The 56,816-nt window shown below is 46.4% G+C and carries 59 protein-coding genes (1 of these 59 running past the window's edge); 34 read left to right on the top strand and 25 right to left on the bottom strand.

Going from position 1 to position 56,816, the window contains the following annotated elements:
• Both QUA02_RS11955 and QUA02_RS11950 read left to right on the top strand, forming a co-directional pair.
• Window positions 1-462, top strand: the 3' portion of a protein-coding gene (locus QUA02_RS11955; RefSeq protein ID WP_333027885.1) for a Uma2 family endonuclease. 150 nt of this gene lie to the left of the window's left edge; only the last 462 of its 612 coding nucleotides appear in the window; its start codon lies off the left edge, out of view; the stop codon is at window positions 460-462.
• A gap of 125 nt (window positions 463-587) precedes the next feature.
• A complete protein-coding gene (locus tag QUA02_RS11950) occupies window positions 588-1,598 on the top strand; it encodes an ABC transporter permease (protein ID WP_333027884.1) in 1,011 nt (336 codons plus the stop codon).
• An 11-nt stretch (window positions 1,599-1,609) separates the two neighbouring features.
• On the opposite strand, the gene QUA02_RS11945 is transcribed toward QUA02_RS11950, so the two are convergent.
• The gene (locus tag QUA02_RS11945; protein WP_333027881.1) at window positions 1,610-2,020 is read right to left on the bottom strand and encodes a hypothetical protein; all 411 of its coding nucleotides are present in this window, start codon (window positions 2,018-2,020) and stop codon (window positions 1,610-1,612) included.
• A gap of 249 nt (window positions 2,021-2,269) precedes the next feature.
• A complete protein-coding gene (locus QUA02_RS11940; protein WP_333027880.1) occupies window positions 2,270-2,404 on the bottom strand; it encodes a hypothetical protein in 135 nt (44 codons plus the stop codon).
• 252 nt (window positions 2,405-2,656) lie between these two features.
• Between QUA02_RS11940 and QUA02_RS11935 the strand changes: the two genes are divergently transcribed.
• From QUA02_RS11935 to QUA02_RS11920, 4 genes are all read left to right on the top strand, one after another.
• Complete coding sequence (locus tag QUA02_RS11935; protein WP_333027878.1) at window positions 2,657-4,525, top strand: efflux RND transporter periplasmic adaptor subunit; 1,869 nt, start codon at window positions 2,657-2,659, stop codon at window positions 4,523-4,525.
• Between the two features lie 176 nt (window positions 4,526-4,701).
• Window positions 4,702-5,919, top strand: a complete 1,218-nt coding sequence (locus QUA02_RS11930) for an ABC transporter permease (protein ID WP_333027876.1) — start codon at window positions 4,702-4,704, stop codon at window positions 5,917-5,919.
• A 92-nt stretch (window positions 5,920-6,011) separates the two neighbouring features.
• On the top strand, window positions 6,012-7,232 hold the full coding sequence (locus QUA02_RS11925) for an ABC transporter permease (RefSeq protein WP_333027873.1): 1,221 nt from the start codon (window positions 6,012-6,014) through the stop codon (window positions 7,230-7,232).
• Between the two features lie 454 nt (window positions 7,233-7,686).
• On the top strand, window positions 7,687-9,417 hold the full coding sequence (locus tag QUA02_RS11920; protein ID WP_333027870.1) for a chemotaxis protein CheB: 1,731 nt from the start codon (window positions 7,687-7,689) through the stop codon (window positions 9,415-9,417).
• A 142-nt stretch (window positions 9,418-9,559) separates the two neighbouring features.
• Here the strand turns inward: QUA02_RS11920 and QUA02_RS11915 are convergent, their stop codons facing one another.
• On the bottom strand, window positions 9,560-12,517 hold the full coding sequence (locus QUA02_RS11915; protein ID WP_333027867.1) for a glycerol-3-phosphate acyltransferase: 2,958 nt from the start codon (window positions 12,515-12,517) through the stop codon (window positions 9,560-9,562).
• Window positions 12,518-12,728: 211 nt separating this feature from the next.
• Between QUA02_RS11915 and psb35 the strand changes: the two genes are divergently transcribed.
• Window positions 12,729-12,941 carry a photosystem II assembly protein Psb35 gene (gene psb35 / locus QUA02_RS11910; RefSeq protein ID WP_333027935.1) on the top strand — a complete coding sequence of 71 codons (213 nt, stop codon included), beginning with the start codon at window positions 12,729-12,731 and terminating at the stop codon, window positions 12,939-12,941.
• Between the two features lie 372 nt (window positions 12,942-13,313).
• Here psb35 and QUA02_RS11905 read toward each other — a convergent pair whose 3' ends face one another.
• Together QUA02_RS11905 and QUA02_RS11900 are read right to left on the bottom strand one after the other, a co-directional pair.
• Complete coding sequence (locus tag QUA02_RS11905) at window positions 13,314-13,919, bottom strand: DUF6658 family protein (protein WP_333027866.1); 606 nt, start codon at window positions 13,917-13,919, stop codon at window positions 13,314-13,316.
• Window positions 13,920-14,147: 228 nt separating this feature from the next.
• Window positions 14,148-14,888: an LmeA family phospholipid-binding protein gene (locus tag QUA02_RS11900; RefSeq protein ID WP_333027863.1), complete on the bottom strand. Its 741-nt coding sequence runs from the start codon at window positions 14,886-14,888 to the stop codon at window positions 14,148-14,150.
• 267 nt (window positions 14,889-15,155) lie between these two features.
• Here QUA02_RS11900 and QUA02_RS11895 point away from each other — a divergent pair, with 267 nt between their 5' ends.
• The 5 genes from QUA02_RS11895 to QUA02_RS11875 all read left to right on the top strand — a co-directional run bounded on the left by QUA02_RS11895 (window position 15,156) and on the right by QUA02_RS11875 (window position 19,418).
• The gene (locus QUA02_RS11895; protein WP_333027860.1) at window positions 15,156-16,568 is read left to right on the top strand and encodes an HD domain-containing phosphohydrolase; all 1,413 of its coding nucleotides are present in this window, start codon (window positions 15,156-15,158) and stop codon (window positions 16,566-16,568) included.
• Window positions 16,569-16,669: 101 nt separating this feature from the next.
• Window positions 16,670-17,263 carry a pentapeptide repeat-containing protein gene (locus tag QUA02_RS11890; protein ID WP_333027858.1) on the top strand — a complete coding sequence of 198 codons (594 nt, stop codon included), beginning with the start codon at window positions 16,670-16,672 and terminating at the stop codon, window positions 17,261-17,263.
• Window positions 17,264-17,392: 129 nt separating this feature from the next.
• Window positions 17,393-18,148, top strand: coding sequence for an LmeA family phospholipid-binding protein (locus QUA02_RS11885; RefSeq protein ID WP_332981492.1), 756 nt, complete (start codon window positions 17,393-17,395; stop codon window positions 18,146-18,148).
• A 344-nt stretch (window positions 18,149-18,492) separates the two neighbouring features.
• A complete protein-coding gene (locus QUA02_RS11880; protein WP_333027856.1) occupies window positions 18,493-18,774 on the top strand; it encodes a DUF1816 domain-containing protein in 282 nt (93 codons plus the stop codon).
• A gap of 368 nt (window positions 18,775-19,142) precedes the next feature.
• The gene (locus QUA02_RS11875) at window positions 19,143-19,418 is read left to right on the top strand and encodes a DUF1816 domain-containing protein (RefSeq protein ID WP_333027853.1); all 276 of its coding nucleotides are present in this window, start codon (window positions 19,143-19,145) and stop codon (window positions 19,416-19,418) included.
• Window positions 19,419-19,580: 162 nt separating this feature from the next.
• Here QUA02_RS11875 and QUA02_RS11870 read toward each other — a convergent pair whose 3' ends face one another.
• Window positions 19,581-20,585, bottom strand: a complete 1,005-nt coding sequence (locus tag QUA02_RS11870) for a DnaJ C-terminal domain-containing protein (RefSeq protein WP_333027851.1) — start codon at window positions 20,583-20,585, stop codon at window positions 19,581-19,583.
• A 39-nt stretch (window positions 20,586-20,624) separates the two neighbouring features.
• Window positions 20,625-20,885: a hypothetical protein gene (locus QUA02_RS11865; RefSeq protein WP_333027848.1), complete on the bottom strand. Its 261-nt coding sequence runs from the start codon at window positions 20,883-20,885 to the stop codon at window positions 20,625-20,627.
• Between the two features lie 662 nt (window positions 20,886-21,547).
• Between QUA02_RS11865 and QUA02_RS11860 the strand changes: the two genes are divergently transcribed.
• A complete protein-coding gene (locus QUA02_RS11860; protein ID WP_333027845.1) occupies window positions 21,548-21,739 on the top strand; it encodes a hypothetical protein in 192 nt (63 codons plus the stop codon).
• A 139-nt stretch (window positions 21,740-21,878) separates the two neighbouring features.
• On the opposite strand, the gene QUA02_RS11855 is transcribed toward QUA02_RS11860, so the two are convergent.
• Window positions 21,879-23,168, bottom strand: a complete 1,290-nt coding sequence (locus QUA02_RS11855; protein WP_333027844.1) for a glucose-1-phosphate adenylyltransferase — start codon at window positions 23,166-23,168, stop codon at window positions 21,879-21,881.
• A 738-nt stretch (window positions 23,169-23,906) separates the two neighbouring features.
• On the opposite strand from QUA02_RS11855, the gene QUA02_RS11850 reads away from it, so the two are divergent.
• A complete protein-coding gene (locus tag QUA02_RS11850) occupies window positions 23,907-25,373 on the top strand; it encodes a glycoside hydrolase family 13 protein (protein WP_333027842.1) in 1,467 nt (488 codons plus the stop codon).
• A 133-nt stretch (window positions 25,374-25,506) separates the two neighbouring features.
• Here QUA02_RS11850 and QUA02_RS11845 read toward each other — a convergent pair whose 3' ends face one another.
• Together QUA02_RS11845 and QUA02_RS11840 are read right to left on the bottom strand one after the other, a co-directional pair.
• Window positions 25,507-25,920: a fasciclin domain-containing protein gene (locus QUA02_RS11845; RefSeq protein WP_333027933.1), complete on the bottom strand. Its 414-nt coding sequence runs from the start codon at window positions 25,918-25,920 to the stop codon at window positions 25,507-25,509.
• Between the two features lie 165 nt (window positions 25,921-26,085).
• Window positions 26,086-26,511, bottom strand: a complete 426-nt coding sequence (locus tag QUA02_RS11840) for a C6orf136 family protein (protein ID WP_333027932.1) — start codon at window positions 26,509-26,511, stop codon at window positions 26,086-26,088.
• A 193-nt stretch (window positions 26,512-26,704) separates the two neighbouring features.
• Here QUA02_RS11840 and QUA02_RS11835 point away from each other — a divergent pair, with 193 nt between their 5' ends.
• A complete protein-coding gene (locus QUA02_RS11835) occupies window positions 26,705-27,148 on the top strand; it encodes a hypothetical protein (protein ID WP_333027840.1) in 444 nt (147 codons plus the stop codon).
• Between the two features lie 80 nt (window positions 27,149-27,228).
• On the opposite strand, the gene QUA02_RS11830 is transcribed toward QUA02_RS11835, so the two are convergent.
• The 3 genes from QUA02_RS11830 to QUA02_RS11820 are packed head-to-tail and all read right to left on the bottom strand — an operon-like array spanning window position 27,229 to window position 30,287.
• Window positions 27,229-27,849, bottom strand: coding sequence for an Eco29kI family restriction endonuclease (locus QUA02_RS11830; protein ID WP_333027837.1), 621 nt, complete (start codon window positions 27,847-27,849; stop codon window positions 27,229-27,231).
• A gap of 23 nt (window positions 27,850-27,872) precedes the next feature.
• The gene (locus QUA02_RS11825; protein WP_333027835.1) at window positions 27,873-29,063 is read right to left on the bottom strand and encodes a DNA cytosine methyltransferase; all 1,191 of its coding nucleotides are present in this window, start codon (window positions 29,061-29,063) and stop codon (window positions 27,873-27,875) included.
• 36 nt (window positions 29,064-29,099) lie between these two features.
• A complete protein-coding gene (locus QUA02_RS11820) occupies window positions 29,100-30,287 on the bottom strand; it encodes a histidinol-phosphate transaminase (RefSeq protein WP_333027832.1) in 1,188 nt (395 codons plus the stop codon).
• 183 nt (window positions 30,288-30,470) lie between these two features.
• Here QUA02_RS11820 and QUA02_RS11815 point away from each other — a divergent pair, with 183 nt between their 5' ends.
• Window positions 30,471-30,755: a WGxxGxxG family protein gene (locus tag QUA02_RS11815; RefSeq protein WP_333027831.1), complete on the top strand. Its 285-nt coding sequence runs from the start codon at window positions 30,471-30,473 to the stop codon at window positions 30,753-30,755.
• 175 nt (window positions 30,756-30,930) lie between these two features.
• Here the strand turns inward: QUA02_RS11815 and QUA02_RS11810 are convergent, their stop codons facing one another.
• The 5 genes from QUA02_RS11810 to QUA02_RS11790 form a co-directional block, all read right to left on the bottom strand.
• Window positions 30,931-31,638 (bottom strand): ROK family protein, encoded by a 708-nt coding sequence (locus tag QUA02_RS11810; protein ID WP_333027930.1) that lies wholly within the window; start codon window positions 31,636-31,638, stop codon window positions 30,931-30,933.
• A 32-nt stretch (window positions 31,639-31,670) separates the two neighbouring features.
• Window positions 31,671-32,360, bottom strand: coding sequence for a YqiA/YcfP family alpha/beta fold hydrolase (locus QUA02_RS11805; RefSeq protein WP_333027829.1), 690 nt, complete (start codon window positions 32,358-32,360; stop codon window positions 31,671-31,673).
• Window positions 32,361-32,660: 300 nt separating this feature from the next.
• Window positions 32,661-33,146: a Spy/CpxP family protein refolding chaperone gene (locus QUA02_RS11800; protein ID WP_333027827.1), complete on the bottom strand. Its 486-nt coding sequence runs from the start codon at window positions 33,144-33,146 to the stop codon at window positions 32,661-32,663.
• A 19-nt stretch (window positions 33,147-33,165) separates the two neighbouring features.
• A complete protein-coding gene (locus QUA02_RS11795; protein WP_333027824.1) occupies window positions 33,166-33,603 on the bottom strand; it encodes a hypothetical protein in 438 nt (145 codons plus the stop codon).
• The gene (locus QUA02_RS11790; protein WP_333027928.1) at window positions 33,600-34,190 is read right to left on the bottom strand and encodes a sigma-70 family RNA polymerase sigma factor; all 591 of its coding nucleotides are present in this window, start codon (window positions 34,188-34,190) and stop codon (window positions 33,600-33,602) included. The genes QUA02_RS11795 and QUA02_RS11790 overlap by 4 nt, the downstream gene beginning before the upstream one ends.
• Between QUA02_RS11790 and QUA02_RS11785 the strand changes: the two genes are divergently transcribed.
• Entirely contained in the window at window positions 34,171-34,422 is a 252-nt protein-coding gene (locus QUA02_RS11785; RefSeq protein ID WP_333027938.1) for a hypothetical protein, read from the top strand. The genes QUA02_RS11790 and QUA02_RS11785 overlap by 20 nt on opposite strands.
• A gap of 118 nt (window positions 34,423-34,540) precedes the next feature.
• Here the strand turns inward: QUA02_RS11785 and QUA02_RS11780 are convergent, their stop codons facing one another.
• Together QUA02_RS11780 and gor are read right to left on the bottom strand one after the other, a co-directional pair.
• Window positions 34,541-35,077 carry an opioid growth factor receptor-related protein gene (locus tag QUA02_RS11780; RefSeq protein ID WP_333027823.1) on the bottom strand — a complete coding sequence of 179 codons (537 nt, stop codon included), beginning with the start codon at window positions 35,075-35,077 and terminating at the stop codon, window positions 34,541-34,543.
• A gap of 184 nt (window positions 35,078-35,261) precedes the next feature.
• Window positions 35,262-36,605 (bottom strand): glutathione-disulfide reductase, encoded by a 1,344-nt coding sequence (gene gor / locus QUA02_RS11775; RefSeq protein ID WP_333027821.1) that lies wholly within the window; start codon window positions 36,603-36,605, stop codon window positions 35,262-35,264.
• Between the two features lie 524 nt (window positions 36,606-37,129).
• On the opposite strand from gor, the gene QUA02_RS11770 reads away from it, so the two are divergent.
• The 3 genes from QUA02_RS11770 to QUA02_RS11760 all read left to right on the top strand — a co-directional run bounded on the left by QUA02_RS11770 (window position 37,130) and on the right by QUA02_RS11760 (window position 42,372).
• The gene (locus tag QUA02_RS11770) at window positions 37,130-40,540 is read left to right on the top strand and encodes a HEAT repeat domain-containing protein (protein ID WP_333027818.1); all 3,411 of its coding nucleotides are present in this window, start codon (window positions 37,130-37,132) and stop codon (window positions 40,538-40,540) included.
• An 83-nt stretch (window positions 40,541-40,623) separates the two neighbouring features.
• The gene (locus tag QUA02_RS11765; RefSeq protein WP_333027816.1) at window positions 40,624-41,283 is read left to right on the top strand and encodes a Uma2 family endonuclease; all 660 of its coding nucleotides are present in this window, start codon (window positions 40,624-40,626) and stop codon (window positions 41,281-41,283) included.
• Window positions 41,284-41,607: 324 nt separating this feature from the next.
• Window positions 41,608-42,372, top strand: a complete 765-nt coding sequence (locus QUA02_RS11760; RefSeq protein WP_333027814.1) for an ABC transporter ATP-binding protein — start codon at window positions 41,608-41,610, stop codon at window positions 42,370-42,372.
• 148 nt (window positions 42,373-42,520) lie between these two features.
• On the opposite strand, the gene QUA02_RS11755 is transcribed toward QUA02_RS11760, so the two are convergent.
• The 3 genes from QUA02_RS11755 to tadA all read right to left on the bottom strand — a co-directional run bounded on the left by QUA02_RS11755 (window position 42,521) and on the right by tadA (window position 44,624).
• Entirely contained in the window at window positions 42,521-42,913 is a 393-nt protein-coding gene (locus QUA02_RS11755; RefSeq protein ID WP_333027812.1) for a hypothetical protein, read from the bottom strand.
• Window positions 42,914-43,114: 201 nt separating this feature from the next.
• On the bottom strand, window positions 43,115-43,789 hold the full coding sequence (locus QUA02_RS11750; RefSeq protein WP_333027811.1) for a lysophospholipid acyltransferase family protein: 675 nt from the start codon (window positions 43,787-43,789) through the stop codon (window positions 43,115-43,117).
• 334 nt (window positions 43,790-44,123) lie between these two features.
• Window positions 44,124-44,624, bottom strand: coding sequence for a tRNA adenosine(34) deaminase TadA (gene tadA / locus QUA02_RS11745; RefSeq protein WP_445305164.1), 501 nt, complete (start codon window positions 44,622-44,624; stop codon window positions 44,124-44,126).
• A 185-nt stretch (window positions 44,625-44,809) separates the two neighbouring features.
• On the opposite strand from tadA, the gene QUA02_RS11740 reads away from it, so the two are divergent.
• Entirely contained in the window at window positions 44,810-45,406 is a 597-nt protein-coding gene (locus QUA02_RS11740) for a TerB family tellurite resistance protein (RefSeq protein WP_333027808.1), read from the top strand.
• Between the two features lie 308 nt (window positions 45,407-45,714).
• Entirely contained in the window at window positions 45,715-46,548 is an 834-nt protein-coding gene (gene menB, locus QUA02_RS11735; RefSeq protein WP_333027806.1) for a 1,4-dihydroxy-2-naphthoyl-CoA synthase, read from the top strand.
• A gap of 240 nt (window positions 46,549-46,788) precedes the next feature.
• Here menB and QUA02_RS11730 read toward each other — a convergent pair whose 3' ends face one another.
• Complete coding sequence (locus QUA02_RS11730) at window positions 46,789-47,079, bottom strand: hypothetical protein (RefSeq protein ID WP_333027803.1); 291 nt, start codon at window positions 47,077-47,079, stop codon at window positions 46,789-46,791.
• Window positions 47,080-47,592: 513 nt separating this feature from the next.
• On the opposite strand from QUA02_RS11730, the gene QUA02_RS11725 reads away from it, so the two are divergent.
• Window positions 47,593-48,819 (top strand): SPOR domain-containing protein, encoded by a 1,227-nt coding sequence (locus QUA02_RS11725; protein WP_333027801.1) that lies wholly within the window; start codon window positions 47,593-47,595, stop codon window positions 48,817-48,819.
• 120 nt (window positions 48,820-48,939) lie between these two features.
• Entirely contained in the window at window positions 48,940-49,644 is a 705-nt protein-coding gene (locus QUA02_RS11720; RefSeq protein WP_333027799.1) for a PspA/IM30 family protein, read from the top strand.
• Between the two features lie 46 nt (window positions 49,645-49,690).
• Here QUA02_RS11720 and QUA02_RS11715 read toward each other — a convergent pair whose 3' ends face one another.
• Entirely contained in the window at window positions 49,691-49,828 is a 138-nt protein-coding gene (locus QUA02_RS11715) for a hypothetical protein (RefSeq protein WP_333027796.1), read from the bottom strand.
• Window positions 49,829-49,948: 120 nt separating this feature from the next.
• Between QUA02_RS11715 and QUA02_RS11710 the strand changes: the two genes are divergently transcribed.
• From QUA02_RS11710 to QUA02_RS11665, 10 genes are all read left to right on the top strand, one after another.
• Entirely contained in the window at window positions 49,949-50,737 is a 789-nt protein-coding gene (locus QUA02_RS11710; RefSeq protein WP_333027794.1) for a PspA/IM30 family protein, read from the top strand.
• A gap of 267 nt (window positions 50,738-51,004) precedes the next feature.
• Complete coding sequence (locus QUA02_RS11705; RefSeq protein WP_333027792.1) at window positions 51,005-52,993, top strand: ShlB/FhaC/HecB family hemolysin secretion/activation protein; 1,989 nt, start codon at window positions 51,005-51,007, stop codon at window positions 52,991-52,993.
• Between the two features lie 490 nt (window positions 52,994-53,483).
• Window positions 53,484-54,092 (top strand): Uma2 family endonuclease, encoded by a 609-nt coding sequence (locus QUA02_RS11700; protein WP_333027790.1) that lies wholly within the window; start codon window positions 53,484-53,486, stop codon window positions 54,090-54,092.
• Window positions 54,093-54,156: 64 nt separating this feature from the next.
• Window positions 54,157-54,762 carry a Uma2 family endonuclease gene (locus QUA02_RS11695; protein ID WP_333027786.1) on the top strand — a complete coding sequence of 202 codons (606 nt, stop codon included), beginning with the start codon at window positions 54,157-54,159 and terminating at the stop codon, window positions 54,760-54,762.
• 132 nt (window positions 54,763-54,894) lie between these two features.
• A complete protein-coding gene (locus QUA02_RS11690; RefSeq protein ID WP_333027784.1) occupies window positions 54,895-55,269 on the top strand; it encodes a DUF433 domain-containing protein in 375 nt (124 codons plus the stop codon).
• A gap of 121 nt (window positions 55,270-55,390) precedes the next feature.
• Window positions 55,391-55,636, top strand: a complete 246-nt coding sequence (locus QUA02_RS11685; protein WP_333027781.1) for a type II toxin-antitoxin system HicB family antitoxin — start codon at window positions 55,391-55,393, stop codon at window positions 55,634-55,636.
• Window positions 55,633-55,854, top strand: coding sequence for a type II toxin-antitoxin system HicA family toxin (locus QUA02_RS11680; protein WP_333027924.1), 222 nt, complete (start codon window positions 55,633-55,635; stop codon window positions 55,852-55,854). The genes QUA02_RS11685 and QUA02_RS11680 overlap by 4 nt, the downstream gene beginning before the upstream one ends.
• 70 nt (window positions 55,855-55,924) lie before the next feature.
• Window positions 55,925-56,236 (top strand): addiction module protein, encoded by a 312-nt coding sequence (locus QUA02_RS11675; protein ID WP_333027779.1) that lies wholly within the window; start codon window positions 55,925-55,927, stop codon window positions 56,234-56,236.
• A 12-nt stretch (window positions 56,237-56,248) separates the two neighbouring features.
• Window positions 56,249-56,413 (top strand): hypothetical protein, encoded by a 165-nt coding sequence (locus QUA02_RS11670; RefSeq protein ID WP_333027777.1) that lies wholly within the window; start codon window positions 56,249-56,251, stop codon window positions 56,411-56,413.
• 12 nt (window positions 56,414-56,425) lie between these two features.
• On the top strand, window positions 56,426-56,746 hold the full coding sequence (locus QUA02_RS11665; RefSeq protein WP_333027774.1) for a hypothetical protein: 321 nt from the start codon (window positions 56,426-56,428) through the stop codon (window positions 56,744-56,746).
• Window positions 56,747-56,816: the final 70 nt, after the last annotated feature.

The raw sequence follows: 56,816 nt of genomic DNA, 5'->3' as shown, positions 1-56,816 counted from the left end.
ACCGAACTAAATTTCGCATTCAAAAAACTTGACTATCGAGTGTTTATGAGTGATGTCCGCTTGTGGATACCCAAGAAGCGCATCTATACCTATCCCGATGTGATGGTAGTGATTGGAAAGCCGGAGTATTATAATAACCGCCCGGATACGATTACCAATCCCAGAGTAATTATTGAGGTTTTGTCAGCTTCAACTAAAGGATACGATCGCAGCAAAAAGTTTGAAGCATACCGCACGATTCCCACTGTTGAGGAATACTTATTGCTCGACCAAACTCGGAGATATATCGAACATTTTTCTAAGACGGATAATAAACGATGGTCGTTTGCTGAGTACAATGAATTGGATGAGGCGATCGCGCTTTCTTCGGTATCCTTTGAAATTTCTGTGGCAGATATCTATAATAAGGTAAATTTTGAAGAGGTAGATGCAGAAATTGCACCTGAAGTTGGAGAAGTTTAAGGTAGTGCAGATTCCCAATTTTTTAAGGTGTTGGTGAGCTAGAGAGCCGAACTACCGCCAGATAAGCTGTTTCATACGCCATCCACCACCAATTAGCTGGTTGTTGACGAATATTTATTAAAAAAATGATTAATTATATTGCTAAACGTTTGCTAGGATTGCTCCCAGTTATTTTGGGAATCACTCTCCTAGTATTTATGTTTTTGCACTTGATACCTGGAGATCCGGCTACAGTGCTTTTAGGAGAACGGGGAACTCCCGAACAGGTGGAAATCTTGAGAGCGAGATTAGGTTTGAATCAGCCTTTGCCTTTGCAATATTTGGCTTTTTTATGGAGTTTGCTGCGCTTGGATTTGGGAAATAGTATTATTAGCGGTATTCCCATAATTGATGAAATTAGAAGTCGCTGGCCTGCTACTTTTGAACTGTCTGTGGTGGCGATGTTGGTGGCACTTGTTATCGGAATTCCGGCGGGGATTTTGGCTGCTGTTCGGAAAAATAGCTGGCTGGACAATCTCGCCATGACTGGTTCGTTAATTGGCGTATCTTTGCCGGTGTATTGGTTGGGATTGATGTTGATTTATTTGTTTGCTGTTTATCTGAAATGGCTGCCTCCCAGCGGGCGGATTAGTGTAGATTTGGGGTTTGGTTTTAAATCGATTACGGGTGTTTATGTTTTGGATTCCTTGCTGAGGTGGGATTTGGCTGCTTTGCGGGATGCGATCGCCCATTTAATCCTGCCAGCTTTGACTTTAGGAACTATTCCTCTGGCTATTATCGCTCGCATCACTCGTTCTGCGATGCTGGAAGTGCTTTCTCAAGATTACATCCGCACTGCGAGGGCGAAGGGATTGCCGGAATATTGGGTGATTTTGAAACACGCTTTGAAAAATGCGTTTTTGCCGATCGTCACAACTATAGGTTTGCAGTTCGGCACTCTTTTAGGTGGCGCTATTCTGACTGAAACGATTTTCTCGTGGCCGGGAATTGGTTCTTGGATTTACAGCGGTATTCTGACGCGGGATTACCCAATTGTCCAAGGAGGAGTAATTTTTGTGTCTGTCACTTTTGTACTGATTAATCTGGCGGTTGATATTTCCTATGCTTTTTTAGATCCGAGAATTCAGTACCGTTAATGAAAAGGAAATCAGACACGAAATGCTTGTTTAACATCCGGCCGCAGCAGGTAGTAAATGCTAGCCGCTGCAAAACCGAGAGTTAAAAAATTGACTGCTGTACCGCCGCTGCCAAACATTTTTGCAATTTGCGCGAGGGTGGCGATGATATGGACAATTAACGTTCCCGTCCAAGCCCATGTTTTGAGTTGAAACAAACCCCAAGTTAATAGTAAAGAGAGGAGGCCTAAAATAAAACTGAGCGCAGCAAAAATTGCAATGAAGCCACCGATTACAGTGCCAACTTTCGCTCCGCCCACAGCGGCACCGAGACCGCCAAAAATGCCGGCAAAAAGTAAGATGAATAAGCCGTCAAGCAGGCTGAAGACGCCGCTAATTAGCTGCAAGATTGCCAGAACTGTAACGCTTTGAGGACGATTCATTGTTTTGATTTTCGATTTTTAACGGATTTGAAAAATATTTTAACCTGTTGTGGGCACAGGGCGGATATGTATTAGATATCTCCAGAAAAGTCTTTTTTGAACAGGCAAGATGCCTGTTCCACAAGAATTATTAGGAGATGTCTATTCAGGACTTACACAATGCTAACCGTGAAACCGGGTTTCTGCACGGATGTTTCGCGGACAAACCTGTTATTTTTCGCAGAAGCCGGGTTTATGAGAATAAGCATGTTAATACTGTGTCGTTGCGAGATTCGCACTGCTAGATGCGATCGCTAACAGGAGTTCGCACTGACCTAGTTTAGTCGATCGCCCGCTGTCCGATCCGCCTTTGTCGCTGGTGAGGAGCGCGCTTCTATATCTCAAAAATGATATTATTTACTAAAATATATTTTTATTTGCCAGCAGCCGGGAGCGATTCTGTTTAGACCCACCTCTTGTAGCTGAAAAAACTTAACATTATTTAACAAGTTGCAAAGATTAGCTATAATTGTTTACAGGTGCTGGTTGGGGAACTTTTTTAAGTTCACCCGATCGGATGAGTCTGAAAGACGATGCCAAGCATCAGCAAAAATTTTACCTTTAAGGTAATCCTGAGATTAAATTAGGTGAGTCGGTATGATCGTTAGCCCCAAAAAGGAAACTGCTCAGGTCAAGGTGGAAGATACTCAGACTGCAGACACCAAGACCGCAGACACCAAAATTGCAGATACCAAAACCCCCCAAAAGCAGTCCCCCAAGAAACCCGCGCGGCAGCCGAAGCGGTGGGCGATCGGGCTGGTTGCAGCCGGGTTGCTAGCTGTACCGACCGCCATATATGTAGTAAATAGTAAATCGCAACCGAAAGTAGATGCGATCGCCACTATGACAGTGCCGGTGGAAGCGCAAAACCTCACGGTGCGGATCACGTCCAGCGGCACGGTGCAGCCCGTACAGCGCGTGAATCTCAGCCCCAAAGGCTCCGGGCGCATAGCAGAATTGTTTGTCGAACAGGGCGATAAAGTCATAGCAGGACAAATCGTTGCCCGCATGGAAAGCCGCGATGTAGAAGCTCAACTAGCTCAAGCTAAAGCCCGCGAAGCTAGCGCTACAGCCAAACTCGCCAAAATTGAAGCAGGGAATCGATCGGAAGACATCGCCAGCGCCCGAGCGCGCTTAGATCAAGCCCAGGCAAGTCTCGCGCAACTCCAAGCCGGAAGTCGCTCCGAAGAAGTCGCAGGAGCCAGATCCCGGTTGCAGCAAACTCAAGCTGGCTTGCAGCAACTGCGAGCCGGCAGCCGCGTGGAAGAAGTCAGCCAAGGGCGCGCACGATTAGCGCAAGCTCAGGCTCGTTTAGCAGACGCTCAAACCGGTAGTGTCAAACAAGAAATTGCCCAAGCACAAACGCAAATTGAATCGAGTAAAGCCCAAGCCGAACTAACAGCTCAGCGGGTAGAACGCAATCGACCGCTAGTGGAAGAAGGTGCTCTGGCTAAAGATAAACTGGATGAATTAATTAAAGAAAATCGTACAGCCCAAGCTAAATTAACAGAATCCCAAAGACGCCTGCAACAACTGCAAGAAAATCGGCTGTCGCAAATTCAGCAACTGCAAGCTGCCGTTGAAGTCGAGCGCCAAGCATTAAACCAATTGCAAAACGGGACGCGATCGGAAGAAATTGCCAAAGGTGAGGCAGAAGTTGCCGAAGCTAAAAGCAAATTAGCGCAACTAGAAAACGGCAACCGTCCAGAAGAAATCGCCAAAGCCCAAGCCGCAGTTGCTGAAGCAAAAAGCCAATTAGCCGCACAAGAAAACGGCTCTCGCCCGGAAGAAATAGCTCAAGCAAAAGCTGAATTAGCCGAAGCAGAAGCTCAAGTCCGCTATCAAGAAGTGCAGTTAGAAGATACTAAAGTTCGCGCTCCTTTTGCTGGAATTATTACCCAAAGATACGCCATCCAAGGAGCTTTTGTAACTCCGGCAACTTCGGCCTCTGAAGCTACTTCGGCAACTTCGACATCGATTGTGGCTCTCGCAAGAGATGTGGAAGTTTTAGCGAAAGTCCCGGAGGCTGATATCAGTCAGATTAAACCGGGTCAAGAAGTTGAAATAGTCGCCGATGCTTATCCAGATAAAGTGTTTAAAGGCAAAGTTAAGTTAATTGCGCCGGAAGCTGTTAAGGAACGAGATGTGACGCTATTTCAAGTGCGAGTTGCGATCGACACGGGCAAAGAGTCGCTGCAATCGGGGATGAATGTAGATTTGAGATTTGTCGGTCAAAAGCTGAGCAATGCTTTAGTTGTGCCGACGGTGGCAATTGTGACTAATAAAGGTCAAACAGGCGTGCTGGTTCCCGATGAGAAACAGCAGCCGAAGTTTAAACCTGTTACGGTTGGCTCGACTATTGGCAACAAAATTCAGATTTTGGAGGGTGCGAAGGCGGGCGATCGCGTTTTTACCGAACTTCCTCAAGGTAAAAAGCTGGAGGATATTATCAAGAATCAGAAATAGTCAGTTGATAGTTGGCAGTTGGCAGTTGGCAGTTGGCAGTTGATAGTTGATAGTTGATAGTTGGCAGTTGGCAGTAGTCAGTTGGCAGTTGTTAGTAGTCAGTCAACAGTTAACAGTCAACTGTCAACAGTCAACTGCCAATCTAAAATCTAAAATCTAAAATCTAAAATCGAATTATGGATATTGTTGAAAGCGTCAAAATGGCCGTCACAACTTTGATGGCAAACAAGCTTCGCAGCAGCTTGACGATGTTAGGAATTATCATCGGCAATGCTTCGGTCATTTCGATGATCGGTATCGGGGAAGGAGCTCAAACATTTATTGAGGGACAAGTTAACTCTCTGGGTTCAAACTTGTTATTTATTATTCCCGGAAGTCCTGAAGCGCAAAGTCGCCCGGTGATTCCTCCCCAGACTTTAGTAGTGGAAGATGCAGAGGCGATCGCATCTCAAGTTGCTTCTGTCCAAGAAGTCGCACCTACTCTCAACGACAGCCAACTCGTTACATTCCGCAACAAAAATGTCTCATCTTCCATTGTCGGAACTACCCCAGAATTTCTGACAGTCAGAAGCTTTGATGTTGGTCAAGGTCGATTTTTAAGCAAATTAGATTTAGAAAGACAAGAAAATGTAGTTGCTTTAGGTTCAGAAGCGGCAGAACAATTGTTTGGCACTACACAGCCAGTTGGTCAATACATTCGCATCAAAAACTCGACTTTTCAAGTGATTGGGGTCATGCAGGCGAAAGGCTCAAGTTTTGGCGACAATCAAGATATGAACGTTTATTTACCGCTGACAACAATGGCAAATCGGATCGTAGGTAGATCGTCTCCCTACGGTACAAAAGTAACATTTATTTCGGTTGCAATCAAAGATGAAACTATGATGCAAGCTGCGCAATTTCAAATAGAAAATTTGCTCAGATTGCGTCATAAAATTACTAAAGAGGATGATTTTACTGTCCGCAACCAGAAAGATTTAATGAATACTTTGGGCAGTATTACTGGTGCTTTGACGTTGATGTTGGCTTTTGTGGCGGCGATTTCGCTGTTTGTCGGCGGCATCGGGATTATGAATATCATGCTGGTTTCTGTTACCGAACGTACGAAGGAAATTGGGCTGAGAAAGGCGATCGGAGCATCTCCACAGGATATCCTGATTCAGTTTATGATTGAGTCTGTGATTTTGTCAGCAGCAGGCGGGGCGATCGGCACTGGATTCGGTATCGGGGGCGTGCTTTTAGTAGCTGCTTTTACTCCCCTGCAAGCTAGCGTTTCCCCAGTGGCGATCGCACTTGCAGTCGGTGTTTCCGGCAGCATCGGCTTATTTTTCGGCATTGTACCCGCAAAACAAGCTGCTAAATTAGACCCGATTGTGGCATTGAGAAGTGCTTAAAAAGTCATTAGTCATTAGTCATTGGTTATTTGTTTGTTCAATTAAAAATTACCAATTTCCATGCTCAATTCCCAATTCCCAATTCCCAAATTATGAATTTTATTGAAAGCGTCAAAATGGCCGGTCAAACGCTACTAGCCAACAAAACTCGCAGCAGTTTAACGATGATTGGTATGATTGTCGGCAACGCCTCAGTAATTGCGATGATTGGAATTGGAGAAGGTGCTCAAAAATTTGTAGCAGGACAAGTTCAATCCCTGGGTACAAATGTATTGATCGTGAGGCCTGGAGTACCCAACGCGAGGCGAAGTGCGATCGGAAATGCGCCTCAAACACTTATAGTAGAAGATGCGAAGGCGATCGCAACTCAAGTCCCCTCCGTTCAAGGCGTGTCGGCCGAACTTAACAGTTCCGAAATAGTTCGCTACAGCAACAAAAATGTTTCGGCTCTAATTTTTGGCACGATTCCAGAATTTCTAGAAGTTAGAAGCTTTGAAATGGCAAAAGGGCGGTTTTTGACCGAACTAGATGTTAAGCAAAGTAACCAAGTTGTGGTTCTCGGTTCAGAATTAGCGGAGAAACTTTTTGGCAATACAAATCCTTTGGGCGAACAGATACGTATCCAAAATGTCAGCCTCAAAGTAATTGGAGTATTGGCACCGAAAGGCACATCTTTTGGTACGAATTACGATAACTCGGCCGCTGTGCCGATCGCCACAATGGCAAACCGCATTGTCGGGCGAAAATCTCCCTACGGTTTAGCTGTCACGTCGCTCTATATTTCTATTAAAGATGAATTGCAAATGGACGCGGCTCAATTTCAGGTAGAAAACTTGCTGAGACTGCGGCACAAAGTTACCACCGAAGATGACTTTACTGTGAGAAATCAGAAAGATTTAATGGCAACAATGGGTGCGATTTCTGGGGCTCTGACACTTATGTTAACTGCTGTTGCCAGCATTTCCCTGTTGGTAGGCGGAATTGGCATTATGAACATTATGCTCGTCTCTGTCAGTGAGCGCACCCAAGAAATCGGGCTTAGAAAGGCGATCGGAGCATCCCAACAAGATATCTTATTTCAATTTATTGTCGAAGCTGTGATTTTATCTGCCGCCGGGGGCATAGTCGGTACTTGCGTCGGCGTCGGCGGGATCTTGCTTGTCGGTAATTTCACGCCCTTGCAAGCTGGTATTTCGCCCGTGGCGATCGCCCTTGCTGTCAGCGTGTCCGGCACAGTGGGTCTCTTCTTCGGCGTCGTCCCCGCCCGCCAAGCCGCCAAACTCGACCCGATCGCAGCTTTGAGAAGCGCTTAATAAATATCTACTTACTCCGTTACACAATCCGCTCCTTTTATGCTGGCAAAAATACTTTTGCTCTAAATACTAAAAAAAACGGTTTTTTTGTAAAGATTTAACAAAGTTGCAGTATTTGAGGCAGTTTTAATGAGTATATTTTTATGCACCTTCAGAGCGCAAAACTTCATAAAAAGCCCGTTAAATCAAATCCGGTAGCATCGGAATTATGTAGTGCGAGCGTCCCCGCTCGCGGCGTGGCTCGCGAGCGGGGACGCTCGCACTGACATTATCCAAATATATTATTCCGATGCAACCGGAAACGATATTAAATATTAAAGATGCAATAAAGCTTCGTTGTGGTGTTTACTTCCCAACCAGAAAGTTTAATAATATTAAATCTGGGGTAAACAGACCTAAGCATCTACAGACGGTACGAACCTTTGCGATTTAATCAAAATATCCAATAAATAACATGGCATCCCTCACCCCAACTCCTAAATTTGACTATCTCGAAGGAACCACCCAACCAGACAGATTTAACGGATTGGATGGCAACGACATAATTTATGCCAACAGCGGAGACGACTTTCTCGAAGGCGATGCAGGCAAAGACAAAATCTGCGGCGATCGAGGCAACGATACTATCACCGGCGGCGCAGACAATGACATCCTCTGGGGAGGCAAAGGCAGCGACCTAATTGGTAGCGATTCCGGCAACGATATCATCTACGCGGGCGCAGGTAGCGATACCGTGACCGGCGGCACAGGCGATGATATATTTGCCATTGGTAAAGGCAGCGGCGGCCCAACTGCGGACACTGCCGACTACATCACCGATTTCGGCAACGGCAATGACAAAATTCGATTGCTAAACGGTCTCACCTTTGAAGACTTAAACATCCAGCAAGGAACAGGCGCCAACAGCAACAGCACCGTAATTCAAGACAAACTTACCGGGGAGTATTTAGCAGTATTGCAAGGAGTCAACAGCAGCACGATCGACAGCGACAACTTCACCACTCACCTATCGGGAAACCCCGTTATCGAGTGGAACGGAGTCATGCTGAATGCAGTGCGGACAGCCAGCACCGCGCCTCCCCAAGCCTCCCGCAACATGGCAATGGTTCAGGCAGCCATTTACGATGCTGTTAACTCCATCACCAAAAAATACAGCCCTTATCGGGTCAGCATCGATGCACCAGCAGGCACATCACCAGAAGCAGCCACAGCAGCCGCTGCCCACCGCGTCTTAGTCAGCCTCTACCCAGCCCAAGCAGCCACATTCAACGAAGCATACGCATCGTCTTTAGCTAAAATTACCGACGGCAAAGCCAAACAAGACGGGATCGCCCTCGGACAGCAAGTTGCCGACCAAATTATCGCTTCGCGGAGTACAGACGGCATCACGAAAGTAGTGCCGTACACCCCCAAAACCGACCCCGGCAGTTGGGTGCCGACTCCCCCCGCCCTTGCCGCCGCGCTCGATCCCCAGTGGCCCGGCGTTACTCCCTTTGCAATGACTAGCGGTTCTCAGTTTCGCACGCAGGGGCCGCCCGCCATTGACAGCGCGAAGTACGCAGAGGAAGTTAACTACGTCAAAGAAATCGGCAAAAGTGACAGTCTCACGCGCACGCCAGACCAAACTGCGATCGCCAAATTCTGGGCCAACGGTGCAGGTACTTTTACGCCTCCGGGCCACTGGAACCAAATCGCCGAAGAAGCATCCAGCCTAACAGGTCAATCCTTAGAAGATAGCGCCCGGTTGTTCGCCATGCTAAATTTTGCCCTCGCCGATGCAGCTATTGTCTCCTGGGATGCCAAGTACCAGTACAACTCCTGGCGGCCGGTGACAGCTATCCGCGAAGCTGACAAAGACAACAACCCCGACACCACAGCAGACCCCCTCTGGACTCCGCTGCTGGTAACTCCGCCGTTCCCTGAGTACACGTCGGGCCACAGTACCTTTAGCGGTGCGGCAGATCCTGTTATGAGTTCTGTATTTGGTTCTGATTACGGCTTTGCGGACAAGGGAGATAAGTCTGTCAACAGTTTGCGAACCTTTGAAAACTTCAGCGAAGCGGCCGACGAATCGGGGATGAGCCGCCTTTACGGAGGCATTCATTTCATGAGTGCTAACGTAGATGGTTTGAGTTCTGGTAGAAATGTGGGGAATTATGTTGTCCAGAATTTCTTGAAGGCGTAGAAAGCTTTTTTGTGGGGTGGGGGCGGGTTTACGAGATTGCTGAGATGTTGCACCATTTTCAATAATCTTTTTATGAACAGGCAAGATGCCTGTTCCACAAGAAATCAATTCTTTGTGGAACAGGCATCTTGCCTGTTGCTAATTATTCCAACAATTCTACGGTGCCGAGATAGCCGTCTACTCGGACTTTTTGACCGTCTCGCAAGCGAGTTGTCGCTTCAGCAATATTCATAACTGCGGGAATTTTGTACTCGCGAGCGATTATTGCTCCGTGAGATAGTTGGCCGCCAACTTCAGCGATAATTGCTGTTGCTCCTAATAGCAGCGGCGCCCAACCTGCATCGGTGTAAGGAACTACTGCGATCGCACTTTCTCCTAAATCCGTGCTCGCGGTGCGGCAAATCTTGACAAAGCCTTCGACACGGCCGATACTTGCTGGGATTCCCTGCATGATAGCAGTTGCTGATGTTGCTGGGACGATCGACCTTTTCCGAGAATTGGGCAGCAAATTGCCGTAGACTACAGGTGGAATCGGGCGATCGCGATCGGCTAACAGGCGATCGCGCCTTTCCCTAATTTTATCCTGAAATGAAACACTCGCACCGCTGCGAATCCACTGCTGAATTTCCCCAAATTCCAAATAAAAGATATCCCCTGTTTCCTCGAATACCTCCATTGCTAATCCGCCAGCTTCAATCTCCAAAAAAGTCCAGCGCAGGTGAGCCAACAACCGCGCGTAAATTTCGCTAATTTCGTTTTTGACGATCGCTCTTTCCTGACATTTATCTAACCGCCACTTCTGCCCAAAAGTCAAGCCTAATTTACGCTTTTCGATTAAATTAATTTCGGCTTTTTGAGCCATACTTATTAGCAGTTTTTGGTAAAATTCCGGTTGTTCTCGCCAAGTAGGAACAGCGATATCCGTTCCCACTTCGCTCAAATATCCGTAAATATCAAGCCACTTTTCAAAGTCTGCTTGTAAAGCTGGACTCTCAGCAAGTATCTGTGCTAACTGTGCGACTGAAACAGTCTCGTCAAATTGCGAAATCGCAGTTTTTCGCAACTTCTGACATAATTGCTGTAAAGCTCGGACAGAGGCGATTTCAGGAGCGCTGTCATTGTCCAGCCATTCATCGGAAACGCGAAAAATTGATTTGCGAATTGCCAGCCCGATCGGCCCTAATATATTGTAGTAAGTAATAGGTTTCAGCCACTCCTGAATTTGCTCGGCTCTCTCCAACAATTCCGTTAAATATTGATAATTGGGCATTGGGCATTGGGCATTGGGCATTGAGCATTGGGCATTGGTAATTGGTAATTGGTAATTCTGCAAAATTTGCAGTGCGGGGAGGAAAATAGCAGTACGATCGCTCTCAAATTCTGCATTGAGCGCCATTTCCCGCTGCACCAAACGCCACAAACCGGGCAAATTCGGCAAAATCTTCCCCAAAGGTGGCTTGCCCATCTTTTGCCCTCTCAGCAAAAATTCCAAACCCTGCTCCGGCAATCCCATCATCCGAAAAATTTCGCCCAACAAAGTCGCATTAAAATAGGCGTGAGAACCCAGCAAAGTAGCAGTTTCATTAAAATTTAAATTAGCCGCGCGGTCGCCCAAAACCACCTTGAAAATCTCTCCCCAAACCCCGCAAGTCAGCGGCCGGTTAATCGACCAAGTTAGCGGCCGAATTGCACCGGGAATAACTTCGGCTGCAATAGTGCGCGTCCAAAACGGCTGTAAATTTGTAATCGGGCGGCTTTGCAAAATCCAAACTTTTTCCCCGTCCCAACTCCACTCAATATCCTGCGGAATTCCGTGAAAAAAAGCTTCGATGGCTTGGGCTTGTTGAACTAATTCTGCTATAATTACTTGGTCAATTATGGAATTTATTTCGACTTCGATTAATTTTTTTTCTAAAGTTTCAGGCGCGTTAAAATCAATTTCCAAATGAACCGGAGTAACTTGTCCGCCGACAACAGATTCAGCACCTCCAGGCAAAGCTTCAATAATTATCTGCGAACCACCATCTAAAGGATTGCGGCTGAACATGACTCCCGCAAACTGGCTGTCAATATAAGGCTGAATTAATACAGCCATTTGCGTGTCTGGCAAGTGTCGCTGTCGGCGGTAAGCCACAGCTTCGGCAGTCCAATAAGACTGGCGACAGCGATTAATGCCGTCGAGCAATTCTGCTTGAGTTGAAACAGGCCCAATGGTTTGATATTGTCCAGCGGCTGAACTAAGATCCCCGTCTTCCCCCGCAGCAGAAGAGCGAACAATTATGCGATCGCGAATTTTAGATTTTATCTTTTCGATTAAAGCATCAAGACTTGACAATTCATCACTATTTCCTCGATGCCCGATGCCCGATGCCCGATGCCCGATGCCCGCTTCTTGTGATAATATCCAACCGGAAGGTACGTTAAAACCTGCGCGTTTCAGTTGAGACAATTTAGCAGCTTTATCGCCGCAGATTGCAGCATCTAACGAGTCATCAAGAGACAACAATTGCTCTGATTTAGATAAAGCCATATCATCACCCTGACTGAAATTAATTGCTGCTAACAAAAAAGCTAATCCTGCTGCTGCTAAAAATTCGGGCAAAGATTGTCGCCACACCCAAACCCAAATTGGGGTGCACAGACACCCGCAGCGGGAAGCAAAGAGTCTAGCCCGATCGCCCTCACCCCACCACCGCTGTGCCAAACCCCACACCAGCAGCCCCCAAATGCCCGAAGATACAGCCACCGGCGGCGAAAATACCAAAAGACCCCAAACAGCGTTTGTCACCCCTCCACCTCGGGCGATCGCATATCTGCCCGCGACTAGAGGAATTAACAGGGCGATCGCGATCGCAGGTGCATCCGGGAACCAAAATCGCCCTGCCAACACCGGCACAATACCCCTGGCAATTTCCGCAAATACCGCAGCAATTCCCGCTAATTTCCCCCCGTGAACGAAAGCTGCCGACACGCCAACATTCCCCGTGCCCAGCGCCCTCAAATCTCGGCAGCTAAACACTCGCACCGCCCATCCCGTTAGCGGTAAAGCACCCAGGCTGAAACTAGCAGCCAACAGCAATGCTATTGTCCCCAACGGCATAAAATCAGCTCTCCTATTTTAAAGCTCTAAACATTATGACCGCAATTCTGTCACTTTTTCAGCCTTCAGATATATCAACAAAACGTCCTTAGCACTTAAAATAATGTAAAAGTAGAGTAGATAAGGATTTAGCCTAATGATAGATATCAGCTTGACCACTCCCATAGCAGTTGTTGTTGCACCCATCAAGCGAGTAATGATTGAGCTGCTGATGCAGCAGCCCGTGCCGGAATCAAGTGTCAGCTTGACGACTCCCATAGCAGTTCTTGTGGCTGGCTTTATTGCCGCAGTTACGATCGGCTCGATCGCCTGGTACAACTCCAAGCGCCCCCCCGGTTGGGAATCCAAAGAACGCCCTGATTTTGTTCCGAAAGTTGACAAAGATGATTTGATTGCTGATGTTTCTGACTCCAAAGGTAAATAAAACAAACTTTCTTTAGACGAAGCAAAAGCAGGACTTGTGCATTAATGAGAAAACTCGGTCATGGCCAGTTTGTCATTGCCAGCCGGATCGCCGCAATTTCAATGGTTCACTTTTCCATTTTTTGCCCAAGTCCTATAAATTTCACATCCCCAATCTAAAATCTACAATATCGGTAAGGTGCGCCACAAGCACCGTACATACACAGGAATTACAAAAAAAGTAGTTTTACACGATACATATAGCGTAAGGTGCATCAACAGATTCTGCGTCCAAGAACGATATAGAAGTTTTGCGTAAGTCTGGTGAATATTTTGTAGGGGCTATTCAGAAAAAGCCCCTACAAATCGGCGATACCGCGCAAGTTCTGCTTGCTTATTTTTGCAGCGGATTGAGTTTCGTAACCGAGCTTTCCTTGGCATCTTCAGCGCTATCTTTCAGGAAACCAGAAGCATCCTTAAAGGCGGCGCCTACTCTTTCTAAAATATTGGCATCGGGATCGCTGCGGTCGAACACGGGTTGAGCCTTAGCGGGCTGTCCGTCTGGCGCGTTTAACAGAGCTTTATCTCCGCCGAGTTCGGAGTCGAACTTGTCAGTTTCCATCGGTGCAGAACCCGGATAAAGCAGCTTTGATGAATTAGATTCAGCGGTAGTCGAGGCTAAAAGCCGTAGCTTGCGGGGCGGGACGCCATCGCCCATTATCGACAAATCAGCCCGATTCTTTTGATCTTTAGCAGGCGATTGATTGACTTTAGGGTCAGTAGACATTTGATAATTCGTGTATCCATCACCACCGGCCTTGTGGGGATTATTCATTCCTCCCATTTGAACGGGAGGATTGTCAGGCCGAGCACCTCGAACATCGCCGGCATTGCAAGCGGTGCTGGTAAACACCAGCAAACCTGCCATAAATACAGTCACAAATTGAGTCAAAAATTGACCGATACGCAGTCTTTTAAAAAAAGCAGTTACAGTGTTCACAAAATTTTTCCGATTTTTTACTACTACTTGTCAAGAGTAAAAATAAACTCCTCATGCCTGCCTCTAACGGCGGTGATATTTTGCTGCGGATTGCTATCTATTTTTTTATAACTTTAGAGGTATTGAAAAAGTGCGGAGGCAATTAGCAAGCATAGCGCTAGGGTGCGTCAGTGCAAATAATTGCTGGATTTGCAGAGGTTTTTTGTTTCTGACACACCCTACAAGCTGCTAACTTGGAAATTGTTCGACTTTCGCTTCAGCTTGCAAAGTCAGCAAACCAGCTTCCACATCTAGCTGCTGAATTCGCAGCGACATTCCCTCAAGTTCAAAATTTCGCAAGTTTAAAACTTCACCAGCTTTGTCCGCCAAAGCGGCGGTTAACTCCGGCGAAAATTCCTTGTTTTCGGGATACTCGACATCCTGAAGAGAAATTGCCCAACCGCCAGCATCAATCTGAGGTTTTGCTGTAAAATAAATCTTTTCAGTAGAGGCTGTTTCCCGCACCAATACCTCAGCATCTAAAGCGATTTTCCCCGATGACAGCAACTTACACTCCACAGATTTAACGTCAACCGTTACCAGTTTTCCGTCCCGATGAACTTTTAATTCCCGCAGCTTGTCGCCGATGTATTCTGAATTAAAAGCGCGGTTGATATCGCTTTCTTTTAAAACTGCACGCGCCGTCCCCAAAGCTGGCCCGTTCAGTTCAATTTTACCAAACATAGCGCTGAGGGGATTGACAGAAATATCCTTAACCTCTACCTGCAATTCAGTCACGCGCAAATCTTGCTTAATCACCAAACCTTCACCCTCAATGGTGACTGAATCTACCTCGCCCTGAGCTAACTGAATGGGTTGGGTTTGGACGGTGACAGACAAATTTTCCGATTGGTCGAGTTGGCTGGCAATCGCAATTTCAACTACTTTGTCGATCGCCTGTTCCCCTAAATTCCGCTCTTGTTGAATCACGCTGTTATTTTCCAGTAGAGTTTTGAAAATAGTAAAGAATAGTTAAGTTGCAAAACGTCTTCCTCTAGACGGGTTTCTGCGATCGAACAAATCAGCCAAAGAATATAGACTGCCGACAAAATTGCACTCGATCGGCCCTGGATCGCATCAGCGTTCCGAATCGTTCATCTGCGGTTAAAAATAAAAAATCCTAATTTTGACAATCCGATCCTTTCTATAAGTTCGATCGCCCGCTACAATAAATAAAAGCCGGCACCGCCTTTTGTAATGAATCCAGAATCAACTCTCGCCAGACTACAAGCTACACTTCCCAACGGAAAACTGCCTTCTAGCTACGGGGTATACTTCAAAAACACCCTAGTAGCCCTGTGTCACGCCCTAGAAGACCACATTTTACAAACCAGCGGCGGGGACGCTCTCGAACTAAAACCCCTAGTTTTGGTGACGTTTCAGCAGGGAAAATGGTATTTACAGGAAGCCGATCGCTACCTCGATATTGCTAATGCCTCTCGGCGCGTTGTCATCGGTGCAGTAGCCGACAGCGGTTTCGCTACCCACAAAACCGGTCAATTAGAAAATGTATCTTTAATAAATCTCGATCCGATCGACCCCGTAATCCAAGAATGGAATTTAATCATTCTCGCCCCGACATACAAAGCAATGGTGCTTTGCCGCGAACTTTCAGACCAGGAATACTTGCCCGAGGGCAAGCCCGAAGTAGATACAGAGCGAAAGTTCTACGGTTTGTGGTCGTTTGACCAGTCTTTGGTGTCGGCTGCTGCAGAAATTTTTATAGAACAGACGCGACATTACAATTCTCCCCTGGCCGACAGTTTGCTGGAAATGCACCACGAAATCCTGGCAACTAAAGGCCCGCCATTGGCCGACATTAGCGGCGTCGTATCGCGGATCGTCACTTACCTGCAAAGTTCTCAGCAGCAAATGGTAGCAATTAACCGCCAAACCCGCGAGTTGTGGGAATTGGAAGGTCAAGCTTTGCGCATCAGCCGCAATTTGAACGCTAACAAACTTCAAGCTTTTCTGCGGATGGCCCAGCGCGTGGACGAACGCGATACCTCAAATCCTACAGCGTCTTTGCAGGTGGCGGCTTTGTCGGAAACTTTGGGTCAACTGCTGGATTTGCCGGCTTTGCAGTTGCGGAGGCTGCGGCTGGCAGGATTGCTGTTTCGAGTCGGCTTAATTTCTGCCCCGAATGAGGTGTTCGATCGCACTCCCGATGCTTTCGACCAAGCAACTTTATCATTTTGGCGCGATCGCAGTTTCATCGGTTCCCAACTGCTGCAAGCAATGCCGGAACTAGCACCTGTCGCGGAAATTGTCAAGTACAAACTCGAATATTGGGACGGCAGCGGCAGACCAGAGGGTTTGCGAGCCGAAGCGATACCCGTTGCTTCGCGGATTTTGGGGTTGGTCGCTTATTTTCAAGAATTGACTCAACCGCGCGGCGATCGTCCGGCTTTGAGTTTGAGCGAAGCTTTGGAAGAGTGCCGGGAATTGTGCGGCATTCGCTTCGATCCGGCTTTGGTGGAAACTCTGGGCAACGTCGTCAGGCTCGCAGAAATGGGTTTGATGGAGTTACCGACTCGCCCGAGCCAACTGCCGAATGTATGGTTGGAGGATTTGGGCGATCGCACGACCGCGGCCGCTCCGGCATTGTAAAATAACTCGACTGTTGACTGTTGACTGTTGACTGTTGACTGTTGACTGTTGACTGTTGACTGTTAACCAACAACTGACAACCAACAACTGACAACTGACCAATGATTAATGACCTCGAAGCCATACGCAAAGGCAAAATTCATATGTTGGCCGGCCTTGATTTAGCTGGCAAAGACTTAGCGGGAGCCGATCTGGCCGGTGCTGACTTGTCTCAAGCCAACTTGAGTGGAGCTAATCTCGCCGGCGCTAACTTGCAGCGGGCTATACTGCGAGCCAACCTCCGCGGCGCTGACTTGAGCGGCGCAGATTTGCGAGGCGCAGATTTTCGGAATGCCGATTTGCGGGGAGCTTCCTTCGCTAACGCTTTAGTCCGCGACGCAAGTTTTGGGGGTGCTTTTTTGACGGGGGCCTCGATCGGCAATTTGGATTTGAGCGGTGTCGATTTTCGCGGCGCCGATTTGCGCGGTGCGAATTTGGCTCGGGCAATTTTGCACTCCGCCGATTTGAGCCATGCCAATTTGTCCGGCGCTGATTTGTCGGGAGCTGACTTGGAAGAAGCGATCTTGAATGGAGCCGTACTGCGCGGCGCTAACCTGACGGGGGCTAATTTGCTTTGCGCTGCGATCGAACAAACCGTTTGGGATGGAGCGTTGCTCGATCGCGCCTGTCTCCAAGGCACCCCCCTGAGCCTTTAAATTTCAACAATGTTGTTTTGAAGACAGACAAAAAAAACAACATCTGCTTATGATGTGCATAAGCACAAGCTATTTTAACATTTCTTAATAGGAGGTTATAATGGCGACTGTAAATGAGCAAACGAATAAATGGTAGCAGCTTTGTTTAGCGGTACATCCTTTCAAGGTCAAAGTGGCGATCGCCTTGTCAGTAAAGTAGCAGGAGCTGCGATCGCAGCCTTATTCAAGCGTTCTGAAAAGGCCGAAGCCAACATCCGAGTCGAACCAGTAGCCAAACTCTTGCAGGGAAGCATCGACGGTTTCGACTTCGTTGGCAAAGGTATGTTGATGTACAACGGCCTGCGCATAGAAGTGATGGAACTCTACCTGCAAGCACTCTCAATTGATTTTGGGGCGATTTTTGCAGGTCAAGTCAAATTGCGGCAGCCTACCCAGGCAAATATGCGAGTAGTCTTAAGTCGATCGGATTTAACCACCTCCTTCAATACACCTTTTGTAGTTGAAAAACTCCAGAAGCTGAAGTATCAAGAGCAATCTCTGCACTTTCAAAACACTGAAGTCAGCTTCGGAGCCGACAAATCAATTCGGCTTCAGTCCGAAATTACCGTAGGCGATGCCAGCGAACCCGTCAACATAGATATTACAGCTCAATTGCAAGTAGAAGACCGACGCAAAATCCAATTTGTCAGCGTTACTTACGGCGGTGACGGGCAAGCAGTAGACTTGGGTCAAGCTATAATTGCCCACGTAAATAACTTGCTAGACTTAGACAAATTTGCCTTAGAGGGCACTCAACTGCGAGTAGACCGCTGCCGAGTTCAGAACGACGAGCTGGTTTTCTACGGTTGGGCTGGTATCGAACAGTTCCCCAAAGGCAAGCGCTAAACCTCAGCCTGCTGAGGTTTAGCCAGCAATCTAGTTGGGAAAAAGAGAATTTTTCAGTTAGCAAACAACCCGCACCGGCGGGTTTTGCTTTGGATTTTAGATTGGAGGAAAAATCTCAGATATAAAATCTAAAATCAAAATTCGATCGACTCTAAATCAGCACTGAGGTTGATTCGATCGCACCAATTGCCTTGATAAACTTAGATTGTCCTAAACGCAGAAACCGGGTTCGCTCAAGTAAATTATCTGGTAAAGGGCGATCGCCAGGAGTTGAAAAACCCGGTTGATGAGAGTCGCGAGGGCGTAAGTCCTGTGAGAAAATAAATAACCCCAAAAGAGGAAAAATGCTCGGATTTTATTTATTTTGTATCTACGTCGGAGTCTTGTCCGTGTTTGCTGGACGCAGCCGCGAGAAATGGTGGGTAGAAATAGTCACAGATTTGCCTCGCTGTACCTACTATTTTGGCCCCTTCGACACCGACAAAGAAGCCTCCAGCAATATTCCGGGCTACGTCGAAGACCTGGAAAGCGAGGGAGCCAAAAGAGTTAGCATCCGCATCAAACGGTGTCAGCCTTCGGAACTCACGATTTGCGACAGTGAATTCTCCGAGGGTATTGCGGCTTAAGAATTTTGATAGTCCAGCCTGCAGAAACCGGGTTTTTTGACAAATATACTCCGTCTATCGCGAGGGGTATCGGTTAACAACTTGGTTTCTGAGCGTCAAGAGTGCGTAAGTTCTGTTTGAGTTTTCAATTACCTCAAGCCTCAACAATAATATTAAGCATCCTCTTGTCCTAGTCCTTGCCTTGCGGACTTTGTATTTGCAGCAGCAGCTTAAAAATCGGCTTCTTCTCCACCAAAATGCTGATTTTAGGCAGCATTAACTGTCAAAAATTACCTGGGCTAAATCAGCACAAAGGACGATCCGATCGCTTTTGTTGCGTTGATAAATTGAGAAAAGTAAAAACTACTTAAATCTTCCCAGAGGTAAATATGTTTGAAATCTCTATGTTGGGTATGTTTTTCACGGCCTTTTGGCTGCTAGCTCAACCTGCTAGCAGCACTCGACCAGGCGAGTGGTGGGTAGAAGTTGATACAGATTCGCCAAAGCGTACCTATTACTTTGGCCCCTATGACAGCAGACAGGAAGCTTCTGACAGCTCGAACCGCTACATCCGAGACCTGGAGAACAAAGGAGCTAAAAAAATTAGCATCAACATCAAACAAGGTAGCCAACCTACTCAGCTAAGAGCTAGCGAAGAGTCTTGAGAAGGTTGGAAACTGCCAATTACGGACGAAGAAAATTTGACTTGTTAACAGGGTTTTTTTCAAATGAGATCGCGCTTGCATACAGGAGGGACACAACAATGCTGTGTCCCTTTAAAATATTTAAGAAATGGTATTATTTGCGCCCGATAAATGCAAGTTTTTTCAAAGCAGCATTTGGTTGAGATTACTGCGAGGATTAAAAGTACGATTTGCTTTGATTTTCTCGTACCACTCTCGTTCCTGGGCGGTGAGTTCTTTCGGCGGCACGATCGCAATTTTTACCAACAAATCAGTCCGTTCGTCTTTCTTCGGTTTCGGCCATCCTTTGCCCCGCAACCGCAAAGACTGACCCGATCGCATCCCGGCCGGAAATCTTACAACGATCGTACCTTCAGGCGCCGGCACTTCAATTGAAGCTCCCAACACCGCTTCGTCGGGAGTTATCGGCACTTCGCACACCAAATTCTCTCCCTCAAACTGGAAGAAAGGGTGAGGTAAAACTTCTAATTTTAGGTACAAATCTCCCTGCTGCTTCGTGTACGGGTCAACTTGACCTTTGCCTTTTACCCGAATTTTGCTGCCGGTTTTCACTCCCGCAGGAATCGAAACTTCGCCCGTGGCGACTCGCTTGGAAGTGCCCCGAAAAGCTTCCCCCAGAGTCAGGGAAATCGTCACCTCAGTGTCGCGAGAGCTTCCGGCGCTGCGGTTCTCATACCCCGCGAAATCTTCAAATCCGCTGGACCCGCCGGTGCTAGTGCGGTAGTTGCTGTAATTCCACTGGCCGCTGCGACCAGTACCCGCACCGCTGCCGGCCGCGCGGCCGAGCAAGGTATTGATAAATTCGTCAAAACTGCCGTACTGGCTGAAGTCAACGCCGCCAAAATCTACCGCAGTACCGCCCCCGCCCGGCCATCCGCCGGGAGTTGCTGCTGCTTGCTTCCAGTATTGACCGTATTGGTCGTATTTTTGGCGTTTTTCTGGGTCTGAGAGCACTTCGTAGGCTTCATTAACTTCTTTAAAACGAGCTTCGGCTTCTTTGTTTCCTGGGTTCATGTCCGGGTGATATTTCCGGGCTAGTTTGCGAAAAGTTTTTTTAATTTCGTCAGAGCTGGCGGTTTTGTTGAGTCCCAAAATAGCGTAATAGTCTTTAAAATCTGTTGCAGCCATTAAGCAATCCCCTCTTTATTAGTTGTTAGTTGTTAGTTGTTAGTTGTTAGAAAAAATAAATCCCAAATTAGCAGGATGGCGAATTAGTTTGATGCCACGGGGCAGAAGTGCCTGCGGGAGCTCATTCAAATTATAGGTTATCAAAGGTTTGGACTCGATCGAGTTCGGTTGTTGCTGGCGCGACGAGCGCAATTTCCGCACTCCGCTGCTGTCTGAGATTTTATAGCATTCGGCACTTATGCTGAAGGCTCTTTTCTGCTGAATGCCGGCGCAGCAGCCGCAGCAAAAGGCATTCGACAAGAAAAACAAGGGTTCGATCGATTAAGAACGTCCTAAACCTATTGGCGGTTGCTATACTTTTGAGCTTTGAGACTGTGAAACTCACAGCCGCGACAAATTTTGAGGAGTTGTGTGCGGTCGGGATTTTGGGAGGCGGCGAGAGCTTGAGGGTGCGGCCCTTGTGGCGCGAGCCGAAAGCTGAGTCGGGTTGACTGGTGCGGACGATCGATCTTTTTTCTCTGCGGTGCGATGCCTACGCCCCGGCTTACGCCTACGAACTTCTCGATCTGAGCTTTTCACCCAATGCACATCCTATAAAGTTCTCATCAGCAAGTCCGGTCGAATCTGCTGCCTGAATTGTGACTGCATTATACCCTAAGCTGGGCAGTAATTCCACAACTTTTCCAGATATTTTTTACTCACCCAGACCGATGCTATACAATCTTATTTTTACAGCCTCTGAATAGATTTAAGTCTAAAGTAATATAACATAATCTCTCCATTGTCTGTTAACTAGAACACACACTTTTATAAAAATTAAGATAGGATGGTAGCTCAATAAGTTATTAACACTACCCGGGTGCTCAGATGATTAATTATTTGCTAAGTTGGCCTTGCGGCTGCTGCGACGATTGGAAAGATAGTTCCGAGAGTTGTGTTGTACTCAGAAACGGGCAGCGCATTTGTCAGTCGTGCTACGATCGCAAATACAAGAATCAGAAGCTATCCGCCAGACGCCGGCGATCGAACATATCTCTATCACCCCACGCAGTAACAGAGACTGTCCCTTATTAATGCGCGATCCTTTGAATAAAGCCAAGTATTTCGACAACCTATCAGCCGTTGAAATTAATAACGAACAAAAAAAAGAATGAATTTCGTCATCAGTCATCAGTCATCGGTCATTGGCGATCTGTCACTAATTTACTTATTTATTATCAGTCACTTGCTAGGAGGTAACAGATTTTAACTTAAAAAACTAATGACTGACAACTAATGACTAATGACTAATAACTAAATGATAGTTCCATCAGGAATTGTGGCGTTTTTCAGGACTACGACAATGCCGCTGCGGATGTAAAAACCTTGGTTTTCTCGGTTGGCTTCTTCCACCCGGTCTTTATTAATTATTTGAACATTGCGGCCGATGCGGGCATTTTTATCCACAATCGCGCGGCGAATTGTAGTATCTGCACCGATACCGAGGGCGACGCCGCCGTTGTCCAAACTCGAATGCCGTTCGGCGTCGGGTTCGTAGAAGTCAGCACCCATGACTAGGGTGTCTTGAATCGTACATCCAGCTTCAATGCGCGATCGAACTCCCAACACAGAATGGTCGATCCGGCACTGTTTGAGAATGCAGCCTTCAGCAATAATCGATTCAGTCACGTGAGTATCTAAAAGCTTAGTCGGCGGCAAGAAACGCGGGCGAGTGTAAATCGGCGCATTTTCATCGTAGAAACTGAAAGGCGGCTGAGGCTGTTTTGTCAGAGCCATGTTAGCATCGTAAAAAGCCTCAATGGTTCCGATATCTTCCCAGTAATCGTCAAACAAATAAGCTTGAACGTTGTGGTCTTTTGCAGAATTCGGAATAATCTCTTTACCAAAATCAGTTTGGTTTGGAGATTCTTTCAAGAGTTTAATCAGAACTTCTTTTTTGAAGACGTAAATCCCCATCGAAGCAATGTAAGGACTTTCCTGAGCCTGCGGCGCTGTCAGTCCCAGTTTAGTAGTATCCACCTGCATTTGTTTGAGCGCATCGCCTTTTGGCTTTTCGCTGAAAGAAACAATGCGGCCGTTGTCGTCGATTTTCATCAAACCAAAATCCGAGGCCCGCTTCTCGTCCATTGGCAAAACCGAGAGGGTGATGTCGGCGTTGGTTTCGCGGTGTCTCTGCACAAACTTCTGGTAGTCCATGCGGTAGAGGTGATCGCCCGAAAGAATCAAGTATTCGTCAACGTCCCACTGTTCTAGCAGCGAGAGATATTGGCGAACTGCGTCGGCTGTCCCTTGAAACCAGTTGGGGTTTTCCTGAGTTTGCTGGGCGGCGAGCACCTCGACAAATCCCTCGGTGAAGCCGGAAAACTGGTAGGTGCGAGCGATGTGGCGGTTGAGGGATGCCGAGTTGAATTGGGTGAGGACGTAGATTTTGACTATTTCCGAGTTGATGCAGTTGCTGACAGGAATATCGATGAGGCGATATTTGCCTGCGAGGGGAACTGCGGGTTTGGCTCGCAGTTTGGTTAGGGGGTAAAGGCGGGTGCCTACACCGCCACCGAGGATGATGGCTAAGACTTTTTTCAAGGAACTTTCTCCCTAGGGTCGATTAACTCTTTAAGTACAGTGTCGGATGGTGAGGGCTTCTTGACAAGGGGGGGGAGCAAGGAAGTTTTGAGTTATGAGTTATGAGTTGAGTCGCTTACCCAGAAACCGGGTTGTTTAATCCAAATACTTCTTCCAACCCTGAATAAGAGTTAAAAAACCCGGTTTATGAGAGTTGGAGTGGGTCCCGGACTGGAGTTATGAGTTTTGAGTTTTGAGTTAAAATACTCATCAATAAATAATAGATATGTGAAAAAGTTTTGAGTTGTAAGTTAAAATACCCATCAATAAATAAGGGCAGTTTAAAGAAAGAATAAGGTTCGGGGTTTTGGCTGTTAATTACAAGTTTTTTGGGTTAATTCCCCGTTCTCGCAATTTCTCCATCCAGGCTCGATCGCGCTGTTGTTGTTGTTCGAGGCCCGGCGATCGCGCCGTGTCACGCACAAAGCGCGCTTTGGCTTGGGTTTTATCCCGTTCTTTTTGCTGGCGTTCCTGTTCTGTGAGTTTGTCCGACTCGACAGCAGTCAGGAAGCGTCGCCCGTCGGGACGATAAATTTCTAGGTAGAGTCAGTTTTCAATCTTAGATTGACTGCAAATTTGTGTAATATTTTACAATTTGTCGATCGGCCAAATGGGATAAATGTCTATTCTCTACCAAAAGCTAGATCCCCTAGAAACCTCTGCTACTGTAGCCTAAGCGCTAAAAGCTAGAAAAAGTGTATGCAAATTCAAACGCCGGACTGGGTTAAACACGCGGTATTCTACCAAATATTCCCCGATCGCTTCGCCAAAAGCAAACAGCCACGCAAACGCCTGCTGCAAAACTTCATGTGGGAAGAATGGCACGAAATCCCCACCCTGCAAGGCTACAAAGGCGGGGACTTGTGGGGCGTTATGGAACAGCTAGATTACTTGCAAGACTTAGGCATTAACGCAATTTACTTCACCCCCATATTTCAGTCGGCCTGCAATCACCGCTACCACACCCACGACTACTATCAAGTCGATCCGATGTTGGGCGGCAATCCGGCTTTTAAAGAACTTTTAGACGCCGCGCACGATCGCAACATCAAAATTGTCCTCGACGGCGTATTCAACCACGCCAGCCGCGGCTTTTTCTTCTTTCACGACATCCTCGAAAACGGCCCCCATTCTCCTTGGCTGGATTGGTTTAAAATTGAAGGCTGGCCGCTATCCGCCTACGACGGCAATTTTCCTGCTAATTATGCCGGTTGGGACGGGAATCGAGCACTTCCTGAATTCAATCACGACAATCCAGAAGTGCGAGAATACATCATGGAAATCGCCGAATATTGGATTAAATTCGGCATCGACGGCTGGCGGCTGGACGTTCCTTTTGAAATTAAAACCCCGGGATTTTGGCAGGAATTTCGAGAACGAGTTAAAGCAGTTAATCCCGAAGCTTACATTGTCGGCGAAGTTTGGGAAGATGCGAGAGAATGGCTCGACGGCAGTCAATTTGACGGAGTAATGAATTATCTTTTTGCTGCGCCGACTATTGCTTTTGCAGCGGGCGACAGGGTAGATTTAGCTCAAATTGAAGGTCGTTCTTACCATCCCTATCCGCCGCTTTTTGCTAAACAGTACGGCGAAAAAATTCAGCACGTTTTGGAACTGTACCCGTGGCCGATACAGCTAACTCAACTTAATTTGTTGGCCAGTCACGATACAGCCCGGTTGATCTCAATTGCTGGAGGCGATAAAGCTAGTGTCGAACTCGCTAATTTGCTGCTGTTAACTTTTCCCGGAGCTCCCAGCATTTACTACGGCGATGAAGTTGGTTTGCCCGGTGCTCTCGATCCAGATTCCCGCCGCGGTTTTCCCTTAGAAGCTCACTGGGAACTTGATGTTTTAGATTACCACAAGCAGTTGATAGCTTTGCGGCACAAATACGCTGCCCTCCGCACTGGTTCGTACCAAATTCTGTTTGCTGAGGGAACGGTTTACGTTTTTGCTCGAATTTTGGGGGATGAAGAAATAGTTGTTGCGGTCAATGTCGCGACAGAAGAGGCTAATATTAGCTTTGAGGTAGCTAATTTGAAATCTCCTCACGATAAGTTGCTGTTTGGGAAAGGCGATTTTGTTTGGAAAGGTGAAGGGGAAACTCGACATTTAGAATTGATGCTGCCGGCGCGATCGGGGTTGATTTTAGGTTCGGGTAAGTAGTTTAAAATGTAGGGTAATGTGTTCCGGACGCACCCGACATTTATCGGTGATTTTCCCCGCGCATCCTAAATTTATTATAGACGTAAGGTGCGCAATGCGCACCTTACATTTATAGGTAAAAGCACAAGTTTTATTATGCTGCAACCATTGCTGGTAGTAGCACCGCATCAATGATATGAATTACGCCATTGTCGGCAAGAATATCTGAAGTGAGAACTTTAGCATCATTCACTTTAATGCCGTCAGAAGTATCAATCCCCACCACAGAACCTTCCACTGTTTCAGCAGAACTTAACTCAAGCAAGTTCTCAGTTAGTACCTCTCCAAAGAGAATGTGATAGGTCAGAATTTTCTGGAGCTTGGGTATGTCTTCCATCCAAGAGGCAATAGTGTTTGTAGGAATTTTGGCAAATGCCTCGTCAGTTGGTGCTAAGACGGTGTAGGGGCCAGGACTTTGCAGTAAATCTAACAAACCAGCCGCTTCAATCACAGTCACGAGTGTTTTGAAAGAGCCGGCATTAGTGGCAGTCTCGACAATATCAGCCATGATGTTTTTCAGGAGTGCAAATAGCAGAAAATGAATCGGAGGCGACAATCATTTTAGCAATTTACAAATAGCAGAAAATGAATCGGAGGGATGATGATTATTTTAGCCATTATAAGTTAATTGGGTTGTCGGCCCCGATGGCCAGGCCCGATCGACCTTTTTGGCTTATCCAGGGCTCGCATCCTCCCCCTTGCGGAAAAACTGCTTTAAAATCTCTCCGGGATCTCTGTCCCAGGTGTCGATATGTTCGTAAATTAAGCCGTCTTTATCCAGTTTATAAGTAGAGTAGCCGTTAAAAAAAATCCGAGCTTTCCAGGGAACCCGCAGGATGCCGCGAACAGTCCAATTTGCCACAATAGTATCGGGGGCAGTCTGACTTACACCGTGCAGGTCGAAGTAAATCTCGCGAAAGAATAGCTGTCCGTGAAATCGCAAAGTCCAAAAGATAATGCGATAGTTGATTTTTCCTTTAAATTTGTTAACAGGGTCTTGAAAATAAACATCTTTTGTGTATATCTCGTAGGAGATGTCTTTTTCAAAAAGCGTCGGGAGATCCGCTTTCAGGGTGTCTACTGCTTGTTCTACCTGCATTTGATATTCGAGCGCGCTCACGCTACCACCTTGTGACACTATTAATTTATAACTTTAAATCAATAATCTCGATCGGCAGCCGGAGTATCACAGATTTGATACTTCATCCAGCTCTGATTTTAACTCTAATTCTATTATCCGCGCCGGCTTTTCTGCTGACCCGGACTTGCGACATCGAAACCTTGGCACAGATTTGACAGAACACCCCCACTCCTCTCTTCTTCTCGCAGAAATCAACAGCGGCAAGCTGTTGATGGTAGATAGCCGTCGCCGGAACGGTCTAATTTTGATTAAACGCTTCCACGCGGAGTTTGCCGGGCCTGGGGCTGCAGTTGGGGGTGCTTTTGATGTTGACTCTGTGCAGGCGATTCCCGTGGGCGATTTTTGTTTGGTTTGCCCTCAATCTCCCGAAGAAAGACAGAAAGCTTTTGGAATTCGGCGGCATTGGGTGCGGTTAACGGAACAGTTAACCGCAAAGCAGGCTGCTTTGGAACGCGCGCAAATGATTTTAATTCAGTTTGAACAATATTTTGATTCGGAAACAGTGGCACAAATTCCCGATCGAGCTTTGGCACTTTTAGTCGGCGTATTCCCCCAGACTATTCGAGCGGCGCGACAAGAAAATGATCGAGGATGAAAATATTTTATCTATTTCCTAATTCTCGCCTGTGGCTGCAAACTATCGAATCAGATGCCAAATTAAGGACACCCTAACTCTTATATCATCCGCTGACAATGCTGTGTTATACTAACTGACAAAGCATCAATATCGAGCGGAGTATTCCCTAGAGGAAGCTTGGCGGCAAAAGTGCGACCGAGGTGCACTCTATCCCATACAGAACGTTTTTGCCCTGCTCGCCCACTTCCCGGGTCATGTATCCCGAATCCCGATATTTCTCTATTCCACACAGGGCTGAAGTGACGGATCAACACTGCTTCTCCCCATGAAACTAAATCGATTTCCATCGGCGCGATTTTGAAGGCAAAATCCTCAATTTTTAGATTGTCTACAGCTTCGATAGATTTTCTATGCTCTGACAAGCGTCCGTAAAGAGTGTTGCCAATAGTTGTACGCCCCGTCCGACCACCACCCGGAGCTGCTTTACCTACATAGATTGGCAGACAGCACTTATTCAAGTTTGCCTGTTTAATGAGGTTATACATTGAGAAGTCGCCCTGGTAGTACAGCAAATATGCTCCGCAATATTCGCTCAAATCGTTCCTGAAGTGATCGAGTTCCTGAAGATTGTAACAATTTTGCCTGCCACAGAAAGCGATTAAGTTTTCTTGTAAATCTGGCGGGACTGTAAATACTTCGAGCATGGAGTAAATTTTCAAATCTAAAAGCTCAAATTGATTGACTACACTCTCGCTGTTCTAACTGTCTCCAGCCGCGCTCTAATGCTAGAGGCAATAACTTCTGCCAAAGCGACTGGGACAGCATTCCCCAACTGCTTCATAGTTTCTGTCCAACTGTGAGGAAAGAAGTATTCGTCAGGGAAAGTTTGCAGTCTAGCAGCTTCGCGAAGCGTAAAGTAACGCACCTCTCCCGTGCGCTCAACTAACATATTTTCTCCTCCAGGGACTCCGTGAACTCCTGCTTTTAAAGTTTTAGCTGGTTCATATAACAAGCTGCCCGTATGGCCTGGATACTTTCTGGCTCCTGGTATAAAAATATGATTTAGTACGCTGTTTTGGCTTTCTTTATTACCTTCTTGTGGTAAGTCCGAAATGGCATCCCGCACAGTGCGCCAAGGCTGTTTTTGAGGTGGAAACAAGTTGAACTGAAGATTGAATATGCGCGAGGAAAGCTTGCTAGGTATGTCTGGACGATCGCTTTTAGAGATTTGATTGCGCTCCCAATAATTGCCAGTCACCCATTGCTCCCAATGCAAGGCTTCCTGAGAACAAGTCGATTCTGGAAAAGACCACTCTAATCCTAAATCCGATCGAAAACCTACAATAAAAACCCTTTCGCGCTTTTGGGGAATGCCGTAGTCTGCCGCGTTGAGTAAGCGAAACACTACACGGTATGATAGTCCGTCACCGCGACCGGCGGTATGATGCTGTTCTAACCGGGACAGGTGATGGGGCCAATCCTCATCCAGTCTTTGTACAACTTCTGGATAAGTGAGTTGTAGGACAATATACTCAAAATATTTAGTGAAGGAGGAACGCAATAAACCTTTAACATTTTCGATAACAAATGCCTTGGGTTTGAGTTCTCGCACGGCCCGAAAAAAGTGCGGAAACATATTTCGCTCGTCCTCACTCCCGCAGTGTTTTCCTCCTACAGAAAAAGGCTGACACGGCGGCCCTCCAGTTAGGAGGTCTACCCCCTCTTTGAGTTCTAGGGATGTAAAATCGAATTTAGCGATATCTGTCTCAAAAACAGACCAGTTTGAAATCGCTTTTACACCCCGCCGCTGATTTTCTCGAATTGTCTCGCAAGCATTTTTGTCCAGCTCGATAACTGCTTTGTGACAAAAGCCTGCTTTTGATACGCCTATTGCTAAGCCTCCTGCTCCGCTGAATAGTTCTACAGAGTTCATTATTAGCATTGTATTGAGCAACGGTGGATATTAATTTTAATCTAAAATCGCAGCGATTCGATCGGCTGTTCGCTGATTTTCCTCCGGGCTACCCACCGTAATTCGCAAACCTCCCCCGGTATGCCTAATTAAAGTCCCTCGCTCTTTTAGCTGCTGCATGATTTGTTTGTGTTCCTGTTCGGCAGATCCGCCCTCACCGACTTTAACCCGCAGGTAAACGAAGTTAGCCGCACTCGGCCAAACTTGTAATTTTTGATGCTGAGTTAGCGCTGCAATTAATTTGGTTCTTTCTGATAGAGTTTCGGGAATGCTTGCTAGCAATAACTGTCGCTGCGCTAGGGCCAACTCGGCTGCGGTTTGCGAGAAACTGGGAAGGTTGTAGGGGAGGCGAATTTTTTCTAAGGCGGCTGCGAGTTCGGGATGGGCGATCGCATATCCGACTCTCATTGAAGCCAATCGAAATGCTTTGGAAAATGTGCGTAAAATTATCCAATTCGGATGTTGGTGCAATCTGTCGGCTAAAGTATTTTGGCTGAATTCAAAATAAGCTTCGTCAATGACTACTAATATTTCTAACGGCAATTTTTCCAGCCATTCTATTTCATTTGCTGTCAAAGCATTGGCTGTGGGGGAATTGGGATGAACGACAAAGACGGCCCGCACGGGGGGATTTTGATTTTGGTCGTTAGCGCAGCCCTCGGAGAGGATCGCCCTTTTAGCCGCCTCGATATCGATTTCAAAATTCTCCTCTTTCCGCCGAGCACTCACAACGGGAATGCCGAGGGTTTGGGCGATAATTCCATACATCGAAAAGGTGGGATTCGCTACCAAAATAGAGCCGGCGCCACCCAAGCACGTCGCTATTAAGAGCGATCGAATTAGTTCGTCGGAACCGTTACCGACAGAAATATTGTCGCCTGTAATGGCTGTATTTCGCGGTTTAACCCCACCTAGCGGGGGGATTGCGACCGATTCATTGACGTATTGGGCGATCGCCTCTTTGAGTGCTGCGTGCCCTCCGTCGGGATAGCGATTTGTCTCAATTAACTGCTGGTAAGTCCAAGCTAGCTTTTTTTTTAATTCCTCGGGCAAGTCGTAGGGGCATTCGTTGGTGTCTAGGCGATCGATCGCACTTTCCGAGTGCGCTGGTTCTCCTGACGCGCCGCCCGGATGGGGAGTGTATGCGGTAAGTTCGGCTAAATCTTTTCGGATAAAGGGAAGCATGGTATAATTTACGACTTTTTATTTTAGATAATTTGCTTACAAGCATCTGAACTTAGCATAGAGCTTGTTCTATCTCGAAAGCAAGAGGAGAGGGGAAATTTAGTTTCTGTCGATCGATTGATGCGTCGGCGGCAGCAAATTGATTACTTTTATAAAGTAACTGCTGATATTTGGAGACCGAGTATGAAAGTCAAGCCTTCGGATATATCTAAAAATACCGCTGCTACCCTGATAGCTTTGAGTTTGGCTGTTCTCCCTTCAGCTATGCCTGCCTCAGCTCAAACTAACTCCGAGCCGGCACAGAACAATACTGGTTCTAATGGAGTTGTTCTAGACAGAACTCCCTTTCAAGAAAGCAAGCGCGACAACAATCATTGGGGTGCTTTGGGTTTGTTGGGCATCCTCGGTTTGGCGAATTTGTTTCGCAAGGATGAACCCAAACGCTACCGCGATCCGATGGGCGAATAATTTTTTAAAGGGCGATCCTCTTCGAGGGCTCCGCTAACGCACAAGCCAAAAACCACATCAACTGTCCTGGACGCAGAAACCGGGTTTTTTACGGAACTACTGAATTATTGCCTTTAATCCTGACAAAAAACCAGGTTTCTTTGATATGGATGGGCACTTTTGCCACAAAGTTTATTCAATCGCGCCACAAAGCAATCCCGCCCAACAAACCGCTGACATTCGGTACTATTTTAACCTGCGCCGGTAAATCAAAAACAATCTTTTTAGTATTGCCGCCGCCCATGTAAAGGCGATCGCAGTTAAAGAGATTTTGCAGAGAGGTGAGGGCTTTTTCCAGACGGCGATTCCATCTTTTGGAACCTACTGTATCTAATGCCGATCGCCCTAATTGCTGTTCGTAGGTTTCCCCTTTGCGAAACGGGTGATGTCCTAATTCTAGATTTGGCACCAAGATACCATCGACAAATAATGCCGAACCGAAACCTGTGCCCAGGGTAATTACTAATTCTACCCCCGTCCCAGCAATTGCTCCCAATCCTTGAAGATCGGCATCGTTGGCCACTCGCACAGGTTTTCCCAAGCGGTCTTTGAGGGTAGTTTCGAGGTCAAAATCTATCCAAGACGGATCTAAATTCACTGCGGTTTTTATGACGCCTAGACGCACGACGCCGGGAAAACCGACGGATACTCGGTCAAATTCTCCTTGTCCGCTGGCTAAAGAGGCGATCGCCTCTAGTACGGGTTCCGGTTTCGGCGGTTGAGGAGTTTCTAAACGGCTGCGTTCCGTTTGCGGTTGACCTTCAGCGTCCAAAACCATAACTTTTATGCCGCTTCCGCCAATGTCAACGGCTAAGGTGCGAGTCGATTTATCTTTTTCAATCATTTGATTGTTAAAACCTGCAAGTTCATCCAATTTTACTTTAATTGGCAAAACTTTTGAATCGCTTCCCAAATTTGGGCTAGGACATTTCCCAAAGAATGATCGTCTTCTAATTCGATTAATTGCACCCAGGGACGGTTAGCGGCAAAATTTCTGCTAGCTTGAATCGGTATTATTGTATCATGCTTGCCGTGAAGTATTAACGTAGGGACTGACCGCATTAATTTTTCTTCAGGGTATTGAGCCATATCTGCCACAAACTGATAATTCAGCGGCACCTCTCGCTGTTCGCCGTAGTGATAAACTTGTAAATACTCCTCAGACTGCCACTTTTCTAACTGTTGCTGTCCCAACAGCGGCAGCCAGTGGGAGAGAAAGTCAAAAGCCGGTGCTAGCAAAACTATTTGTTTTACTGATAATTGTCGATCGGCCAACCAAGCCGCTGTCAGCCCCCCAAAACTAGACCCAATTATGGTGACTCCCCCTAGATTTTTTACATTCTCTGTCGGAGACTGTGAGGATTGGGTTGGCAAAAATTCTGTTTCTATTTGGTTTAATTGGCGGGTGAGAGTCAGACCCGAAAAATCGTTTTGATTGAGATCGGGAGTTTTTAGGTCAATTCCTAGGTAAGAAAAGCGATCTCGGAAATATTTAGCCTTAGCTGAATCGGGACTTGAAGCAAATCCGTGTAAATAAATATAACTTGAGTCGTTCTGTAGATTCATCCAAAAAATTTTATGAGACTTCTAAACTCATTATTTTAACTTAATATGAGTTATTAAATAAAAAATAAAACATTAATAAGTAGATGAACTTATATGCTGATAGTGCGAAGAAATCAAGCACGGGCACGTATTTAAATTGCTGTGTTTTTAGACTGCTTTTCCCAAGAGACAAAGCCATCGCATAGATTGGAGAAAAGTTGGGTTTCTCGATGCAGGCGTTTATTGATGTCTACCTGCTGACAAGGAAAATCCCAGAGTGCGTGTTGCACACCCTGCGATTCACTCAAAACTACTCGTCAATTACTGCGGTTTTTGACCGTTTTGCATCCTGTTTCTAGCAGTTTGTCGGCGCTGCTGCATCAGTTGAGCTAATTGGCTGCGCTGTTCGGGCGTGAGCACTTCTCGCATTGCGAGTGTACTTTCAAATTGCACCTCTTCCAACTGCTGCCTCAATCCGATTATTTGACGGTGTTTTTCGCGCATTTCGCTGGCATTTGCCGTACCGGACATCATCGTTTCCAATTCTTGTCTGGCTTGGCGGACTGCTTGCATCCGCTGGGAAACTTGGTCTTTGTAGCGATCGCGAACTGCCTGCATTTTCTGTTTTTGGTCGGCACTTAAATTCAGTTTCTCGAACATCCCACCTTCCTTACCCGCGGGTCGATTGGGACGCTGAGTTTGGGCAATTGTTTCCGGTTCTAGGGGATTGGGAACTGCTATTGCTGCGGCTGTGCTGCCGAGAGTCAGCATTAAAACGGCTAGGGAAGAAATGCGACGAATTGACATAAAAAGTACCTCTTTGAGATTAGTTATTTGTTAGCGGTTCGCTATCAGGTGAAACTGGGAAATTCAACAAGTCTGTTTGCGGGCGTTCAGTGATATTTTCTTCGCTAGAATCATGCAGTACACCCTCCCAGTTAGTGACTAAAAATGCTTCTAACTTAGCTGTTTCCTTGTCTGCCAATTGTGCAGTCTCAAACGCACGGTATCCCGACCAAAAAACTAGCAGGCTAGCAGCGATCGCAGACGACAAAGCCCACTTGCGAAAACCGATCGTTCGCGATATTTTGCTAGACCGGGTACATTGCGACTCTCCTAGATAATTTAGCTTTCTCGCACCCGCCTCATTCCTATCTATTGCTGCTAAAAGTTTTTGCTCAAAATCGGGCGCAGCTTCTGGAAGGTTTGGGCGATGTTGCTTCAAGAAATTAACTAATTTTTGGTCGCTGCTTGGGTTATTCATAGCTCGCTGACACCTTCTTTTTGCAAAAATTGCCGCACAGCATTTCTGGCATAAAACACGCGAGATTTGACAGTACCTGCTGGTAGTCCCAAAATTTGGGCTACTTCTTTTTGCGGGATGTCTTCTAAGTCGTGCAGCACCAAAACGCTGCGGTGTTCAAAGCTCAATTGCTCCAGTCCCCGCTGCACTAAATCTTGATAGTGCAACTGCATCAAGTCGGATGTGTTATCTTTGAGAATAATCCCATCCATTACTTCTTGATTTTTGAGCTGGGAGTCAAAAGAATGCTGTTTAGCAAATGCTTGTCTTTGGTCGGAAGCCACATTCCAAGTGATTCGATAAAGCCAAGTAGAAAAGTTTTCCTGGTGCTTGAGTTTGGGCAATCCTTTCCAGACTCGCAGGAATACTTCTTGTGCTAAATCGTCAAGCAGTGACGGGCCGCAGAGTTGGTAAAGGGTTGACCTGACTTTGTGTTGGTAGCGTTGGTAAAGGTAGCGAAAGCAAGCGCGATCGCCCTTTAGACACTCAGCAACTAAGTCCGAGTCGGAACAGTCATCGGTTAAAACATTGGCTGACACACCTAACACCTGTGAAGTCTCCCCCACCAGTTCGTTATCTGAAGTGTTTAGACAGGACGATTTGGAAAAAGGTTCAAATAACTTAAAATATTATTTTGAGCATGAATCCGCTTGGGGTGGAAAACTGCACCAATGTCAGCTACAGGCAAGATGCGTGTTCCACAAAAATTCAATTTTCTTGTGGGCCGTTGCTTCTAGCCCGCCCGTAACAGCCACTCCGGCTTGTTCCACAAAAATTTAATTTTCTTGTGGGCCGTTGCTCCTAGCCCGCCCGTAACAGGCAAGATGCCTGTTCCACAAAATTTAATTTTATTGTGAACCCTATGGTTTGCTATAGCGATAATTTTAAAATATCTGTTCTAACTATTTACAGCTTTTTTCCAATAAGTATAAGTTTCTAAACCAATACTTTCTTTGTCTTCATTATAAATCTCATCTAAACATTTGAAAAGAGCTAAAGCGTAATTTTTCAATCCCAACTCGGTCAAACTTGTGAGAATCCTTGTCAGCCGCAGGTAGTTGTGATTAAATCTTTCAATCCACTCTCTTTTTCTTGATAAATATTCCTCGGATTTGGCAATTACAATTTCTGCGTTTTCCCCTTGGTGGCATTCCAACCCGTAAAATGCCAGCATGACATTGAACGAATGGAGTAAGCGATTTCTCAACTCTTCACTTGTTCTAAAAGCTTGAATTACCTCATCATTTAAAGTAGGAGCACTGGAATTAAAGCGACTCTTTTCTCTCAGCGGAAACAGCCATTGAATGTAATTGTGTACGGATTCCAGCTTCTGGTAATCCCACGACCAAATATCCTCGATCGCCCGACCTTGCGAATCCGGCTGCTGACCGAGATAGAATGCTAAAATTTTGTTTTGTTTGGTTGAATCACTCATTAATAAGTTGTTTTGTATCTAAATTGTATTTTTGGGCGGGCGGGACGCCCACCCCACAACCAGAAAATTTAATTTTTGCGTGGAACAGGCATCCTGCCTGTTCTTTAAAATAGTTTTCTTGAGTCGGTTTCAACCGACTTTAGCTATTAGCCAGGGGTTTAAACCCCTGGCGGCTTCGCCCTGTTTACCGCAAAGTCACAAACTCTTCAGCAGTCGATGGGTGAATGCCAATAGTCGCGTCGAAGTCTTTCTTCGTAGCTCCCATATTAACAGCGATCGCCATTCCTTGAATAATCTCCCCCGCATCTTTCCCCACCATGTGCACGCCCAAAACTCTGTCCGTATTAGTTTCAACAACTAACTTGACAAAAGTTTTCTCATCTGCGCCTGTCAAAGCGTGAAACATCGGTCGAAACTTGGCTGTGTAGCACTTAATTGAGTCGGGAAACTTTGCTCTAGCCTGCTCTTCATTTAAGCCGACTGTAGCCGCTTCCGGCTGCGAAAATACCGCTGATGCCACATTTTCGTAACTGATTGCTCTCGGATTGTTGCCAAATTCAGTATCTGCAAAAGCACGACCTTCCGCGATCGCAATTGGCGTTAAATTGATGCGGTTGGTGCAATCTCCCACTGCAAAAATGTGCGGCTGACTGGTGCGGCTGTCTTTGGTAACTGCGATCGCACATTTATCTGTTTCTACTCCCGCATTTTCTAAAGCCAATTTTTCCAAGTTGGGTTTGCGCCCGGTAGCGCACAACAGCGCGTCTACTATTAGCGTTCCTTCGGATGTTCCAGACAGAGTTAATTTTAAGCCTTCTGGGGTTTTCTCAATGTGGTTGATCGAGCTTTCTGTCAAAATTTCGATTCCGTGCTTAATCATTCCTTCTTGCACGTTGGTGCGAATCTCTGCGTCGAAGTCGTTCAAAATTAAGTCGCGGCGGATGATTTGAGTTACTTGACTTCCCAACCCGTTCATAATGCAAGCAAATTCGACGCCGATGTAGCCGCCGCCCCAAATTGCCAACCGTTTTGGCTGCTCTTTTAGCAGGAATATTTCGCGGGAGGTAATCGCGTGTTCGATGCCCATAATTGGCACTCTTTCGGCTTCTCCGCCGACAGCGATTAAGATTTTGGCAGCGGTGATTTTTCTGTCACCAACTTCGACGGTGTGGGGGTCGATAAATTTGGCGTATCCTGAAATTAATTCTACTCCGGCTTTTTCGAGAAAGCTGATGTGCAGTTTGCTGAGTCGGCGCACTTCTGTGTCTACCGTGGTGACGAGTTTTTCCCAGTCGAAGCTGCTTTCTACTGGACTCCAACCGTAGCCCACCGCATCTTCATAAAGGTGCGAAAATGTTGAGGCGTAAACCATCAGTTTTTTGGGCACGCAGCCGCGAATTACGCAGGTTCCGCCTACTAAGTCGTTTTCGGCGATCGCCACTTTTGCCCCGTAGGATGCTGCTCGCTTGGAACTCGCCAATCCGCCGGAACCTGCACCTATCACAAACAAGTCGTAATCGTATGTCATAATTGTCTCTACCTTCTTATCGCCAACTTGCCAATTTTTCGCTTTACTTTTCTTAATGGTAGCTCAAAAATTTTTTGTTTTTGTTGGGGGTCAACTACTTTACTTTTTCCGATTGACATGGTATTATTAAATAATAGGAATTTAGGCATTAATTTTAAAATTGCTCACGCTCCCATTTTTAGAGTATAGCATAAGTGATCGACAAGAAACATATAAAAATGTAACTATTTTGCAACCGCCACCAAGAAGGAAAGAGCTAATTGTCGATCGCTCGTTATAGCCGAGTCGAACTCCCGTAAATCCCTGTAAAAAAGCGCAACTTTGATGATCTTCCCGATTTTTAAGGGGTAGTAGGGGGCAAGAATCAGGGGGGATCGGGGCTAATCGCAGCGCAGCGATAGAAAACTGATACTACCCTAACCTATCAGGGCAATCACGGGAGATTACCCTACAGTTTTTGATATTTTCATCAATCCTTGATTATTGCTATATTATAAACATAAATTAATTCTCGGGCTAGCTGTATGATCGATTGGCTTTTGCTCTGGGGAGTGACGCAAGGAGTCGGCATTCTCGTTCAACCCATCTTAGAAGACTTGATCAAAGACGGCGCGAAGGATTTTGCTAAAGATTTTTTTAAAGATTCCTTGAAAAACGTCTTAGTCGAAAAAGACCCGCGAAAAGTCGCAGCGGGCCAAGCAATCAAAAAGTTTTTGGAGTTGGTGGAACAGCAGTTGAAAATTGGCGGACTTTCCCCAGAGCAAAGAAAGCTGTATATTAAAGATGTTAAACAGTTTATCAATAACAAGTCTGTTAAGGAAATTTTGGGCAAGGCTTTTGAGAGCGATCGCGAATCTCTTGATGCAGAACTTCTCGAACAAACCTGGAGTCAACTAGATTTAACTCCTTTACCAGCAAGATTTAAGTGGCAAACCATCGCCAATCAGTATCTCGCAGAAGTTCAAGAAATTCTCTTTGACTCAAAAGACTTGCGCGATATCTTGAATGCTCAAAATCTCGATAGCATTCAAAAAAATACTCAAGAAACGGCGGGGATTATCCCCGATTTTGACTTGAGGCAATATCAAGAAGCTCTGTGCGAGCGTTACAGCAATCTCAATTTAAGCAGCGTCGATCCCAATACCTACGATTATCGGGAAAAACTGAAGGTTTGGCAAATATTTATTTTCCAAGATGTGCGATCGATTTACGAATCATTTCTGCCCCAAGCTTACGAAATTCCTAAAGAACATCAACGGCGGCTGCAAGACAGCAATCAATTAGACGCGATAGATCTAGAAAATTTAGAGAAATATCGGCGCGGTTATTTTTCTCAGCCGATCGTATCGGTGTTAGATGTGATCAATGACAAGCACAAGTATCCCTACATTGTTATTTTAGGCGATCCGGGTTCTGGCAAGTCTACTCTGTTACAATATTTAGCATTAAACTGGGCGCGATCGCCCTTAAATAGCGTGACATCTCAGCCGATTCCGCTGCTAATAGAATTGCGGACTTACATTCGCAGCGGGGAATCAGGACATTGCAAGAATTTCCTCGAATTTTTCCATCAAAGTCCGGGTTCAATTTGTCACTTGAATCAGCATCAATTGCAGGAACAGCTTAAAGCAGGCGACGCTGTGGTGATGTTCGACGGATTAGATGAAATTTTCGATCCTGGGAAACGAGAAGATGTAATTACGGCGATTCATCGGTTTACCAATGAGTATCCCCGCGTGCGAGCGATTGTCACGTCTCGGATTATTGATTACCAACCTCAACGCTTGCAAGATGCAGGGTTTCATAACTTTATTCTCCAAGATTTGAATGCGGAACAAATTCAGGATTTTGTTCGCCGCTGGCACGAATTAACTTTTACTGATGCTGGGGAAAAAGCGCGGATTAGTCAGCGCATGAAAAAAGCATTGGAGTATTCATCAAGGATTCGAGATTTAGCGGGTAATCCCTTATTGTTGACGATTATGGCGATTTTAAATCGCAGTCAAGAATTGCCGAGATATAGGGCGAAACTTTACAAAAAAGCTTCGCGGGTGTTGCTTTATCAATGGGATGTGGAAAGGTCTTTAGTAGAGGATAGCAGGCTCGATCCGAAAACTATTGATGCTAAAGATAAGCAAGAAATGCTGCGGCGAGTCGCTTACGAAATGCAAGCAGCACCTAAAGGCTTAGCTGGCAATATTATTAGTGCGGAAGATTTGGAGAATACCCTGACAGAATATCTGAAGAATAAAGATTTCGATCGACCGAAAGAGCGGGCAAGGTTGATAATTAACCAACTGCGAACTCGCAACTTTATTTTATGTTATTTGGGTGCGGATACTTATGGGTTTGTGCATCGAACTTTTTTGGAATATTTCTGTGCGTCTGAGGTGGTGGAAAGGTTTCAGAAGACACAAGAAATTACACTGGAGGAGTTGAAAACAGATGTTTTTGGCAAGCACTGGGATGATGAATCTTGGCAGGAAGTTTTGTGCTTGATTGCGGGATTGATTGCTGGAAAGTTTACCGGGAAATTGATTGAGTTTTTGATTGAACAGGATGGGGCCGCCCAAAAGTTCAGCAATCTGTTTTTGGCAGCGAAGTGTTTGAATGAGGTGAGGGAGAGAAAAGAGATTGCTGCGGTTGAGAGTCAATTGCTTGAACGCTTAAAAGAGTTAACCAAGTACGATCTCAATTATTATTATGAGGCTTATGAAGAAGAGGAAACGCTAGTTGCTGAAATTCGCACTCAAGCAGTAAGTGCGATCTGCTTTACTTGGAAAGATGACCCAGAAACCTTACCTTGGCTCAAACAACTGGCTCAATCTGATGATGATTCGGATGTGCGATGTGCAGCAGTTCAAGAATTAGCATGGGGCTGGAAAGATGACCCAAAAACCTTACCTTGGCTCAAACAACTGGCTCAATCTGATGATGATTCGGAGGTGCCCTATGTAGCAGTCGAAGAATTAGCACGGGGGTGGAAAGATAACCCGGAAACCTTACCTTGGCTCAAACAACTGGCTCAATCTGATAATGATTCGGATGTGCCATCATATGCAGCAGTCAAAGAATTAGCACGAGGGTGGAAAGATGACCCGGAAACCTTACCTTGGCTCAAACAACTGGTTCAATCTGATCGTAATTTTGCTGGGCAATATGCAGCAGTCCAAGAATTAGCTATGGGGTGGAAAGATAACCCAAAAACCTTACCTTTCCTCAAACAACTGGCTCAATCTGATGAGAATTGGTATGTGCGATGTGCAGCAGTCCAAGAATTAGCACGAGAGTGGAAAGATGACCCGGAAACCTTACCTATCCTCAAACAACGAGTTCAATCTGATAATCATTATGCTGTGCGACAAGCAGCAGTCGAAAAAATAGCACGGGGGTGGAAACATGACCCAGAAACCTTACCTATCCTCAAACAACTGGCTCAATTTGATGATGATGGGGAGGTGCGATCTTCAGCAGTTCAAGAATTAGCACGGGGGTGGAGACATGACCCAGAAACCTTACCGTGGCTCAAACAACTGGCTCAATCTGATGAGAATTCGGCTGTGCGACAAGCAGCAGTCCAAGAATTAGCACTGGGGTGGAAAGATGACCCGGAAACCTTACCTATTCTCAAACAACTGGCTCAATTTGATGAGAGTTGGGATGTGCGATATTCAGCAGTACAAGAATTAGCATTCGAGTGTAAAAATGAACCAGGGATATTTGAAGGGTTGGTCGATATTGCTATCAATCATCCTTTTGGACGCCTGTACAAATCGCAAGATAACCCCCGGAAAAGATTACTTGAAATCATGCTCCAGCAATACCCCGATTACCCACAAACTTTAGAAATACTTCGCGATAGATTTGCCAACGATCCAGATGAACAAGTCCGCAATTTTGCCCAGCAACAATTGGCAAAATTAGAGAATCTGTAATCTCAACAAAAAAAGTATCAACAAATTATGCTAGTTCAAAAAATAGTATAATTAATATCAAATAGTTCTCGGAGACAACCACTATGCAAGTCACGACCGAACAAATTATTTATCCATGCAGCGACTGTCAACCAATGGCAGATAGCACAATTCAATACAAATTAATCGTCAAAATCAAAGAAGGTTGCGAATCGCTGTTTAAAAACGACCCAAACGTGTTTGTAGCAGCCGATTTACTGTGGTATCCAGTTGAAGGTAGACCCGACATTTCTCAAGCACCGGATGTTATGGTAATATTTAGCCGACCAAAGGGCGATCGACGTTCCTACCTGCAATTTAACGAAGATAATATTGGTCCCCAAGTTGCGTTTGAGATTCGCTCTCACAACGACAGACAAACCAAGATGTACAAAAAACTTTCATTTTACAATCGCTATGGAGTCGATGAATATTACCTTTACGATCCCGAAAACAACGATTTGAGCGGTTGGCAAAGAATTGAAGGAAACTTAGAAATAATTGAGCCGATGGAGGGCTGGGTAAGTCCGAGATTGGGAGTGCGATTTGAGTTGGGCGAAGCTGGGTTAGAAATATATCGACCCAATGGACAAAGGTTTCTTTCCTATGCGGAATTGGAGGAACAGGGAGAATTAAACCGCCAGCGTGCCGAACAGGAAGCTCAAAGAGCCGAACGTTTGGCAGCAAAACTGCGCGAATTGAACATCGATCCTGAGAGCATTTAAGCGACAAATTGTTTAATTTAGGGCTTACGCATCAAGACCACAGAAACCGGGTTGTTTATGGTTTATGCGCGCTGTAGCGAATGATTTTCGTGAAAAAACCCGGTTTCTCACCACCTTTGTGTAAGTTCCATAATTACAATTTGTCCCACTTGTTTAAAGTCGCGAAGCAATGTCCATTCTTCGGGATTGGTTCACTCCACTCCGGTGCATTTGCAATGACGCCTGATACTGAAATTAGCGTCCAAACGATCGCCCTGACCGCCGCCAAAACCGATAAGAAGTGTTAAGTTAGTAGTTAGTTGTGTCGATCGCACAGAAAAAAAAATGCCTGAACTACAAACCGATACATACCAAGACCTCGACCCGCAAGTCCTCTCAAAGCCCGTTGTTGTCGGTCTGGAAGATGTAACAAAAGTTTACGGGATTGGCGACCTCGAAGTTCGCGCCTTAAACGGCGTCAGCTTAACGGTAAGACAAGGAGAATATTGCTCGATTATGGGCGCATCGGGATCGGGCAAATCTACAGCTATGAATATTATCGGCTGTCTCGATCGACCGACGAGCGGCAGTTACTACTTAGACGGCGTAGATGTCGCCCAAATGCCCGAAGCAGAATTAGCCGGAATTCGCAACTTAAAATTGGGGTTTGTATTCCAACAATTTCACCTGTTGGCTCAGTTAACAGCATTAGAAAATGTGATGTTACCGATGGTTTATGCGGGTGTTTCCGCAGCGGAAAGACGCGAACGGGCAGTAGATGCTTTAACAAAAGTAGGCCTGGAAAGTCGCCTGCAAAACAGACCGAATCAACTATCAGGAGGACAGCAGCAGCGAGTTGCGATCGCCCGGGCTATTGTCAACCGTCCCGTGTTGTTGCTTGCAGATGAACCGACTGGTGCATTGGATACTAAAACTACTCAAGAAGTAATGGATATTTTTACAGAATTCAATGAAAGCGGCATGACGGTTGTGATGGTAACGCACGAACCGGAAGTAGCGCGCCAAACTCGCCGCGTTGTCTGGTTCCGCGACGGTCAAGTTATTCACAACAATCTCAATCCCGCAGAACTTTCACACGCTGTATTTTAGATTGATATTTTTGTTATTTGTGATTAGTTATTGTTGGCTGTTTTGAATGGTCAGTGCGAGCGTCTCGCTCGCGAGCCATGCCGCGAGCGAGACGCTCGCACTATTACTGTACGATAATGACTAATCACTCATGACTAATGACTAATAACTAATGAAAAGCACTCGGAAAAGCTTCCCAAACTCGATCGACAAAATCCCTAAGTTGCCGAGAAGCAATAACACCATCCTTTTTCTCAGCATCCAGAGAGTGCAACTCAGTCAACAGTGAAATTACCTCAGTATCTAAAGCCGCCCGAAACAAACTCAGCGGCCAAAGCAAATCAGCACCATCTCGCAAATCGGATAAAGTGTATTCTTCCAACCATTGCTCAGATAAATCCTTCCCCGACACTAATACAACTAACATCAAAGGGCGCACCCAACAAACTTGACGTGCCTCAACCACTTGGATCACCTCTGAATGCAGGCACGCATCTCCACATTCTAAACTGACAATTTGACCAGGCTTAAAGTTCAAAGCAAAACCCATTGATTCTGACATTGCATAGCAAAACTTTACCACTGCATTCAACAGTGGTTACAAATATTATATCACTTGACAACTAACAACTATAGCGGTTTTCTTTTGACGTGAAGTACGATCGATCCCAATTCGCAATTCCCTTCTTTGAAAAGGAACCACCCATGCCCGATGCCCGATGCGCTCGCGAGCACCTAATTTACCTGAGAAAGGCTATAACAACTAACAACTTTCATCAAGATTTTTAAGAGCGATTTCGAGCTCGGCAGTCAACAATCTAGCTTCTTTTTTGCCGCCGCCACCATTGGTATAATCCGCCACGGAAATCGGAGCACCGATCGCAATTTTTACCTGAGAACCCCATCGAGGAATGCGCGGGCGATAGCGGATACTCATAGGTACAATTTTCACCCCCAAACCCGGTTTGCTCAACTCTGCTTGAATTGCCAAACGAGCCAATCCAGGCTTAATCGGGTGAACTTCGCCATCTTGAAAAATGCCGCCTTCGGGAAAAATGACCAACATCTGCTTGTCTAGAAGCAATTCCACGCCGTAACGGAGACTGCTAATTGCTGGATGCTTGATATCCACAGCAAACCCTCCCAAATGTCTGATGAACCAACCTTGCAGTCCTTTGACCTCATCAGCAGTTACCATAAACCGCAAATCGCGTCCAGTGACCATCTGTCCGGTTGAATAGGGCATCATTAGGGCATCCCACCGGGAACGGTGCGTAGGGGCTAAGATGACAGGCCCGTCTTTCGGCAAGTGCTCCTGTCCGGTTATCTCAATCTTGCCAAAATGAAACGGTAGGACAACATAGTGACCTAGCGGATAGAGCAAGGAGGTTAACCAAGGAGAAACGCGAGAGGTATTAAATGCTACCTTGGCAGGCATTGGCTTCACTAGAGATGATTTACTGGACTCAACGGCGATCGTGGCGGTGTGGCGCATAGCAATTAAGCGGCTTTATCGAGAGCTCAAGTCTAAAGTATGTTGTTTGACACATCTTTAGTTGTTTGAACGGGACACTTTTGCTATTGGCATTGTGCCGATCGAGCGATCGCACCCGCAATAGATAAATCTGTAACTGGTAAAACCTCAGCCAACCCGACAGCACTACCGCAGAGCCGTCAACCGCCAAGAGAGCTCGATCGGGCAATTACCTATTATTTCAGTTAAATAGCCAAGTTCGACTAAACATCGCCTCCAAGAGTCAAAACTTTTACTGTTAACTTTTCCTGCGCGCTTCAAACCAAGAAAGCAACTGCTCGCGGCAAACAGACTCCATGATACCGCCGAGCACCTCCAAGCGGTGACACGAATGAGCGCTATCTGGAATATTAGCCGCAGTCCGAATCGTGCCAGTTTTCGGGTCATCTGCTCCATATACCAGCAGACCGATCCGAGCTTGTACGATCGCACCAGCGCACATCGGGCAAGGTTCCAGCGTTACGTAGAGCGTGCAAGAGTTGAGATGCCAGTCTTGCAAAACTTGGCCGGCCGCCCGCAGAGCCAAGATTTCAGCATGAGCAGTCGGATCGCAGTCTCGCTCCCGCCGATTTTGCGCTTCGGCAATCAATTTGCCACTACCGTCAACAATTGCAGCACCCACGGGCACTTCGCCCTCCGCGCCGGCCGATCGTGCTAATTCCACAGCCCTAGTCATCCAGCGCTTGTGAATAGCATAATTAGAATCACTAATAGACAACGGCTCTGTTTGCAAATTCACGGTATATTCACGCAACTGAAAACACTTAATAAAGTCTTACTTATTCACTTGGTGTAGATAGAATAAGTACGATCGCTAATAAAACAAGTTTTTTTGGGGAATTTATGGCATACTTACCTAACTAAAAACACTTAAGATCGAGAAATAAAGTCATACCGCATCCCAATCGACAGTAATTTTTAATTATGGACACCACCACAATCAGCACTGAAGTTGTTGAGCTGTTGTCTCGGATTAGCCGGCAAAAGCTCCGCGAACAAGATATCACTCCTTTAGTCGTCTTCCTGACTGCCCTAATTTCCATCCTGCGCGGAGTGATGATTATTGACAGGACGATCGCCGTTGAAGAAGAAGAACGGCTGCAAAAGACTCTCAAAGCCTTTGCCAGCGGCGACCCCGATCGGGTAGAACTAATTCAGCGCCTTGTCAAAGGCATCTCCAAACAGCAGGTTTACTTCAACCCCACGGAATTGCTAACCCTGACAGCTTTCTTCTCAGAATCAGAAAAGCTGTTGCTCATCGTTTCCGGCTACGAAATGTCAGCCGCAGACGGACACATCGACCTCCGAGAGCAAATGTACTTACAGTCGATGGGAAACCGACTCGGCCTCGACTCCAGACACATTGCAGCCATAGACACTTTATTTACTAAAGAAGGAGTCCTCGACTCAGAAGCTTTTGCCGAAGTTCAAGCTTTACTCGCACCCAGCGAATTCGAGTCCCGCGATCCGGTACTTGGCAAAGCAGCAAAGCACTTGCTGGGTATTTTACACCGCAAATAATGCAGCGGATATAAATTTATTCGCAGTATAAAGACTGAGAAAGAGGGAAGAGGATTTGACGCTTTTTCGATTTTAGACGCGAATTGCGCGCCAAGGCGCTCAAAAACTGGGTTTTTTAACCGATTCATGCAGCGCTGCATGGCGTATTTTGGTGAAAAACCCGGTTTCTGCGTAAGTCCCGCTTTATTTTTCTGGCAAGAGTCGATCGACCCTTGTATCCTATTGAACCGAATCCATCTAAAATCTAAAAGCGAATTATCGCAGCCTCGATAGCTCCAGCTCGGTTTCAAAACCCCAATCGATTGATTATGCAAATTGAATGGCAAACCGCCAAAACCTACGAAGACATTCTCTATCACAAAAATGGTGGCACCGCCAAAATTACCATCAATCGACCTCACAAACGGAACGCTTTCCGTCCCAAAACCGTGCAGGAACTGTGCGATGCCTTTACTGATGCGCGCGAAGACACAAAAATCGGCGTTGTCCTGTTCACCGGTGCGGGGCCTCATACAGACGGCAAATACGCCTTTTGTGCCGGCGGCGACCAAAGCGTGCGGGGTGCGGCGGGATATGTAGACGAAGGTGGCATACCCCGCTTGAACGTGCTCGACTTGCAGAAGTTGATTCGATCGATGCCCAAAGTGGTAATTGCTTTAGTTGCAGGCTACGCAATTGGAGGGGGTCACGTTCTGCACTTAATTTGCGACTTGACGATCGCTGCTGACAATGCTATTTTCGGACAGACCGGCCCAAAAGTCGGCAGTTTCGACGGTGGTTTCGGAGCTAGCTATCTCGCTAGAGTTGTCGGTCAGAAAAAAGCCCGAGAAATTTGGTTTTTGTGCCGCCAGTACAGCGCGCAGCAAGCCTTAGAAATGGGTTTAGTAAACTGTGTCGTGCCCGTCGAACAACTCGAACTAGAAGGGATGCAGTGGGCTCTTGAAATTTTAGAAAAAAGTCCGATCGCGATTCGCTGTTTGAAATCCGCTTTTAATGCCGACTGCGACGGTCAAGCCGGTCTGCAAGAACTGGCTGGAAATGCCACTTTGCTGTACTATATGACCCAGGAAGGCGCCGAAGGCAAACAAGCCTTTTTGGAAAAACGGCAACCTGATTTTAGTCAATATCCTTGGCTGCCATAGCTGGATGGAGAAATTAATTTTTTTTATCCACTCATATTAAAAAAGTAGATGCTGCTAACTTTTATGAGTTGGTAAAGTCCAATGCACCCGATCGCCCACAAGTGTCAGTATTGATATTAGTTTCCAAAAACAATGAAACTGCTTTGCCAGATCCAAACCCTGATATTCATCTGTGATTCCCCGATCGAAAATCGAAAATCGAAAATCGAAAATGGTATGCTCTCTCCTGCTGCGGAGTCACTATACCGAGAGTGCTGTGGCCGATTTTTCCATTAACGTTGTGCCTGTAAGCTGGTAGTCATTGGGCTCAGCAAGAGTGACGGCCGCCTCCTGCAGAGTTACAGTCTGTTCTTGCCACAGTTCAATTTCTTCTAGGTTTTCCCAAGATAGCCCAAAAGCCGAAACCCCTAAAGAACAAGCTTTCCACTGACTTTGAACCGGAACGCTCAGCAGATCGCAAACACCCCCGCGTCTCCCCTCTGGGGTATAGTGGCGGCAGTGACGGCAAGCAGAAGTTAATCGGGTTTTCATATAAGTTCTTAGGTAAATCATTTTCATCTCTAATTCTCCAATGTAGAGCTAGCAGGTTTTAGAGCATCCCAGCCTTTATGCTGTCTGGGTTATAGCGATCCCCGGATAGCAATTAAATTTTATAAATTCTTTATAATCTCGTTATATATAGAAACAATAAGCTCAGTGTAGACTCATGGTATAGGTAAAAACACAGCTTAAAAGTTTATAAGGCTGTCAGGGATCAAGAAAAAGTACAAATGCGGAACAAAAATGAGAGGTTATAAATAAGCGGTATCTCCAGATACAAAAAGCTGCTTGCAGTCTCGGCAAGCAGCTTTTGGGACACAGCAACAATTAAGTTTTAAAATGAAAATGAAAAGATAGCTGCCGGCGATCGACAGCAGGCGATCGGGCCCCTGTTGCATTGACGCCAAAAGTAGCTAATCATAAAATAGGCAAGTTTTCAAGCTTCTTGTTTATATCTACAATCAAAACATTAAAATCAATTCAGAGGCGGTAGGAGTTTTGCTAATGAGTAAGCGTTCTTCGGTTGAATCCCCAAATCATCAATCCTCATCAACCCCAATCAAGCCTGCTTTGCAAGCAGCCCTGGGGTGTCTGGATGTAAGCCTAGAAGCAGAACTGACAACATACAGAAGGCACAGGCGGCGCGCAGAACAGTGGGTGTCGCCATCAGTTCGTACTGGCAAGCAAACAGCCACAACCGAGCAACAGCTAGCCCAAAACCTGCCGCCGGAGGCTGCCCAGGAAACCCAGCAGCCGCTGTTGATGCCCCTATCCCTTGGCGGCAGCCCGGGCGATGCCCCGCTAGCAACTACCAGGGGCGGCACAAAACTATCTAGCAGTGCCTCCGCACCCAACAAGTATCTCGAATCAAGCGAAAAACTGATCGAAAGTTTGGACGAGCAAACAGCCGAGCCTGCGGTCGAACGCAGTTTAGCCGCCAGTTTGTTAACTCCCCTGGGACTGAGTTCGATGCTGCTGTTTCTGCTGTCGTGCACAGCTTTGGGCTACGCCGTCATGCACCCGTCAAGTCTGGCGAAAATGGCCGGGCTGAACCGTTTGCTCGATCGTACCGCGCCCTCTCCCAGCGACAGTCAAGTTACTACCGCCACATCAGATACCGGCACCAAGGAACTGCCGAAAGCTCCAAATCTGGCATCCAAGGAATTTGTCGAGCTAGATTTGAGCACTCTGAGCAATGTCAAGCCGACAGCCAGCCCGATTGCTTCCCCGTCGCCAAAAGCATCAATCCCGCCAAATCCGGCAGCGCCTCCAGGCCCTGGCGCGGCTGTCCCGATCCCTACAGAAGACGGCAACCCAGCCAGAGGCAGGGAACAAGGACTCAACAATCTCAGTACGGCTTTGCTTCCCAGTCCCAGCCCCAGCGCCTCCCAGCCTGTCCCGACACTGCCGACACTGCCTCCAACACCCTCCCCAGCCCAGCCGACAGCCGCATCCCCGGCGACAGCATCCCCAGCCACAGCAGCCTCGGCCACAGCAGCCCCGCTGGGAAGGCCGACACGGGCTGCCGACGGTTTCTATTACGTTGTCACCGATTACACCGACGAAAAATCGCTGCAGCAAGCCAGAACCGCAGTTCCCGATGCCTACGTGCGAAACTTCTCAAAGGGTGTCAAGATCCAAATGGGGGCTTTGAACGATGCTGCCTCAGCAGAACGTTTGGTGAAAGAACTCCAAGCAAAAGGGGTGAAGCCGCAATACTATCAGCCATAAATTAGTTAGAAGGAATGAAAAATTAAAAAATTCACAGAGAATTGAGAAATTTTGATTGGGAATTTTTAGTTGTTAATTCCTACTCCTAAATCTAAAATTTAAAATCGGGAGACTGGCAAAATGGGATTATTCGATCGGCTTTGGCGAGTGATTCGAGCCAATATTAACAGTTTGGTCGGGACGGCCGAAGATCCAGAAAAAATTCTGGAACAAGCTGTCATGGATATGCAGGAAGATTTAGTGCAGCTCAGACAAGCTGTGGCAGGGGCGATTGCAGCTCAAAAACGCACCGAACGCCAGTGTTCCCAAGCTGAGTCTACTGCAGCAGAATGGTACCAGCGGGCGCAGCTAGCTTTGCAAAAAGGCGAGGAAAATTTGGCGCGGGAAGCTCTGACGCGCAAAAAATCTTATCAAGAAACGGCAACGGCGATGAAAGCCAGTCTCGGACAGCAGAATGCTGTTGTGACTCAACTTAAAGACAATATGCGGGCGCTCGAAAGTAAAATTTCTGAGGCAAAATCTAAAAAAGATATGTACATTGCCCGAGCAAGAAGCGCCGCATCGTCGGAAAGGCTTCAAGAAATGATGGGCAATCTCAATAGCGGCAGCGCTTTGAGCGCGTTTGAACGGATGGAAGAGAAAGTCATGCAGCTAGAAGCTCGCTCCGAAGCAATCGCAGAACTCGGAACTAACGATTTAGAAAAGAAGTTTCTCTCTCTCGAAGCTGCAGGCGATGTCGATAGCGAGTTGGCGGCGATGAAAGCACAAATGCTTCCGGGCAACAATACACCCAAATTGCCGTCGGGGGAACCGCCCGCATCCTGAACCGGGCGCGGTGCACAACAATAGTTTGGACGAGCAAAAACTTGCGCTAGCGGCGCAGCACCTGATGGCTCGAAGCGTATTGGGGAATTCCCGGATCGAAGTTAAACTCAATAGATAGGTGCATGAATGAGCTTGCCTGCATCACATTACTCGATCGCTTTAAACTGGATTTATCTATTTGCAAAAATTGCCCGCATACTCGATCGCACTAAAAATCTGACCGACTGAATTTCACCGCTGCGGGCTAGCGCCTAAAGCCAGCATTCCGCTTACCTCGTACACCTCACCCAGGAAAAATAGCATTATGGGATTATTTGACCGCATTAGCCGAGTCGTCAGAGCCAATCTTAACGATATGGTCAACAAAGCTGAAGACCCGGAAAAGATTTTAGAACAGTCCGTTACGGATATGCAGGAAGACTTGGTGCAGTTGCGTCAGGCCGTTGCCAGCGCGATCGCCACCCAAAAGCGCACCCAGACTCAGTACAATCAAGCTGAATCTCAGTCTAACCAGTGGCAGCAGCGCGCCGCGCTCGCCCTGCAAAAAGGAGACGAGACTTTGGCCCGCGAAGCGCTGGTGCGCAAAAAGTCTCACGCTGAAACGGCGGCGACGCTGAAAGCCAGTCTGGATCAGCAATCGGGTCAGGTGGAAAGTCTCAAGCGCAACTTGATCGGTTTGGAGAGCAAGATTTCTGAAGCTAAGACTAAGAAGGATATGCTCAAAGCCCGGATATCCGCTGCTAAGGCTCAGGAACAGCTCAACAATACCATTGGCACCCTGAATACTGGCAGTTCGATGGCAGCTTTCGATCGCATGGAAGAAAAAGTTTTGCAGATAGAAGCTCGCGCGGGAGCTTCGGCAGAACTAGCGGCCGGTGGCAGCAATTTAGAGGAACAGTTCCGCTTGCTCGAAGGCGGCGGCGATGTTGACGACGAGTTGGCTCAAATGAAAGCTCAACTCGCCGGGGGTTCTGTGTCTCAAGGTCAATTGCCGGCAGCGGGTAAAACTGCTACTGCTCCTACTACCTCGGAGTCGAGTCCGGTGATTGACGCTGAGTTGGAAGAATTGCGCTCGCAGCTCAATAAAATGTAGTAATCTGTATCAAAATTCACATATTTCTTCAGATCGCAGGTTTGATAGAATGCTCCGCCTACCTACAGCGCTAGCTTGGGGAGGTCGGAGCTTTTTTCAGGGGTTCTAACCTAATACACAAATTTTTAATTTTGTCAAGCATCTTTGTGTTGAATTAACGAGTTAAATTATTTAAAAAAAGTGATAAAGTAATTTAATTCTTTGGAATTGCGCCGGCACTCGGATCGATCGCAATTCCAAATAACTATAAAATATTGCTAATAAGTCATGCCCGTGCAACCTTCCAGAGGCTTTTGTGAAATCAAGTTTTTCAAAGCATTAGCACTTGGTTTTTCAATTGCAGCTATTTGCCCCGCACCGCTAGCAGCTCAAAGTGTTGGCGAGTCAATGGTTGCTGCCCACTCAAGGGTGCGATTGCCAATTGATAATGATAATTTACCCTCTCAATTAAAACTCGATCGAGAAACCGCAGACGATCGCGATCGGCTTCATGATTTATACTCAGGTTCAGAATTAGATAAAGACAGTAAAGACCAAGAAAACGACATCCCGGAGTTCGATCGACCGGCCCAAAGTGAGGAAAGAGAAACTCTCGCTCAATTGCCGAACCGAGGAGAAAACAGACAAGAATTTCCGATTCCCAACCCGCTACCGCCAACTCCGGCTCCCCTAAGAGAACCCGCGCCTCCAGCGCCCCTGCCTCCTCCAGAACAGCTTTTGCAGCCATCCGCGCCCGCGCCGGCACAGCCAGCAGAATTGCCCAACATTCCAGGTACGATAACAGTCGATCGATTTGAAGTTGTTGGCAGCACCGTCTTTAGCAAACAAGAATTAGACGCTGTACTCAAAGATTTTATAGGCCGCCCGCTGACTTTTGCTCAACTGCTGCAAGCTCGTTCTGCTGTGAGTCAACTCTACATCAGCAAAGGTTATATCACTTCTGGAGCGCTGATTGGCCCGCAAACGCTCTCCGGCTCAGTTGTCAGAATATCCGTGCTAGAAGGCAAGCTAGAAAGTATAAATGTAGTCGGTACTAGGCGGCTGAATTCTAACTACGTCAGAAGCCGATTAGCCCTGGCGACACGAGGCCCGCTGAACGAAAAGCGTTTGCTAGAAGCTCTGCAACTGCTGCAACTTAGCGGGCAAATCGAAAACATCTCAGCGGAACTGCAAGCGGGTTCTCGTGCGGGTTTTAATTTGCTGTTAGTCCGAGTCAAAGAAGCAAGAACTTTCCAAGCCAGCCTTTTTACTGACAATTCTCGCTCTCCGAGTGTGGGGAGTTGGCGGCGCGGCGCGGAAGTCCGCGAGGCTAATTTGTTGGGTTTGGGAGATAGTGCGAGTTTGGTTTATACAAATACTCAGGGTAGCAATGCTGTCGATTTGAGTTACGCGTTGCCAGTGAATTCGCGCAACGGTACGGTAAGTTTTCAATTAAGCCGGAGCAAAAGCAATATTGTTGAGTCGCCGTTTGACGCTCTGGATATTGAAGCGTCGAGCCGCACTTATGAGTTGACTTACCGCCAGCCGATCGTGCAAACTCCGAGAACAGAAATCGCGATCGGGATTGGTGCCGGCAGGCGAGAAAGCGATACATCTTTGCTGGGAGAGGATTTTCCGCTGTCGCCGGGAGCGGATGATCGCGGGAGAACTAGGGTTTCGGCGCTGAGGCTGTTTCAGGATTTTACTCAGAGGGGTGAGAAAGATGTCTTGGCGGCGCGATCGCAGTTCAGTTTGGGAGTGGGAGCATTTGGCGCTACGGTGAGCAGCAGTGAGCCTGACGGTCAATTTTTGGCGTGGCGGGGTCAATTGCAGTACGTGCGGTTGTTGGCTCCCCAGACGCTGCTGGTGGTGCGATCGGATGTGCAGTTGGCTGGGGGAGGGCTTTTGCCGATCGAACAATTTGGTTTGGGCGGCCCGGACACGGTGCGGGGCTACCGTCAGGATGCAATGCTTGCCGATAGCGGAATTTTTGCTTCTGCCGAGTTGCGGTATCCGATTTTGCGCACCGCTGACAAAAAAGGTGTTTTGCAGGTGACGCCGTTTGTGGATTTTGGGAATGTTTGGACTATGGGCGGGGGAAGGGCGGCCATAGAAGCGAATACTTTGCTGTCAGCGGGATTGGGGCTGCGGTGGCAGTACGGCGAGAGGTGGAATGCTCGCGGAGGCTGGGGAATTCCTTTGATTGATATTAAGTCGAGCGATCGGAGTTGGCAAGAGCGCGGGCTTTATTTTTCAGTAGAATTCAAACTTTTTTAGGAAAGCAGCCGTTTTGCCCTTGGCGGAACTGAGCAATTCCGCTATATAGTAATAAGTATCATTTGGCACTCATCTTTAGCTGCCAAGAGTGCATTCTACTGATAATTTTAAATTAAACTATGTCTAAGGTGCGATTGCTGCTTTTAAGTTCTTTTGCTTCCGGTTTTGGGCTTTGCTCGATCATTTTGGCGATATTTACGATGACTTCCAGGCTGTCGTTTACGTCTTTTTTTACCTTTGTTTTAACTTTGGTATTTTTTGCGATAAATCTGCTTTTTGCTTTGCATTATTACACATCGATTACAAAGCAGTTGAGTGTTAAAGGTAAAAGAAAAGCTAGAATTTAGCGGTTGTGAAGTAGAAGCGGACTAAGGCAGGGAGAGTTTTTGAGGGAATTTGAAAGGAATCCAAACAAACGGCTTTTGGTTGAGAGAATTATCTAGCTGTCAGCCATAATTATTTAAGGTCTAATTATTTAGGAGGTGTGATCGTGGTTATTACTCAAAGCAACCCGCCAAATCTTCCAGATGCGACAAAGACTCGCTTTACTCCAGATGAATACCGGGCGATCGAGGAAACCGCTGAAGAACGTCACGAATATTGTAACGGAGAGATTATCGCTATGTCAGGAGGTTCCCCCGCTCACAGCCGTATTACCGTAGACATTACGACTTTTCTTAACGTGGCTGTGCGAGACACAAATTTTCAAATCTATAACGGCGATCTGCGAATTTGGATTCCTAGTTTCAATCACGGAACTTATCCCGATGTTCTGGTAATTGATGGCGAACCAAAATTCAATGGCGATCGCACGGACGAAATTCTCAACCCTTTACTGATTGTTGAAGTTCTTTCGCCCTCCACTGAAGGCTACGATCGAGGTGAAAAGTTCAGAAAATATCGCTCTATTGCTAGTTTTTGTGAATATCTGCTGGTTAGTCAAACGGAACCCTATATTGAGCAATATTATAATGGCGATCGCCAAAGTAGCGATCGCTGGCAATGGCAAGTGTACGATCGGCTCGATCGGGCGATCGTCCTGCACAGTTTAAATATAGAACTTCCGATGTCTGAAGTCTACCGCCGCCTTAATTTTTAAGGGCGATTTTTTCAAGTTTGAAATGAATCATGTTTAACTAGAAATATAAGTTTAGGAGAAAGCTATGGTTACTTTAATTCAACATCCAGGGCAAAACCAACTTGAAACCCCAGCAGAGGAAAAAGTCTGGACTGATGCTGAATTCATGGCACTCAACCGAGATGGACACCGCTACGAAATTGTAAATGGAGAACTAATTGACATGGGAAACTCGGGTGCAAAACACGGTTATATTGCGATTATTTTGAGTGCTGCGTTATTTAACTGCGTATCAACGAGAAAACTAGGCGCGATGTTCGACTCCAGCACTGCTTTTAAGATGAAATCAGGAAACAAGCGATCGCCCGACGTTTCCTTCATGGCAAAAGAACGCCTGCAAGGGCTAGATGAGCTCCCCGATGGCTTCTTAGAGGGTGCGCCGGATCTGGCCGTAGAAATCCTTTCTCCTGGCAATACAGTGGCAGAAATTCACGACAAACTCGTAGAATATTTCGAGAATGAGGCGCGTTTAGTGTGGGTGATTCATCCTCAAGAACAGTATGTGTTAGTTTATCGATCGTCCCAAGAGCCCGATCGCCTGCTCAAGTCCGCTGATTCCCTCGATGGCGAAAAAATCGTCCCCGGCTTTACTCTGGCGGTTGCGGAGTTATTTCAAAAACTGGCTTTTTAATGATTGGGCGATCGGACTCGGGAAAATTACGAGTAATATTGATAATTTAACTTAGGCAGCTAGTAAGACAGAATCCGAAAATTGCGGGTAATCAGCTAGTAATATAAAGATCACTTCTAGGAGGCTATAAGCATGACAAACATATCTAACGAAAAAACAGCGATTATCCGTACAGAAAGAGGATTGACGATCGCAGGTACGCGCATCACCATCTACGACATCATGGACTATGTAACGGCGCAATATCCGCCTAAGTTTATCAGGGGATTGTTTGACCTTACAGAAGCACAAATTAATGCAGCTTTAGCTTATATTGAGGCAAATCGCGCTGATGTTGAAGCTGAGTATCAAATGGTTCTTAAGGAAGCTGAGGAACTCCGGCTGTATTATGAAGAAAAAAATCGCGATCTCATTGCTAGAATTGCAGCCCAACCACCAAAACCTGGAACGGAAGCTGCATGGGAAAAACTTCGAGCGGCTAAGGCAAAACTTGATGCTAAAGCATGATTTTTTTGATCGATCGTAATCTCAACGGACACGCCATAATTTTCTTTGGTTCTATTGCTAATCAAGGTTAGCTTGATATCATCCCTATTCGTTTTGTCACCTTAAAGGAGATTGCTTTAATATGTTAACTAAATACATCCAAGCTGCCATGAAGCAAGCTAAGTATGAAATTTTCCGTGATGATGGGACTTTCTACGGAGAAATTCCGATCTGTGAGGGAGTCTATGCAAATGCTGTAACTCTCGAAGCTTGTCGAGAAGAATTGCAAGAGGTATTGGAAGACTGGATTTTACTTGGTCTCACCATGAATCTTCCTTTACCCGTCCTCGATAATATCGACCTTACAATTACCAAAGATGTTGCCTGATCCCCCCTTTAAAACCAATCAAACGTCGAGACTTAATTTATTACCTGAAACAACTGGGATTTGATGGCCCCTATTCGGGAAAAAGGCATCAGTTCATGTTAAAAGATAACCTTCGCATCACCATTCCCAATCCTCATCAAGGTGATATCAGCGCCAACTTTTTAGCTAAGATTTTGCGACAGGCTAAAGTTGATATTAATGATTGGGAAAACCTCTAAAATTGATGGAGTTTTGTCAATTGATTATCAAGTATGATAGGATTAATGAATCGTAAACTCCTTAAATACTATGACCATTGAAAATCTTGAAGCTGAAGTGATGGCATTACCAAGGGATGCTCAAGCAATATTGCTCTCGCGACTCCTAAAACACTTGGGACAAAGTAGGGAAAACGATGCAGAAGTTGCATCTAGCTGGAGTGAGGAAGCTGAAAGGCGCGATCGAGAAATGGATGGCGGCCAAGTTACTGGTATTCCGGCTGAACAAGTGTTTGAGAAACGCGGCAAAGAACTTTATGAGAATATTATCCGCGCTCAAGTAGAGACACCAGAGAATATTGGCAAGATTATTTCAATTAATGTTGAGACGGGTGAATATTAAATTGGTGAGGACTTGGTAGTAACGAGTAGCAAATTAAAAGCGAAACAGGCTAATGCACTTATTTGGGCGGAACGCATTGGTTTTGATGCGGTTTACGCTGTTGGTGGTACATTGTCAGGACGGCAGAATGATGCGGTGTGCGATCGCGATTTGATTACCAATAAATGTAGTGTTTAAAAAGTGATACTCATGTTACAACAATTAACAAAGATTACTCTTTCAACTCTTTTGGTGTTAGAAACAGCTACGGTGGGTTCTACTGCACCACTCCCTAGTCCTAATAATCAAGGGGATTATATTGGAAGAGCTTATCATACTTATTGGGAAGTAGTAGACCCCGACCCAAAGGGGTTAAATTGTCGCATGAATTCTTCTTTTGAAGAATTTATGCGTGTTGACAACCGCACTCCATTTGATGTTTTTAATTGGTCTGTAGTTGGTGTTTTAAAACAGGGACAGCGTTTTGAAAGCTTTCCTGGAAATGCTGGTGTTACTTTCCTGGATAAGTAGTTAAGCAAAATTAATTACATAATTATCTCCAAATTCTTTAAGAATTCTTTCTACAGATGAAACAAGAGAT

Source organism: Microcoleus pseudofavosus SVA1_A4 (assembly GCF_036700565.1).
GTDB lineage: Bacteria > Cyanobacteriota > Cyanobacteriia > Cyanobacteriales > Microcoleaceae > Microcoleus.
Note: the sequence above shows the minus strand (reverse complement) of the source record. Positions and strands in the feature narration are given on the sequence as shown.

Excerpts from the sequence above, each read along its gene's own strand:
- QUA02_RS11950 (WP_333027884.1), top strand. The coding sequence starts at position 588 with ATGATTAATTATATTGCTAAACGTTTGCTAGGATTGCTCCCAGTTATT.
- QUA02_RS11725 (WP_333027801.1), top strand. The coding sequence starts at position 47,593 with ATGAGTAAGCGTTCTTCGGTTGAATCCCCAAATCATCAATCCTCATCA.
- QUA02_RS11755 (WP_333027812.1), bottom strand. The coding sequence starts at position 42,913 with ATGTCAGAATCAATGGGTTTTGCTTTGAACTTTAAGCCTGGTCAAATT.
- QUA02_RS11705 (WP_333027792.1), top strand. The coding sequence starts at position 51,005 with ATGCCCGTGCAACCTTCCAGAGGCTTTTGTGAAATCAAGTTTTTCAAA.
- QUA02_RS11820 (WP_333027832.1), bottom strand. The coding sequence starts at position 30,287 with ATGCTTCCCTTTATCCGAAAAGATTTAGCCGAACTTACCGCATACACT.
- QUA02_RS11795 (WP_333027824.1), bottom strand. The coding sequence starts at position 33,603 with ATGAATAACCCAAGCAGCGACCAAAAATTAGTTAATTTCTTGAAGCAA.
- QUA02_RS11710 (WP_333027794.1), top strand. The coding sequence starts at position 49,949 with ATGGGATTATTTGACCGCATTAGCCGAGTCGTCAGAGCCAATCTTAAC.
- QUA02_RS11740 (WP_333027808.1), top strand. The coding sequence starts at position 44,810 with ATGGACACCACCACAATCAGCACTGAAGTTGTTGAGCTGTTGTCTCGG.
- QUA02_RS11720 (WP_333027799.1), top strand. The coding sequence starts at position 48,940 with ATGGGATTATTCGATCGGCTTTGGCGAGTGATTCGAGCCAATATTAAC.
- QUA02_RS11890 (WP_333027858.1), top strand. The coding sequence starts at position 16,670 with ATGATTAATGACCTCGAAGCCATACGCAAAGGCAAAATTCATATGTTG.
- QUA02_RS11730 (WP_333027803.1), bottom strand. The coding sequence starts at position 47,079 with ATGAAAACCCGATTAACTTCTGCTTGCCGTCACTGCCGCCACTATACC.
- QUA02_RS11925 (WP_333027873.1), top strand. The coding sequence starts at position 6,012 with ATGAATTTTATTGAAAGCGTCAAAATGGCCGGTCAAACGCTACTAGCC.
- QUA02_RS11885 (WP_332981492.1), top strand. The coding sequence starts at position 17,393 with ATGGTAGCAGCTTTGTTTAGCGGTACATCCTTTCAAGGTCAAAGTGGC.
- QUA02_RS11695 (WP_333027786.1), top strand. The coding sequence starts at position 54,157 with ATGGTTACTTTAATTCAACATCCAGGGCAAAACCAACTTGAAACCCCA.
- QUA02_RS11930 (WP_333027876.1), top strand. The coding sequence starts at position 4,702 with ATGGATATTGTTGAAAGCGTCAAAATGGCCGTCACAACTTTGATGGCA.
- QUA02_RS11765 (WP_333027816.1), top strand. The coding sequence starts at position 40,624 with ATGCAAGTCACGACCGAACAAATTATTTATCCATGCAGCGACTGTCAA.
- QUA02_RS11895 (WP_333027860.1), top strand. The coding sequence starts at position 15,156 with ATGAATCCAGAATCAACTCTCGCCAGACTACAAGCTACACTTCCCAAC.
- gor (WP_333027821.1), bottom strand. The coding sequence starts at position 36,605 with ATGACATACGATTACGACTTGTTTGTGATAGGTGCAGGTTCCGGCGGA.
- QUA02_RS11675 (WP_333027779.1), top strand. The coding sequence starts at position 55,925 with ATGACCATTGAAAATCTTGAAGCTGAAGTGATGGCATTACCAAGGGAT.
- QUA02_RS11690 (WP_333027784.1), top strand. The coding sequence starts at position 54,895 with ATGACAAACATATCTAACGAAAAAACAGCGATTATCCGTACAGAAAGA.
- QUA02_RS11770 (WP_333027818.1), top strand. The coding sequence starts at position 37,130 with ATGATCGATTGGCTTTTGCTCTGGGGAGTGACGCAAGGAGTCGGCATT.
- QUA02_RS11935 (WP_333027878.1), top strand. The coding sequence starts at position 2,657 with ATGATCGTTAGCCCCAAAAAGGAAACTGCTCAGGTCAAGGTGGAAGAT.
- QUA02_RS11810 (WP_333027930.1), bottom strand. The coding sequence starts at position 31,638 with ATGATTGAAAAAGATAAATCGACTCGCACCTTAGCCGTTGACATTGGC.
- QUA02_RS11760 (WP_333027814.1), top strand. The coding sequence starts at position 41,608 with ATGCCTGAACTACAAACCGATACATACCAAGACCTCGACCCGCAAGTC.
- QUA02_RS11875 (WP_333027853.1), top strand. The coding sequence starts at position 19,143 with ATGTTTGAAATCTCTATGTTGGGTATGTTTTTCACGGCCTTTTGGCTG.
- QUA02_RS11750 (WP_333027811.1), bottom strand. The coding sequence starts at position 43,789 with ATGCCTGCCAAGGTAGCATTTAATACCTCTCGCGTTTCTCCTTGGTTA.
- QUA02_RS11920 (WP_333027870.1), top strand. The coding sequence starts at position 7,687 with ATGGCATCCCTCACCCCAACTCCTAAATTTGACTATCTCGAAGGAACC.
- QUA02_RS11815 (WP_333027831.1), top strand. The coding sequence starts at position 30,471 with ATGAAAGTCAAGCCTTCGGATATATCTAAAAATACCGCTGCTACCCTG.
- menB (WP_333027806.1), top strand. The coding sequence starts at position 45,715 with ATGCAAATTGAATGGCAAACCGCCAAAACCTACGAAGACATTCTCTAT.
- QUA02_RS11840 (WP_333027932.1), bottom strand. The coding sequence starts at position 26,511 with ATGCAGGTAGAACAAGCAGTAGACACCCTGAAAGCGGATCTCCCGACG.
- QUA02_RS11800 (WP_333027827.1), bottom strand. The coding sequence starts at position 33,146 with ATGTCAATTCGTCGCATTTCTTCCCTAGCCGTTTTAATGCTGACTCTC.
- QUA02_RS11780 (WP_333027823.1), bottom strand. The coding sequence starts at position 35,077 with ATGAGTGATTCAACCAAACAAAACAAAATTTTAGCATTCTATCTCGGT.
- QUA02_RS11845 (WP_333027933.1), bottom strand. The coding sequence starts at position 25,920 with ATGGCTGATATTGTCGAGACTGCCACTAATGCCGGCTCTTTCAAAACA.
- QUA02_RS11665 (WP_333027774.1), top strand. The coding sequence starts at position 56,426 with ATGTTACAACAATTAACAAAGATTACTCTTTCAACTCTTTTGGTGTTA.
- QUA02_RS11870 (WP_333027851.1), bottom strand. The coding sequence starts at position 20,585 with ATGGCTGCAACAGATTTTAAAGACTATTACGCTATTTTGGGACTCAAC.
- QUA02_RS11850 (WP_333027842.1), top strand. The coding sequence starts at position 23,907 with ATGCAAATTCAAACGCCGGACTGGGTTAAACACGCGGTATTCTACCAA.
- psb35 (WP_333027935.1), top strand. The coding sequence starts at position 12,729 with ATGCAGCAGCCCGTGCCGGAATCAAGTGTCAGCTTGACGACTCCCATA.
- QUA02_RS11685 (WP_333027781.1), top strand. The coding sequence starts at position 55,391 with ATGTTAACTAAATACATCCAAGCTGCCATGAAGCAAGCTAAGTATGAA.
- QUA02_RS11915 (WP_333027867.1), bottom strand. The coding sequence starts at position 12,517 with ATGCCGTTGGGGACAATAGCATTGCTGTTGGCTGCTAGTTTCAGCCTG.
- QUA02_RS11805 (WP_333027829.1), bottom strand. The coding sequence starts at position 32,360 with ATGAATCTACAGAACGACTCAAGTTATATTTATTTACACGGATTTGCT.
- QUA02_RS11825 (WP_333027835.1), bottom strand. The coding sequence starts at position 29,063 with ATGAACTCTGTAGAACTATTCAGCGGAGCAGGAGGCTTAGCAATAGGC.
- QUA02_RS11880 (WP_333027856.1), top strand. The coding sequence starts at position 18,493 with ATGCTCGGATTTTATTTATTTTGTATCTACGTCGGAGTCTTGTCCGTG.
- QUA02_RS11945 (WP_333027881.1), bottom strand. The coding sequence starts at position 2,020 with ATGAATCGTCCTCAAAGCGTTACAGTTCTGGCAATCTTGCAGCTAATT.